Source organism: Elizabethkingia occulta (assembly GCF_002023715.1).
Classification (GTDB): domain Bacteria; phylum Bacteroidota; class Bacteroidia; order Flavobacteriales; family Weeksellaceae; genus Elizabethkingia; species Elizabethkingia occulta.
This window is the reverse complement of sequence record NZ_MAHX01000002.1, coordinates 173,015-230,685: the sequence shown is the minus strand read 5'-3', so window position 1 is coordinate 230,685 and position 57,671 is coordinate 173,015. Positions and strand designations below refer to the sequence as shown.

General features: G+C 35.0%; 50 protein-coding genes (2 of these 50 running past the window's edge). 22 read left to right on the top strand and 28 right to left on the bottom strand.

Translation table 11 applies throughout. The features are described 5' to 3' along the window. The 9 genes from BAZ10_RS01065 to mutY form a co-directional block, all read right to left on the bottom strand. On the bottom strand, nt 1-791 hold the 5' portion of the coding sequence (locus BAZ10_RS01065; RefSeq protein WP_078770542.1) for a fimbrillin family protein. Its footprint begins 787 nt before the window's first position; 791 of the gene's 1,578 nt are visible here — the first part of the coding sequence; it begins with the start codon at nt 789-791; its stop codon lies off the left edge, out of view. Nucleotides 792-832: 41 nt separating this feature from the next. Beyond that, complete coding sequence (locus BAZ10_RS18910) at nt 833-1,009, bottom strand: hypothetical protein (RefSeq protein ID WP_164474706.1); 177 nt, start codon at nt 1,007-1,009, stop codon at nt 833-835. Nucleotides 1,010-1,457: 448 nt separating this feature from the next. Then, complete coding sequence (locus BAZ10_RS19180) at nt 1,458-3,098, bottom strand: fibrobacter succinogenes major paralogous domain-containing protein (protein WP_245803712.1); 1,641 nt, start codon at nt 3,096-3,098, stop codon at nt 1,458-1,460. Between the two features lie 32 nt (nt 3,099-3,130). Beyond that, complete coding sequence (locus tag BAZ10_RS01050; protein WP_078770445.1) at nt 3,131-3,319, bottom strand: hypothetical protein; 189 nt, start codon at nt 3,317-3,319, stop codon at nt 3,131-3,133. A gap of 590 nt (nt 3,320-3,909) precedes the next feature. After that, nucleotides 3,910-4,842, bottom strand: a complete 933-nt coding sequence (locus tag BAZ10_RS01040) for an NAD(P)H-dependent flavin oxidoreductase (protein ID WP_185116394.1) — start codon at nt 4,840-4,842, stop codon at nt 3,910-3,912. 151 nt (nt 4,843-4,993) lie between these two features. Then, nucleotides 4,994-6,367 carry a peptidylprolyl isomerase gene (locus tag BAZ10_RS01035; protein WP_078770444.1) on the bottom strand — a complete coding sequence of 458 codons (1,374 nt, stop codon included), beginning with the start codon at nt 6,365-6,367 and terminating at the stop codon, nt 4,994-4,996. Between the two features lie 65 nt (nt 6,368-6,432). Then, entirely contained in the window at nt 6,433-8,274 is a 1,842-nt protein-coding gene (locus tag BAZ10_RS01030) for a peptidylprolyl isomerase (RefSeq protein ID WP_078770443.1), read from the bottom strand. 42 nt (nt 8,275-8,316) lie between these two features. Further along, nucleotides 8,317-9,237, bottom strand: a complete 921-nt coding sequence (locus BAZ10_RS01025) for a PfkB family carbohydrate kinase (RefSeq protein WP_078770442.1) — start codon at nt 9,235-9,237, stop codon at nt 8,317-8,319. A gap of 145 nt (nt 9,238-9,382) precedes the next feature. Next, nucleotides 9,383-10,414: an A/G-specific adenine glycosylase gene (gene mutY, locus BAZ10_RS01020; protein ID WP_078770441.1), complete on the bottom strand. Its 1,032-nt coding sequence runs from the start codon at nt 10,412-10,414 to the stop codon at nt 9,383-9,385. A 47-nt stretch (nt 10,415-10,461) separates the two neighbouring features. Here mutY and BAZ10_RS01015 point away from each other — a divergent pair, with 47 nt between their 5' ends. The 4 genes from BAZ10_RS01015 to BAZ10_RS01000 all read left to right on the top strand — a co-directional run bounded on the left by BAZ10_RS01015 (nt 10,462) and on the right by BAZ10_RS01000 (nt 13,907). Then, nucleotides 10,462-10,758 (top strand): HU family DNA-binding protein, encoded by a 297-nt coding sequence (locus BAZ10_RS01015; RefSeq protein ID WP_009085358.1) that lies wholly within the window; start codon nt 10,462-10,464, stop codon nt 10,756-10,758. Between the two features lie 222 nt (nt 10,759-10,980). Further along, nucleotides 10,981-12,537, top strand: coding sequence for an Rne/Rng family ribonuclease (locus BAZ10_RS01010; protein ID WP_045180483.1), 1,557 nt, complete (start codon nt 10,981-10,983; stop codon nt 12,535-12,537). A 91-nt stretch (nt 12,538-12,628) separates the two neighbouring features. Then, a complete protein-coding gene (locus BAZ10_RS01005) occupies nt 12,629-13,429 on the top strand; it encodes an endonuclease/exonuclease/phosphatase family protein (RefSeq protein ID WP_078770440.1) in 801 nt (266 codons plus the stop codon). Nucleotides 13,430-13,433: 4 nt separating this feature from the next. Further along, nucleotides 13,434-13,907 carry a glycosyl-4,4'-diaponeurosporenoate acyltransferase CrtO family protein gene (locus BAZ10_RS01000; RefSeq protein ID WP_078770439.1) on the top strand — a complete coding sequence of 158 codons (474 nt, stop codon included), beginning with the start codon at nt 13,434-13,436 and terminating at the stop codon, nt 13,905-13,907. A gap of 87 nt (nt 13,908-13,994) precedes the next feature. Here the strand turns inward: BAZ10_RS01000 and BAZ10_RS00995 are convergent, their stop codons facing one another. Both BAZ10_RS00995 and BAZ10_RS00990 read right to left on the bottom strand, forming a co-directional pair. Further along, the gene (locus BAZ10_RS00995) at nt 13,995-15,584 is read right to left on the bottom strand and encodes a flotillin family protein (RefSeq protein WP_035589304.1); all 1,590 of its coding nucleotides are present in this window, start codon (nt 15,582-15,584) and stop codon (nt 13,995-13,997) included. A 4-nt stretch (nt 15,585-15,588) separates the two neighbouring features. Next, nucleotides 15,589-16,161 (bottom strand): NfeD family protein, encoded by a 573-nt coding sequence (locus BAZ10_RS00990; protein ID WP_078770438.1) that lies wholly within the window; start codon nt 16,159-16,161, stop codon nt 15,589-15,591. A 94-nt stretch (nt 16,162-16,255) separates the two neighbouring features. Between BAZ10_RS00990 and cls the strand changes: the two genes are divergently transcribed. The 4 genes from cls (at nt 16,256) to BAZ10_RS00970 (ending at nt 20,718) form a co-directional block, all read left to right on the top strand. After that, nucleotides 16,256-17,734: a cardiolipin synthase gene (cls, locus tag BAZ10_RS00985; protein WP_078770437.1), complete on the top strand. Its 1,479-nt coding sequence runs from the start codon at nt 16,256-16,258 to the stop codon at nt 17,732-17,734. Nucleotides 17,735-17,858: 124 nt separating this feature from the next. After that, nucleotides 17,859-18,485, top strand: a complete 627-nt coding sequence (locus BAZ10_RS00980) for an NUDIX hydrolase (RefSeq protein WP_078770436.1) — start codon at nt 17,859-17,861, stop codon at nt 18,483-18,485. Between the two features lie 61 nt (nt 18,486-18,546). After that, nucleotides 18,547-19,365 (top strand): lysophospholipid acyltransferase family protein, encoded by an 819-nt coding sequence (locus tag BAZ10_RS00975; RefSeq protein ID WP_078770435.1) that lies wholly within the window; start codon nt 18,547-18,549, stop codon nt 19,363-19,365. Between the two features lie 15 nt (nt 19,366-19,380). Continuing rightward, nucleotides 19,381-20,718: a UDP-N-acetylmuramate--L-alanine ligase gene (locus BAZ10_RS00970; RefSeq protein WP_078770434.1), complete on the top strand. Its 1,338-nt coding sequence runs from the start codon at nt 19,381-19,383 to the stop codon at nt 20,716-20,718. Nucleotides 20,719-20,815: 97 nt separating this feature from the next. Here BAZ10_RS00970 and BAZ10_RS00965 read toward each other — a convergent pair whose 3' ends face one another. Next, nucleotides 20,816-21,271, bottom strand: a complete 456-nt coding sequence (locus BAZ10_RS00965; protein WP_078770433.1) for a nuclear transport factor 2 family protein — start codon at nt 21,269-21,271, stop codon at nt 20,816-20,818. A gap of 274 nt (nt 21,272-21,545) precedes the next feature. Here BAZ10_RS00965 and BAZ10_RS00955 point away from each other — a divergent pair, with 274 nt between their 5' ends. The 8 genes from BAZ10_RS00955 to BAZ10_RS00920 all read left to right on the top strand — a co-directional run bounded on the left by BAZ10_RS00955 (nt 21,546) and on the right by BAZ10_RS00920 (nt 29,296). Further along, entirely contained in the window at nt 21,546-22,700 is a 1,155-nt protein-coding gene (locus BAZ10_RS00955; RefSeq protein WP_021346497.1) for a homogentisate 1,2-dioxygenase, read from the top strand. Nucleotides 22,701-22,724: 24 nt separating this feature from the next. Then, nucleotides 22,725-23,999 carry an acetyl-CoA hydrolase/transferase family protein gene (locus tag BAZ10_RS00950; protein WP_034871027.1) on the top strand — a complete coding sequence of 425 codons (1,275 nt, stop codon included), beginning with the start codon at nt 22,725-22,727 and terminating at the stop codon, nt 23,997-23,999. Between the two features lie 62 nt (nt 24,000-24,061). Then, on the top strand, nt 24,062-25,192 hold the full coding sequence (gene hppD, locus BAZ10_RS00945) for a 4-hydroxyphenylpyruvate dioxygenase (protein WP_078770431.1): 1,131 nt from the start codon (nt 24,062-24,064) through the stop codon (nt 25,190-25,192). A gap of 42 nt (nt 25,193-25,234) precedes the next feature. After that, nucleotides 25,235-25,726 carry a hypothetical protein gene (locus tag BAZ10_RS00940; protein ID WP_078770430.1) on the top strand — a complete coding sequence of 164 codons (492 nt, stop codon included), beginning with the start codon at nt 25,235-25,237 and terminating at the stop codon, nt 25,724-25,726. A gap of 91 nt (nt 25,727-25,817) precedes the next feature. Beyond that, on the top strand, nt 25,818-27,065 hold the full coding sequence (fahA, locus tag BAZ10_RS00935; protein WP_078770429.1) for a fumarylacetoacetase: 1,248 nt from the start codon (nt 25,818-25,820) through the stop codon (nt 27,063-27,065). A gap of 33 nt (nt 27,066-27,098) precedes the next feature. After that, nucleotides 27,099-27,506 (top strand): GxxExxY protein, encoded by a 408-nt coding sequence (locus BAZ10_RS00930; RefSeq protein ID WP_059324093.1) that lies wholly within the window; start codon nt 27,099-27,101, stop codon nt 27,504-27,506. A 43-nt stretch (nt 27,507-27,549) separates the two neighbouring features. Next, a complete protein-coding gene (locus BAZ10_RS00925) occupies nt 27,550-28,374 on the top strand; it encodes a flavin reductase family protein (protein WP_078770428.1) in 825 nt (274 codons plus the stop codon). Nucleotide 28,375: 1 nt separating this feature from the next. After that, nucleotides 28,376-29,296, top strand: a complete 921-nt coding sequence (locus tag BAZ10_RS00920; RefSeq protein WP_078770427.1) for a M28 family peptidase — start codon at nt 28,376-28,378, stop codon at nt 29,294-29,296. A gap of 65 nt (nt 29,297-29,361) precedes the next feature. Here the strand turns inward: BAZ10_RS00920 and BAZ10_RS00915 are convergent, their stop codons facing one another. The 14 genes from BAZ10_RS00915 to BAZ10_RS00855 all read right to left on the bottom strand — a co-directional run bounded on the left by BAZ10_RS00915 (nt 29,362) and on the right by BAZ10_RS00855 (nt 47,286). Beyond that, a complete protein-coding gene (locus BAZ10_RS00915; protein ID WP_078770426.1) occupies nt 29,362-30,204 on the bottom strand; it encodes an alpha/beta hydrolase family protein in 843 nt (280 codons plus the stop codon). 92 nt (nt 30,205-30,296) lie between these two features. Continuing rightward, a complete protein-coding gene (locus tag BAZ10_RS00910; protein WP_078770425.1) occupies nt 30,297-32,369 on the bottom strand; it encodes a M13 family metallopeptidase in 2,073 nt (690 codons plus the stop codon). Nucleotides 32,370-32,442: 73 nt separating this feature from the next. After that, entirely contained in the window at nt 32,443-33,021 is a 579-nt protein-coding gene (locus BAZ10_RS00905; protein WP_078770424.1) for a hypothetical protein, read from the bottom strand. Between the two features lie 90 nt (nt 33,022-33,111). Continuing rightward, the gene (locus BAZ10_RS00900) at nt 33,112-34,362 is read right to left on the bottom strand and encodes a DUF2264 domain-containing protein (protein WP_078770423.1); all 1,251 of its coding nucleotides are present in this window, start codon (nt 34,360-34,362) and stop codon (nt 33,112-33,114) included. Nucleotides 34,363-34,470: 108 nt separating this feature from the next. Further along, nucleotides 34,471-36,534, bottom strand: coding sequence for a M13 family metallopeptidase (locus BAZ10_RS00895; RefSeq protein ID WP_078770422.1), 2,064 nt, complete (start codon nt 36,532-36,534; stop codon nt 34,471-34,473). Between the two features lie 157 nt (nt 36,535-36,691). Continuing rightward, nucleotides 36,692-37,360, bottom strand: a complete 669-nt coding sequence (locus tag BAZ10_RS00890) for a head GIN domain-containing protein (RefSeq protein ID WP_078770539.1) — start codon at nt 37,358-37,360, stop codon at nt 36,692-36,694. A 139-nt stretch (nt 37,361-37,499) separates the two neighbouring features. Beyond that, nucleotides 37,500-38,747, bottom strand: coding sequence for a CinA family nicotinamide mononucleotide deamidase-related protein (locus BAZ10_RS00885; RefSeq protein ID WP_078770421.1), 1,248 nt, complete (start codon nt 38,745-38,747; stop codon nt 37,500-37,502). Between the two features lie 3 nt (nt 38,748-38,750). Then, a complete protein-coding gene (locus BAZ10_RS00880; RefSeq protein ID WP_078770420.1) occupies nt 38,751-39,584 on the bottom strand; it encodes a dienelactone hydrolase family protein in 834 nt (277 codons plus the stop codon). Between the two features lie 215 nt (nt 39,585-39,799). Then, a complete protein-coding gene (locus BAZ10_RS00875) occupies nt 39,800-41,404 on the bottom strand; it encodes a hypothetical protein (RefSeq protein ID WP_078770419.1) in 1,605 nt (534 codons plus the stop codon). Nucleotides 41,405-41,460: 56 nt separating this feature from the next. Then, on the bottom strand, nt 41,461-41,634 hold the full coding sequence (locus BAZ10_RS18905; RefSeq protein ID WP_165689635.1) for a hypothetical protein: 174 nt from the start codon (nt 41,632-41,634) through the stop codon (nt 41,461-41,463). A 628-nt stretch (nt 41,635-42,262) separates the two neighbouring features. Beyond that, nucleotides 42,263-43,843 (bottom strand): AraC family transcriptional regulator, encoded by a 1,581-nt coding sequence (locus BAZ10_RS00870; RefSeq protein ID WP_245803711.1) that lies wholly within the window; start codon nt 43,841-43,843, stop codon nt 42,263-42,265. A gap of 47 nt (nt 43,844-43,890) precedes the next feature. Next, nucleotides 43,891-45,411 (bottom strand): AraC family transcriptional regulator, encoded by a 1,521-nt coding sequence (locus BAZ10_RS00865; RefSeq protein WP_245803710.1) that lies wholly within the window; start codon nt 45,409-45,411, stop codon nt 43,891-43,893. A 449-nt stretch (nt 45,412-45,860) separates the two neighbouring features. Further along, nucleotides 45,861-46,733, bottom strand: a complete 873-nt coding sequence (lipA, locus tag BAZ10_RS00860; protein ID WP_009085387.1) for a lipoyl synthase — start codon at nt 46,731-46,733, stop codon at nt 45,861-45,863. After that, nucleotides 46,726-47,286: an RNA polymerase sigma factor gene (locus BAZ10_RS00855; RefSeq protein WP_034871045.1), complete on the bottom strand. Its 561-nt coding sequence runs from the start codon at nt 47,284-47,286 to the stop codon at nt 46,726-46,728. Before BAZ10_RS00855 ends, lipA begins: the two co-directional genes overlap by 8 nt. Nucleotides 47,287-47,476: 190 nt before the next feature. Between BAZ10_RS00855 and BAZ10_RS00850 the strand changes: the two genes are divergently transcribed. The 3 genes from BAZ10_RS00850 (at nt 47,477) to BAZ10_RS00840 (ending at nt 50,956) form a co-directional block, all read left to right on the top strand. Beyond that, nucleotides 47,477-48,784 carry a hypothetical protein gene (locus tag BAZ10_RS00850; RefSeq protein WP_078770538.1) on the top strand — a complete coding sequence of 436 codons (1,308 nt, stop codon included), beginning with the start codon at nt 47,477-47,479 and terminating at the stop codon, nt 48,782-48,784. Between the two features lie 107 nt (nt 48,785-48,891). Next, nucleotides 48,892-50,187, top strand: a complete 1,296-nt coding sequence (tyrS, locus tag BAZ10_RS00845; RefSeq protein WP_078770416.1) for a tyrosine--tRNA ligase — start codon at nt 48,892-48,894, stop codon at nt 50,185-50,187. A 127-nt stretch (nt 50,188-50,314) separates the two neighbouring features. Then, on the top strand, nt 50,315-50,956 hold the full coding sequence (locus tag BAZ10_RS00840; protein WP_078770415.1) for a peptidase associated/transthyretin-like domain-containing protein: 642 nt from the start codon (nt 50,315-50,317) through the stop codon (nt 50,954-50,956). A 207-nt stretch (nt 50,957-51,163) separates the two neighbouring features. Here BAZ10_RS00840 and BAZ10_RS00835 read toward each other — a convergent pair whose 3' ends face one another. Then, nucleotides 51,164-52,114: an isopenicillin N synthase family dioxygenase gene (locus BAZ10_RS00835; protein WP_078770414.1), complete on the bottom strand. Its 951-nt coding sequence runs from the start codon at nt 52,112-52,114 to the stop codon at nt 51,164-51,166. A 199-nt stretch (nt 52,115-52,313) separates the two neighbouring features. Here BAZ10_RS00835 and BAZ10_RS00830 point away from each other — a divergent pair, with 199 nt between their 5' ends. Genes BAZ10_RS00830 through BAZ10_RS00820 form a run of 3 tightly spaced genes read left to right on the top strand, consistent with a single transcriptional unit; the run spans nt 52,314 to nt 56,946 of the window. Further along, nucleotides 52,314-52,946 (top strand): alpha/beta hydrolase, encoded by a 633-nt coding sequence (locus BAZ10_RS00830; protein WP_165689636.1) that lies wholly within the window; start codon nt 52,314-52,316, stop codon nt 52,944-52,946. Between the two features lies 1 nt (nt 52,947). After that, on the top strand, nt 52,948-55,827 hold the full coding sequence (locus BAZ10_RS00825; RefSeq protein WP_078770413.1) for a gluzincin family metallopeptidase: 2,880 nt from the start codon (nt 52,948-52,950) through the stop codon (nt 55,825-55,827). Nucleotides 55,828-55,884: 57 nt separating this feature from the next. Next, nucleotides 55,885-56,946, top strand: a complete 1,062-nt coding sequence (locus BAZ10_RS00820; protein ID WP_078770412.1) for a serine hydrolase domain-containing protein — start codon at nt 55,885-55,887, stop codon at nt 56,944-56,946. A gap of 3 nt (nt 56,947-56,949) precedes the next feature. Here BAZ10_RS00820 and BAZ10_RS00815 read toward each other — a convergent pair whose 3' ends face one another. Then, nucleotides 56,950-57,671 carry the 3' portion of a S41 family peptidase gene (locus BAZ10_RS00815; protein ID WP_078770411.1) on the bottom strand. It continues 469 nt past the right edge of the window, so the window shows 722 of its 1,191 coding nt (coding positions 470-1,191); the start codon falls outside the window, past its right edge; it ends in the stop codon at nt 56,950-56,952.

Here is a 57,671-nt window from a genome sequence, read left to right as displayed (position 1 = left end):
TTTAATACATTTCCTGTAGAACGATGATTACTCATAACCGGTGTACTAATCGACTGAATACCATTACCCGGAGAAACTGCACTAGCATCAATAATTGTTGTGATTTGACTAAATTTATGTTTAAATACAACACTTAATAAATTATCACCTTTAGTTACCCTAATATTATCCGCTCTAAAATACATCAAATCATTATTTCCTGAAATAGCAGGTAATGAAGTCACAGAAAGACCAGTAGTTGGAGCCGCGCCCGGATCTGTTGAACTATTGAAAGAATAAACAACAAAAGTATATTTATTAATCGCTTCTGTATCACCATCTAACATCATATCTGTAGCAGTAGATAAAGTTCCTATAGTAGGTACAGATGCACCAGACGCATTAATTGTATAAAGCTTCTGCCCTATATAGGCATCTCCTCTATAAACCACCACTCTAAATACTACACCCTGAACCAAATTAATCCCCCCGGCAGCTATTGGATTAACAGACGCCTGAGCTGTACCTTCTTTAAAAGCAGGAGTCATAGTTACAATAAATGCCTGATCACCTACAATAAGATTTCTAACTTGCTCTTTCTCCACAGAGCCTACATTCTTCGTTGATGCTACCGGCTCTATATCCCGGCCTTCATAATCCTCTCCTGTCAAATTAAATTTCAGAAGAGCAGAACCGTTCACCATTTCATTCCCTCCATTATTATCAACAGCACTATCAGTACTTCTACAAGACACAGCAAAAAAAGACAATGATAACATCGCTATAGCTGTAGTAATTTTTAAATTTTTCATTTGTTTGTAAGTTCGTAGTTTTACATCATTCTTTATAAGTTTTACCATTCTACAGTTCTGCCATCATCAGTATCAGGATCCCATTGTTCCTGTACATTACCACCAGAATCAGGAGGCAGTATTCTTGCCGACCCCGTTGCAATCCCCTCTTCGACCTCTACAAGCAAAGACTCGAGTTCAGGAGAGACATATTCTTCTTTTTGAAAATTACTCATCATTAAAATTTGTTTATATTATTCATTTGTTGTTAAAGTCAGATTTTCATCATAAAACTTCATCCCAATAAATTCAATGATATATTAATAACAATTCAGCAGAGACTGCATAATCTTGAACATAAGAATATTTAATAATCAATTCCTATCAGAAGATAAAATTCGATTACAAATTTATATTATATTTCTAAATAATCAAAAATTATAACATTATATAAATATTAATTCAAACATATTATATAATTAATATTTAATATATATTAATATAGTTTTACAGTAAAAAAATAATCAATAATTATTTTAAAAATGAAATTCAAACAAATCATTTAAAATATTCTTTTTTTATTTTATTCTAAATAAAAAACTCCTTTAGCCAAAAAGACTAAAGGAGCTTAAACTCAACATCATTTACAACTACATGTACAACTGCATTATCAACATCATCAACATATTATTTTCTTTTCACACAACGGATACTTTCACCATATTTATAATATTGTCCCGTTCCTATTGTTACCCCTCCGCTATTGAAACTAAAATCATAAAAGTTTTCAGCAGACAATTCAGTACTCGTCCAATATCTTGCCTCTACAGAAGCTTTAACAGCATTATATGTATTACCAAAACCTGCCAAAGGCAAGAATAAATACTTATCATAATCCGCAGGAGCTGGCTGCGTATCAGTTCCAATAAAAATTCCTTTCACACCATTATAATATCCCGGGAATGTATATACATTTTTACCAGCTGAATCAACAACTTCTTTTTGAGTTGGCAATCTCCAACCACCACCATAAGCCGTAACTTTAGCACAAGGATCATCTTCAATACGATACACACTAGTCCCGGTTACATCAGCTGGCAACTTATACGCTTCTGTAACATCTTTAGCTGTTTCTAATGGTTTAACCGCATTAAAATACCAATGATCTCCAAATTCAGATTGATTAGCAGCAAACCCATAATTACCATTATTATAGATAAGGTTAGCCGGAGCCCATATAATATCACCACCGACATCATGTCCGGAAGCCGGAGCCAAGGTAAGAATAAGATTATACCGTACACCAGGAGTTATATTCAATCCTTTTGATCCGCTAATTTTAAAATTAGTTTTTGTAACTCCTGCAATAGTAATAGAAGGAATAATCATTTCTCCGCTTGTTGTTACTGGACTACGCAGAATCGTTGTAGCCTTAACTACCGTACCTGGAAGAGTTCCTATAAAGTTAACAGATGCAGAACCCGCAGCTCCATTCCATATAATATTATTAGCATTAACCGTATTATCGGTATTAAAATAATCTGATATCTTAACATTTGCAGAAGTATAGTTTGGAGATACAACCCCATCACTAATTGCTTCAATATTACCTATAGCAGCAGTATTAATAGTTGTCGTAATTTCACTAAATGCATGCTTAAAAACAACATCTAAATAGTTTGTTCCTTCTGTAATCGTTATAGTCTTTCTGAAAAGCAACAGATCATAATCAGCATTACTTACCTGAATATCATTATAGGCGTAACTGTTTCCTGTAGGGGTAAAATTAGGACTAACCGTATCACTATTAGCAGAAAGACACACAAAAGTCAAAGTTTCACCAACATTTACAGGAAAATGATTCCCTTCTTCCGGTAAATCCTGACCATATATATAATTACGAACTCCCAACCATGAACCGTCTGCCGAATAGACAATAACTCTGTATTTAGTTCCTATTTTTAATTCCTGAGGCCCCGCTGGTACAGCTGCAGCCATTGGAGTAATTGCAGCCTGAGCGGTATTTCTTACCGGAGAAGCTACAGGTGCAAGCGTTGCAATAAGTTTAAAATCTTTATTAAAAGCAACCTCAGAACGTTGTTCTGTCGGTGCTGTAAATTTTTTATTCTCTAGAGATGCCATTTTCATTGCACCATTACCTAAAAGGTTTTGTACACCAGAATCTACTCCCTGCATATTAATTTTCAGAGTAGCCTGTTTATCGCCTCCTCCAGTTATATCATCATTACTCCTACACGAAAAAACCATTATCATTACTAATAAAAGCAATGCTATTCTGCTTATAAATATTGTATTTTTTTTCATCATTTCTCTATCATTTTTTTGTTGTTGTCAGAATGTTACCATTCAATAGTTCTATTGTCATCATCACCCTGGATCCATTCATCCTGGACTACTCCACTATTATTTGGAGGCACAACTCTGGCAGACCCCGCTGCTATTCCCTGTTCCATTTCAACAAAAAAAACTTTTATATCAGGAGAAATGTATTCGCTTTTTTGTACTTTTTCTTTCATTTTTTCTATCATTTATGTTTTATAACTTCATTCGTATTTACACTGATACACCACAAATGTCCTATCAATGGGATATATCAGGAATTATTATTCAAAAAAAAGTCTTTTTTGAAAATGCAAGTAATTGCAAAACAGAAAACTTATAGTTTAGATTTTCGGGGTGCAAAATTACTCATTTATAGCAATTATAAAAAAAGAAATTATATTTAGAACATAATAAAAAATATACATTCCTATTTTTCAAGTAGCTGACCCATATTTCCAAAATACATACCAAACTTTGTATAAAATTCTTAGTATTATATGATAAATTCAAACAGTCATATTACAATAATCTTGCATTCCCTCTGTGAGAAGGCTAAAACAAAATAAATAAAATTTAAACTAGATTATTATGAATACCATAATGTATAATTACTCTGGAACACAAAGAGATTTAAAAAAAAATCTGATAGATTAAAATTATAACAACAATTGTTTCTATAAAATAAAATTCCCTCAATCTTATAAATTGAGGGAACAATAATTCTTAATCAAAAATATGTGAGTCTGATACTCTTTATGATTCGGGCTATTTTAAAAATGATAATATCAATATCATGTTATAATTCGGGGCAATCAGCCTCCCTAAACTCTTTTAGTAATTTTTCAAATACTTCTTCTACTGATAAAATACTATCTATTAGAGCAGAAGACTGCCCTATTTCTAATTCTCCTTCTTCAAGATCTCCTTCGAACATTCCTTTTTTAGCTCTGGCACGTCCTAAAACAGACCTAAGAGCCTCCTGATCTCTTCCCGATTCATATAATTTTTCGATATCATTATAAAACTTATTTTTAATAAGCCTAACCGGAGCCAGTTCTTTTAATGTCAAATGTGTTCCCCCTTCCTGTGTCTCTACAATCTTTTGTTTAAAATTTTCGTGTGAGGAGGCTTCCTTTGTAGCCGCAAATCGGGACCCTATCTGTACACCTTCAGCTCCTAATAACATCGCAGCCTTAACCTGGGACCCTAAAGCAATGCCACCCGCTGCAATTAAAGGTAAATCAACTTGTCTTCTGACATTAGGAATAAGAGAGAGTGTTGTTGTTTCTTCCCTTCCATTATGTCCACCTGCTTCAAATCCTTCCGCAACTACCGCATCTACACCTGCTTCCTGGCACTTTAATGCAAATTTGACACTGCTTACCACATGTGCTACTTTTATGCCTTCTTTTTTAAGAACCTCTGTATAGGTTTTAGGATTTCCCGCAGATGTAAAAACAATTTTAATTTTTTCTTCCAGAATAATATTAATGATCTCATCCATATTAGGATAGAGCATAGGTATATTTACACCAAATGGTTTATCTGTAGCTGCTTTGCATTTAATTATATTCTCTTTCAGAATATCAGGATACATACTCCCTGCTCCAAGCAAGCCTAAGCCACCGCAGTTGGAAACAGCAGAAGCCAATCTCCAGCCACTGTGCCAGATCATACCGCCTTGTATAATAGGATATTTAATATCAAAAAGTTCTTTAATTCTGTTCATAATATTTAATAATGACAATCGATTTTCAATATACGAAAAACAGCTATTTAATTAGCAAAATAGATAGCTGACTTACTACAATTAGTTGACTGTAAATAAAATCCCTGTAACATTCGCTACAGGGATATTTATTTTAGTTTATTAATCTTTTTTATTTCATTAAAGATTCTCTCTTCCAGTCTGTTTTAAATTTACAGTCTTTATATCTGTTATTAATGGAAATAAAGGTATCTGGTAGTTTAGATTTAATCCACTGATCTACAATATTTCCTTTTTTCTGGTTCAGGGCTATAGACTTTATACGTTCATAGTCCGTTGTAATATCCAGAGTGTGTGCAGGTACAATATCATTAATTTGAATCAGCTCAATTGCTTTTTTCTTACTCTGCCCTTCTTCAATTTCATAAGGCTCAGTAATATCTCCCTTATTAAGACCTGCTATCTGATAAGCATCTACAGGATCCATTTTTGTTTTCTCAAGATTATCAGAACCATCCTGACCAGTCATTACACCTGCATTAAACTTGGTAGTTTTATCATCAGAATACTTTAAAGCAGCATCTTTAAATGAAATAGTACCATCAACTATCTGTGTTTTAACTTTTTGCAATTCAGTTTTAGCAGCTTTTATTTCTTCAGCATTAGGAGTGCTGGCAATAAGAATATGTCTTACATCGTAGATTTTACCAGATTTCTTAATCAACTGAATGATGTGGTAACCGTATTCTGTTTCCACAGGATCGGAGATTTCTCCTTCCTGAAGGTTTAAGGCTGCAGCTTCAAATGGTTTTACCATCATCCCCTTTGCAACATTAGCAATAAGACCTCCATTAGAAGCTGAACCCGGATCTTCAGAATAAATTCTTGCTTGGTTTTCGAAAGATTCACCACCCTGGATGGCAGCTTTTATTTTCTTTAGCTTATCAATAATTTCCTGTTTGTGAGCATCTGTCAATTTAGGATACATGATAATTCTGCTTAGCTTAACTTCATCATTTACCTGAGGCAACTGAGTTTTATAAGTATCATAAAAAGCAGAAACTTCACTTGGCGTAATATCCACACCTTTAGTGATTAATTTATACTTTTCACCTTGGTAATACTGCTCCGAAGAGATCTTCTCAATAGCTGCTTTGAATTCGTATGCTGTACGGTATTTATAAGCAGCAAGCATATCTTTTTCAGAAGGGAAACCAGAAAGCATTTGCTGGAATCTGTTATCCGCATCAGCTTTTAATTCTTTACTTCTGTTCTGAATAAGGGTATCTTTTTTTGCATGAAAAAGCAAAAGTTTATTGTGAATAATACTCTCTATAATTTCACATTTATCCCCTACCGGCGACCCTTGTTGTTTGGACATGTTGATGTATTCTTCAATATCAGATTCCAAAACAATCTCATTACCAATTACCGCAGCAATACCATCGACTAATTGTCCCTGTTTTAACTGAGCTTTTAGTAGTGTACCTGCAAAAGTGGTTACAAGGAAACTAAGGATAAAGAAAAAACGAAAGTTTTTTGTCATATCTATTTTTTATAATGGTGCAAAATTAGAATTCTGCCCGAATTAAACCTTATTTTTTATTATAATTATTTCTTAAAATTCTTTTGTAGTGCTGATACAAATCCAGGTTCGATTGTTATCTTTGCCTTAGATTTTAAATCTGCAAGAATCTTTTTAATCTGCTCAGATGTAACCAGTTCTTCAAGCTCACCTGATTCTTCAGCTTCTTTCTGAGTCATAACTCCTGCCGGAAGAATTTCATCGTTTGCAATAACCAGAGTTCTCCCTCCTATTTTAGCAGTATAAACACCCGTTTTGAAAGGTACATTATATTTTTTGAAAACTTCTGCAGATTCTACCATCTCACCTTCATTGAAGTTAGCAAGAGGTTGTTTTTTATCGTTTGTCTTCCCTTTGTATTCAGCCTGTAATTTTTCCCAATCAGCAGGATTCTTTATTGCCTTCACAAATTTATCAACATCCGCTTCATTACCTGGGATAACGACTCTTCCTTTAGCTGCTGCTTCTTTTTTAAACTGATCTTTATGCTTGTTATAATAATCCGCAGACCATTCTGGGTGAAGTGAAATTTCTTTTTTTAGATATTCTGCATAGAAATAATTGGAATACAGATTCTTTTTAATATCCTCAAGGTGATTTTTAACTTCAGGTCTGTTTTCAAATTCAACGGTATAAGCTCTCATCAGGAAATTTCTACCCATCATATCTACTAATTGTCCCCACTTCTTGTTGTCCATTTTTTCGACATCAGCAGTATGGTCTTTAATCTGAGTTTTAAAATCTCCTACAGTAAACTGTTGACCATTGTAAGTATACAATGCCTCTTTATCGTTTACCAGTTTTTTAAATTCTGCATAAGAAGCTTTTGCTTTACCTGCAGCTCCAGATTCCTTATAGCCCGGAGATTTTTTCAGTTTATCTATAAATGCATCATAAAAAGCATTTCCATACTGAGAATTCATCATATCCGTGAAGAAGAACTCTTTTGTATCCGGAGTTATCTGATAAGGTCTCTTTGAATAAATATTGAATATAAACCATTTATTTTCAATAAGAATAGGTGTTTTTGTATAATCACCCTCTTTAAGAGTTTTTAGTTGTGCATAAGCCTCTTCCGGTAAAATAGGAGATCCCATTACAACACCACCATTCTTTTTCTCGTTGTCATTACTTCCGAATTCCGCAGTAACCTCATTAAACTTTTTACCAGAAGCTAAAGCTTTATAAATTTCAGTTTTTGCTTTTTCCGAATTCGCATCATTAGGATACGATAATGTTCCGAAAATAAGATATCCTAAAGAAGGTCTTTCACCTACAACCTTTACGAACATTACATTATCCGGAGTATCAATTAATTTTGAATAACCTCCTATAGAAAGTTTTTGTACATCAGCTTCCAGTTCAGCGCTCAATACACCAGCTTTAATATACAAAGGCTTAGCGTCTCCTTTTGCTTCTGTCTGGATCGCCTGATCCATGGTCATTTTTCCTAACCTTACATCATTATAAATCTTTTGGAAATCTTTCTTTACACCCTCTTCTTTTTTAGCAAAGAAAACCTGAATCTGCTTTTCTTTTTGACTGGCAGCCATATAATCGTTTAGGAACTTAGTTTCTAATTCCTTTGGATAATAACTTTCTTTCTTTAATTCGTTAAGACGCGTACCAATCTGGGCTCTGAAATTCTGAGTTGTATCTGCCTTTAGGGATCTAGAAAAATCCTGAATCAGTTTAAAATTAATATAGGAATCAATTGTTTGATCTATTCCCTGATTCTTCAGTCCCACTTCATATTCTTTTGAAAATTTTGCAACAGGCATTGCATCATTATTAATAACTATGCTTTGTGCAAAGCCTAAATGCGCTGCAGCTACAGTTAGCAGGGAGATTAAAGATTTAGTTTTCATGTATCTGATGTAAGTATTTAATAAAACCTGAAAAACCGGTGATTAAACCAGTTCTTCAAATGTTGTTAGTTCTTTAAATTGCTTAATTCTTTCTTTAAGCATTGCAGGAGTTACAGTCTGTATTTTTTCTGTCCCGAATTGTTCTACTGTAAATGAAGCTAAAGCACTTCCCACAATAAGAGCTGTTTTCATGCTTTCGAAATCAAACTTCTCACATTTAGCAAGGTGTGCTACAAATCCTCCTGCAAAAGTATCTCCGGCTCCTGTAGGATCGAAAACATCTTCTAATAATAAAGCAGGAATAGCAAATACTTTTCCGTCTTCGAAAAGAAGTGCCCCGTGTTCTCCTTTCTTAATGATTACATATTTAGGACCCAGAGCATGAATTTTCTTAGCAGCTTTTACTAAAGAATACTCTCCGGACAATTGTCTTGCTTCCTCGTCATTAATTGTAATAACGTCTGTTTTTGCAATAACATCCATTAGCAAATCCCATGTAAGGTCCATCCAGAAATTCATTGTATCCAAAACAACTAACTTCGGACGCACTTTCATTCTTTCTAGAACTGCCAGCTGAACTGCAGGGTGCAAGTTTCCAAGCATTAATATCTCTGCATCGGCTCCACCTTCAGGAATCTTTGGATCGAAATTTTCTAATACATTTAGCTCAGTAGCCAAGGTATCACGGGTATTCAAATCATTATGATATTTACCTGCCCAGAAAAAAGTTTTACCACCTTCAACAACTTCAACGCCATCTACATTGATATTTTTCCCCTTCATCATGTCCAGATATTCATCAGGAAAGTCGCCTCCTACAACTGAAACCAAATGTACATCAGTGTCGAGAACAGAAGCCGCCAATCCGATATAAGTTGCTGCTCCGCCTAATATTTTATCTGTTTTACCAAATGGTGTTTCGATAGCATCAAAAGCTACAGTACCTACTGAAAGAAGTTTCATTTTCTATTATTCTAAAATTTTGTTTTAATATTTTTTCCCATAAGTCTCGTATGCAATCTTTTAATAATAAATAAAACTGCAAAAAGAACTTATTTTTTAAGCATCCGGCAAAAATAGCTATTTTATAATTATCGTTGTAAAAAAACTAATCCCATTCCTGAATAATCTTCTCTAATGGTTTAGGAAAAGATTTTTTATGAGATTCCTCTATATCAACAATTATATAATTACCACTAGCGCAAAGTTTCTCGAAACTCTTTTTATCTCTTAACTCTACCCTTCTGAAAGCAATATTCAGTGTTTTATGGGTAAGTTTGTGCTGTACTGTTTTTTCAGAAACAATATAATCTTTTAATTCATCCGGAATTTCATTCGGAAATTCATAGAGTTTTTTCCATATAAAACTTTCATCCCGCTGCCTGATCAGAAAATGTTCTCCATATTTCACAAAATAATAATGCAGATTCAGTATTTCTACTTTTACTTTTTTCGATTTAACGGGTAATTCCTGTATTCGATTTGTGGCATAAGCCAAACATTCTTCATTTACCGGGCAATTTAGACAATCAGGATTCTTTGGTTTACAAACCTGAGAGCCAATATCCATAACGGCCTGATTAAAATCACCCGGACGATTTTTATCTACAAAAGGCAAGATCAGATCATAGAAGTAAGAATACGCTCTAGGCGAAGCTATATCGAAATCATCTGCTAATATTCTGGAGAAAACACGATAGAAGTTACCATCTATAGCTGGTACTCTTTCTCCGTAACTAATGCTGGCAATAGCAGCTGCCGTATATTTTCCAACTCCTTTCAGATTCTGAAGACCAGCAAATGTATTGGGAAAATCACCCTTATATTCTTCCATAATCTGGTGAGAAGCTTTATGCAGATTGAGCGCCCGGGAATAATACCCCAAACCTTTCCAATACAACAAAACCTCGTCGTTTTCGGCCTCATGTAGTTCTTTTACAGTCGGAAACCTTTTTATAAAATTGACATAATGATTCCATCCCTGCTCAACTCTCGTCTGCTGAAGAATGATTTCTGATATCCATATATTATATGGTTTTTGGGTTTCCCGCCACGGCAAATTACGACTGTGGAGATCATACCAGGAAAGAATTTTTCGGGTAAGTTTCAGGAAATAAGCTTTTTCTATATTATTTTTCAAAAAAATATTTTATCTTTGCAGTCCAAAAATAAAAACAAAATTCGAAAATGACAAAAGCTGAATTGGTGAACACCATCTCCAATAAACTAGGGGTAGAAAAGAATGATACGCAGAAAGTTATTGAAGCGTTTATGCAGGAAATCAAAACTTCTCTTTACAACAACGATAATGTATATTTAAGAGGTTTTGGATCTTTTGTTATTAAAACTCGTGCTGCAAAGACTGGTAGAAACATTTCTAAGAATACAGCTATCGAAATCCCTGCACACAATATCCCTTCTTTCAAACCTTCAAAAATGTTTGCTGAGAAAGTAAAAACTAAAGTGAAAGTAGAAAATAAATAATTGTTATTAATAAAAATTTTTAAACTATGCCTAGCGGAAAAAAAAGAAAGAGACACAAGGTAGCGACTCACAAGAGAAAAAAAAGAAGAAGATTAAATAGACACAAAAAGAAAAAATAATCTTTTTTAGTTTTTTAATAAAATATAATATAGTTAGTGTTTTATTTATTATCTTCACTAGCTATATTTTTATTTTATAAACGGTTAGTCATAACCATATTTTATGAAGAAAGAACTGATTATTTCACATGAAGATGACACCTCTAAAATAGCCCTGCTGGAAGATGGTCGTTTGTTCGAACTACATCAGGAAGAACAGAACAATCAGTTTGTAGTAGGTGATCTTTTTCTGGGTAAAATAAAAAAACTCGCTCCCAATTTAAATGCAGCTTTCGTAAGCATAGGTTACGAAAAGGATGCTTTTTTGCATTATCTGGATTTGGGACCACAGATTCTTTCCTATCAGAAATTTGTAAAAGATACTATTTCTAAAAAACAACAGAACTCCAGTCTGAAAAATTTTGCCGTACAAAAGGAAATTCCTAAAGACGGTACTATAGACAAGGTTTTAGCGGCCGGAGACAGTGTACTTTTACAAATTACTAAAGAGCCAATTTCTACCAAAGGTCCACGGATTTCTACACAGATTTCCTTAACCGGACGTTTTCTGGTACTAATTCCATTCGACAACAAAGTTTCTATTTCCAAAAAGATTAAAAACAATCAGGAAAAAGAACGTCTGAAGATGCTTATAGAAAGTATAAGACCCGAAGGTTTCGGAGTTATAATCCGTACCGTTGCTGAAGGAAAAAAAGTAGCAGAACTGCACAATGATATGAACCAGCTAATTACCAAATGGGAAAGCTGTTTCAAAAACATTCAGAAAAATAAAGTTCCGTCAAAAGTTCTGAGCGAAGAAGACAAAGCTTCTGCTATACTTCGGGACAATTTTAATCAGGACTTTGTAAATATCATATGCGATGATGAGCAAATGGTGAATGATATGAAGAACTATCTGGAAGTTATAGCTCCGGAAAGTAAGAATATTGTTCAGCTTTATGATTCTCACATCCCACTCCTGGAATACTATAATGTAGAAAAACAGCTAAAACAGTCCTTTGGCAAACATGTAAACATCCCAAGCTCAAAGGGTGCTTATCTGGTTGTTGAACATACTGAAGCTTTACACGTTATAGATGTTAATTCAGGAAACAATATTTCTGCCAGCCAGACCAATAAGCTTCACGCATTAAACGTGAACAAAATGGCAGCTACAGAAATTGCCCGACAGCTTAGGCTACGGGATATGGGTGGTATTATCGTTATAGATTTTATTGACATGACGGATCCTGAGCACAGGAAAGAACTCTTTGAACATCTGAAGGAAGAAATGAAGCGGGACAAAGCAAGGCACAAAATTCTTCCACCTAGTAAATTTGGATTAATACAAATTACAAGACAACGTGTCCGCCCTGAAAAACAGATCGAAACTAAAGAGGAAAACCCTAACAAAGATGGCGAAATTGTAGCCCCTATTGTTACTGTAGAAAAGATGGAAGAAGCAATCCGCAGCTTCCTGACTAACGAAAAAGGAAGATTGTACTTGCACGTACATCCTTTTGTAGAAGCTTATCTTACCAAAGGTGTAATGAGCATACAGAACAAGTGGTTTTTACGCTATAAGAAATGGGTTACTGTTATCCCTCGCGATTCCTTTAAATATTTGGAATACGCCTTATACAATTCGAAAAAGAAAGAGTTAATGAGCGACTCTAATTAAAAAAATACAAAGCTCCGGAATTCCGGAGCTTTTTTTATGCTCTTTATTTTCAGCAATTTCCTATCTTCGGCATACTAAAAACTTAATAAACATGATACAATCAATCAGAAAAGCTATTACAGGCTCTTTTCTGCTGTTATTTTGCTTTGGACTGCTCCAAGCTCAGGAAATCAAGGTACTTACCTACAACATCTATCATGGCGAAAAAAACTATGAAAGAGGAAAAAGCAATCTCGAAGCTATTGCAGCTGTTATCAATGAATACAAACCCGATTTTGTTGCCATGCAGGAAGTAGACAGCATGACTGTAAGAACTGCCACATTCAATAGCGGCGTACGCAAAGATCTGGTACAGGAATTGGCGAAATTAACAGGAATGTACGGACACTTTGGAAAAGCAATGAATTACGATAATGGGGGTTATGGTGAAGGTATTCTATCCCGATTTCCTGATAAACCTACTGTTTACCAACTGCCAATTCCTAAAGGAGGAGAAGAAAGAACGCTAATTACGATACAACACACTTTCCCAAATGGTCAAAAAATTATTTTTGGAGGTACTCATTTATGCCATGAATTTGAAGAAAACCGGATAGCACAAGCTAAACAAGTTGCTTCTATTGCTACAACTAAGGGCGTTCCAGCGGTTATACTCGGTGATTTCAATATCACTCCGGATAGCAAACCTTACAAAGCAATTACAGCTAAAATGAATGATGCTGCTATATTACATGGTAATCCACAACTTACTTTCCCCTATCATAAGCCTAAATACAGATTAGATTATATTTTCCTGAATAAAAACAGCAAGTGGAAAGTAAAAGATGTAAAAGTTATTAAAAATGATGCTTCAGACCACATGCCGGTTCTGGTGACTCTAAGCTTGGAGTAATATTATGAAAATAGTATTAGCTTATTTAATGTTTAGCATTTCCATCACGTTTATTTCCTGGATTGTCGGGATGATTATTAATGCTTTATTAAAAAAGACAGCTTCCTACAATCAGGAACTTGTAAATTTTAATTTTATTAAAAGCGAAAAACTGAATAAAGCTATAGGAATTGGAATTATCAAATGGATTGTGAAAAATACATTCTTTAAGTTTTTCAATCCAAAACTAAAATTTAGCCGAAGTGTTGATCTTACTGAATTAAAAACAATACGTAATGAAATGACTAAGTCTGAGATTGAACATTTAATTGCTTTTGTATTTGCTTCTTTTTTTGCTATTGTTAAATTTTATAATCACAATTATTTATTTTGTTTAATAATCATGATAGTAAATATATTAATGAATCTATATCCATCATTACTACAACAGCAGAATAAAAGAAGGATTGATAAACTAGAGATAAAGTTTCAGAAATAAAATCACCATTTTTTACTAGTAAAAAATAATATATAATTATTAAGGCCGGAATAATTTCTGGCCTTAATATGATTAATAATCACTTTTCTATTTCTGTTCAGGATTCTGACCTTCATCTTTTTTATCCTGAGGTTTATCCCTCATATCATCAAAATTCTTTTTTTCCTGAGCCTTTTGTTCAATAATCTTAACAATTTCTTTCTCTTCAGGTTTACCTTTCAGATAGCTTGGAAGATTTAGCCCTGCCATATTGAAAAGATCGTTCAACGGTGGTACAGATTTCATCATACCCGATACAAAATTTGCTGTAGAGGTATTCCCGTTTTCATTATTGCCATTACCATCCCATACTGTAACTTTATCAATCTTAATACCTTTAACCGCTTCAACCTGCGTTTTAACCAATTCAGGTAATTTCTCTAAGATCAATAACTGGAATGCGCTGTTTGTATCACCACCTGCTGCTCTAACAACCTGATCGTAACCTTCAGCCTGCTTCGTCAGAATTTCATATAAACCTTTTGCCTCAGCTTCCATTTTTGCATAAATAGCATCAGCTTCCCCTTTTGCCTGAAGTCTTATCTTTTCAGCTTGTGCCTGTGCTTCGATAATGGCTTTTTGTTTAGCAATTTCAGCAGGTACAACAATATTCGCATTCTGTGTAGAGCGCTCTCTTTCTGCACGCGCAGCTTCTGCTTTCTGTTCTGCAACATAAGATTCTTCCAAAGCTTTTGCCGCCTGTACTTTTTCTGCAGCTGTAGCCAGTTTTAAAGCTTCTGCTTCTCTTTCTCTTCTTTCTGCATCAGAATTCGCAATAGTAATTTTAGCTTCGTTTTCCCCTCTTACAGCCAGGGAGTTAGCCATTGAAGTCGCAATCCTTGCATCTCTTTCTGCTTCAGCTTTACCAATTGCCTGGTCTTTATCTGCAGCAGCAATACTTACTTCTTTATCCTTACTTGTAATTGCAATTTTTACATCACGGTCTCTGTTGAATTCTGCAATTTGAATATCTTTTTGACGGTCTGCATCTGCTTTACCGGTTTCCCCCATTTTTTCCTGCTCAGCGACACTTACTTTAGCCTCGTTTATTGCTTTTGCTGCAGCTTCTTTACCAAGAGCTTCGATATAACCGGATTCGTCTTTAATATCTGTAATGTTTACGTTGATTAATTTAAGACCAATTTTCTTCAATTCAGTATCTACGTTATTCGAGATATTCTCCAATAACTTATCTCTGTCCGAGTTAATTTCTTCAATTGTCATCATCGCAATAACCAAACGAAGCTGACCAAAAAGGATATCTTTAGACAATTCCTGAATCTGCTCAGGTGAAAGCCCTAACAACCTTTCAGCAGCATTCCCCATACTATCAGGCTCTGTACTGATTGCAATTGTAAAACGACACGGAACATCCACACGGATATTCTGACGGGAAAGAGCGTTCGTTAGATTAGCTTCAATAGACATAGGTTTCAGATCCAGGTATGCAAAATCCTGAATTACCGGCCAGATAAATGCACCACCTCCATGAATACATCTTGCTGACTTACCTCCCGTTCTTCCGTAAATAACTAATATTTTGTCCGATGGACAACGCTTGTAGCGTGAAATAAGCGCAATAAATGTAACAAAGAGTACAACTACTGCTACAATAACCAATGTAAATTCTCCCAACATACTTTTAATTTAATTTCTTAACGATTAATATTTTGTCTTTAATTTTTTCAACAATAACGGAAGTGCCTGAAGCCAATCTATCACCTCCCTCTGTCATAGCATCCAGCTCGTGGTGAGCACCTTTTACGCTAATCTGTACCTTTCCTTTTCCATTCATGTTTTCAGGGATAGGAATGTAAACCTGCCCACTGGCATTCACCAGATTTTCTATATTGAAAGTATTATCTTCCGAAAGCTTCATAATCTGCTGAATCATTAGAAAGAAGAGGTATACAAAAAGGCAGCCTACAAACGTAGCAAGCACTATTAGTAAAAACCTGTTTCCTATTGTATTGTAAAAAACGGCTCCTGTCCAGCCGAATCCCAGCATAAAGTTGATAAGATTACGAAATGAGAAAAACTGAAATGGAGCATCTACATGATCCAGATCTCCACTGAAGTCAGCATTAATTCCGTCGGCATCATGTCCGCCGGCAAAAGTCATAATCGATTGTATGACAAATATTCCACTACTAATGAGTGCAACATACCAAAAACCTTTCTCTAAAGGTGCCAATCCGTTTAAAAATTCAAGCATATTAATGTTTTTTCAGTGTTTTCAACAAATATAATATTTTCTGTGAATTAATTTTAGTAAATTCAACTAACAAAATTCAGCAACTTCTGTTTTTATGTTTACCGAACATTTGCATACAGCCTGGCTTTTTATTGAGAAATGGTATTGGGTACCACTTACAATAGCCAACATCGTTATTATTGTTACTATACTCATAGAAAACAGAAATCCGCCAAAAACCCTGGCGTGGATCATGATCATTGTTTTTGTACCGATTATCGGTATTATTCTTTACTTTTTTTTCGGCAGAGATTTTCAACGGGAAAAATATTTTAAAAAAATAGATAAAAAGCAAAGGCAATATATTCTGGACCAGTGGAAAAATCTGAATGATTCTATACAGCAAAATATGCTGGAGATAGAAAATGAAATCGGCGATCTCGCACAAGTTTATCAGTTTCTTAACAAAACCAGAATTTCGCCCCCCAGCTTCTATAATGAAACTGAACTACTGATAAATGGTGAAGAGAAATTCCCGAAATTTATAGAAACAATACGGAGTGCAAAGGACCATATTCATCTGGAATACTACATTTTTGAAGAAGATAATATAGGCAATGAGATTATAGAATTGCTTATTCAAAAATCTCAGCAAGGTGTAACGGTAAGAATGATTATTGATGATTTTGGTTCTCCGGCACTTGCAAAACATTACAAACGCTTCGAAAATACGGGTATTGAATTTCAGGTGTTTCTTCCGGTACATTTCACTTCACTGGCAAACTCTAACTTCCGTAATCACCGAAAAATACTAATTGTGGATGCCAGCATTGCATTTGTAGGCGGAATCAATATCAGTGATAAATACATAAACCAACCCAATACAGACAAACTCTATTGGCGCGATGCTTCTATTATGATAAAAGGAGCATCAGTAAATATTCTGCAACTGCGTTTCTGGCTTAGCTGGATGATGACTGACGGAGCTCCGTATGCCCTGGAAGATCCAAGATATTATTGTGATTGGTATGCACATACACAAGGCAGCAGCATTGTAAGTTTTGCAGTAACAGCACCTGGTGACGAGATACAGTCGGCAATGGAATCTTTAATATTAGGGATTACGCTTGCCAAAAAGAAAGTACAGATCTGTACACCCTATTTTATTCCTACTGATTCTTTTAAAACAGCCTTATCCATTGCTGTATCCAAAGGTGTTGAAGTAGAAATGATGATTCCCAAAGAAGGCGATTCTTTTATTGTACAAAACGCATCACTTTCGTTTATGAAACCTCTGCTAAAGCGGGGAATAAAACTTTATCTGTACGAAAAAGGCTTTCTCCATGCTAAAACAGTGAATATAGATGATGCTCTTGCCTATGTAGGAACTGTAAATCTGGACAATAGAAGTTTCCTGATTAATTTTGAAATCAATGCTATAGTGCATGATCATGAGGTGCTAAAAAGGCTTGATCAACAGTTTGAGGAAGACAAAAAAGTTTCATCTCTTATGACAATTGAAATGTGGAACAAAACTTCTGTTTTCAAAAGAGGACTTGCCTCCGTATGCAGGTTACTGGCTCCGTTATTATAGTACTAATGGGCAGTTAGTAATATTCAATAAATGATAAAGTACTATATTGTTTCTGTTGATGTAATCCAGAAAAGTTTTCCCGTTATGCTATTTTTATTTAACTTTATGCAACAGAAGATACAGGATGAAAAGATTGTCGAATATTATAGAAAGATTTGCAAAAACAGAATTAGACGGGACAGTGTCTCATCAGTTATACTCGCCTCCTTATCGCCCTCTACTTTCAACTGACCAAATTATGGCATTGGATCCTAAACTGGCTGCCGTAAATATTCTTTTATACCCGAAAGAAAACCAATGGTACTTTCCTTTAATGGTAAGAAGCGTTAATCAGCATGATCGTCATAGCGGTCAGATAAGCCTGCCTGGCGGAAAATATGAAGAATCCGATGGCAACTTTGAAACTACTGCCAAACGAGAAACTTTCGAAGAACTCGGTATTGGTATGGAAAGCATGACAATTATTAAAACCCTTACTCCCATATATGTTCCGCCAAGTAATTTTTATGTTCATGCTTATGTATCATGGGTAGCCAAAAAGCCAAAATTCATCCTACAGGAATCTGAAGCACAAGAACTTATAGAAATGCCGGTAAGCTCACTTTTCAATTTACCGGACAAACCGGAGATGAAAGTGCTGTCTTCTACAAGAGGAACAGAAGTACCTGTAATTGACTACAATGGCTATATTATCTGGGGTGCAACATCAATGATTTTGTCAGAATTTAGAGACTTAATGAAAAAAGTTTAATTTTGCACTTTACTATGAAACCCGACTAACCATTCCGGGTTTTTGTATGATTTGCATAAAAATGGCAAAGAAAAATATATTTACCGATGCTTTTGGCAACGTCTATTTTCTAAAAAGATTCATCATCTTCGTACTGGGTATGATCTCATACCGTCGTTTTAACGGCTTCAACAAGTTAAAAATAAGTGGTTCTGAAAATCTGATAGACCTACCTAAAACAAATGTATTATTTGTTTCGAATCACCAAACTTATTTCGCTGATGTAGCAGCAATGTACCACGTTTTTTGCAGCGTGAACAACGGCTATATCAATACAATTAAAAATCCTGTTTATTTGTTAAACCCAAAGATTGACTTCTACTATGTAGCTGCTGAAGAAACTATGAACAATGGTATCCTGGCAAGAATCTTTAAGCTTGCAGGTGCAGTAACCGTTAAAAGAACCTGGAGAGCCGAAGGAAAAGCAGTAAACAGAATGGTAGATCTTAGTGAAGTAGAAAACATCATGAAAGCTTTGGATAATGGCTGGGTTGTTACCTTCCCACAAGGGACTACTTCTGCATTTGCACAGGGAAGAAAAGGTACTGCAAAGCTTATTAAAAATCAAAGACCTATTGTTATTCCGATTAAAATTAATGGTTTCCGCAGAGCTTTTGATAAGAAAGGCTTGAAAATAAAAGTAACAGGTATAGAACCAACCTTACAATTTAAACCTGCTCTGGATATAGATTACGATAACGACAGTGCTGCTGATATCCTGAGCAAAATCATGCATGCTATCGAACAGACTCCGGAACACAACGTTCTCCATGAGTATGATCAGGAAATTGTTGCTAAAAAGAATGCCGAAAAGCAGCAAAACAAAAATGAAGGTGAATAAAACCACAATAAATTTATGAACATCCATTTCATTGCTATAGGAGGCAGTGCTATGCACAACCTTGCTATCGCCCTAAAAGAAAAAGGTTACCATGTGACAGGTTCTGATGATGCGATCTTCGAACCATCGAAAACCCGTCTTGACAAACGAGGAATTTTGCCAAATGAAATGGGCTGGTTTCCGGAAAAACTATCAGCCGATACCGATGCTGTAATTCTGGGGATGCATGCACATGCAGATAATCCGGAATTGGCCAGAGCAAAGGAACTAGGCTTAAAAATCTATTCGTACCCTGAGTTTCTATATGAGCAGTCCAAAAATAAGACGCGTGTCGTAATTGGTGGCTCTCATGGTAAAACAACCATTACTTCTATGATCCTTCATGTATTACACTTTCACCAGAAAGATGTAGACTATATGGTTGGTGCACAGCTGGAAGGTTTTGATGTAATGGTAAAACTTACTAAAGACAATGACTTTATGATTTTAGAAGGAGATGAATATCTTTCTTCTACTTTAGATCCCCGTTCAAAATTCTTATTATACCAGCCTAACATAGCACTAATGAGCGGTATTGCATGGGATCACATTAATGTATTCAAAACATTTGATGACTATATTGAACAGTTCCGAAGATTTGTTGCAACAATAACTCCGGGAGGTGTATTGGTATATAATGAGGAAGATGAAGAGGTGGTAAAGGTAGTAGATACTGCAGAGAATTATTTCCGAAAATTGCCTTACAAAACACCAGAATATGAGATTATAAACGGAGTAGTAAATCTTATCACCAGCATTGGTCATATTCCTTTATCTGTTTTCGGGCAGCACAATCTGCTAAATATGGAAGGAGCACGTCTTATATGCCAGCAATTAGGCATTATGGAAGAAGAATTCTATGATGCTATTATGAGCTTTAAAGGGGCATCTAAAAGATTGGAAAAAGTAGAAAGAGCAGATGGTGGTACTCTTTATAAAGATTTCGCCCATGCACCTTCTAAGGTAAAAGCATCTGTGAAAGCATTTATAGAGCAATTTCCTAAGCAAAAAAAGCATGCTTTTCTGGAATTGCATACTTACAGCAGCCTTAATCCTATTTTTCTGGAACAATATGAGGGATCTATGAATGGTGTTGAAGAAGCTGTAGTATTCTATTCGGAAGATGCACTGAAAATAAAAAGAATGGAGCCTATTTCTCCGGAAATGATTAAAGATTCTTTTAAAAATACCGATTTAAAAGTATTCACCAGTGCTGAAGATCTTCATTCCTATTGGGATACACTCGACAAAACTGACGGAGTTTACATGATGATGAGTTCCGGTAACTTTGGAGGTCTGGACTTAACAAAATAAGTACAACTTAAATTATAAAAAAACGCCCTGATTCTTTTGAAACAGGGCGTTTTTGTATTCTCATTTAAAATACTTCAGCAGTAAAACTATTCTGTTATCATTTTGTCCAGGTCGCTGCCAATTGAGAAAGAACGCCAGCTTTTTGAGCAATACCTAATGTATTTGGAAAGTCTTTGTAATAGACAATGCCACCTTCATCGAATCTAATAAGTGCGATAGAAGATTGTATCTCGAAAGTTTCATTCGTGTTCAATGATTTCCCCTTTGTAAAATACTCAACCGTGACTGTTTGGTTATCTGTACAATGATATACCTTTGTATAAACAGTTTCTATTTCTATCAACTTGGTAAGTGGATTTTGCCGTACATTATCAAAGTGTTTTTTTATATTTTCTTTTCCATTTATTATAGTCCCGCCGTTAACGGTAAATGGTATTTCAAAAGTTGCGTTATCTGTAAAATAACTGACAAAATTATTATAGTCTCTTGTCTGCAAAGAGTTTGATAGCTCCTGAATAATTACATTTATTTTTAATTCATCCATTTTTTTCATTTATTAAATGTGTTATTTTATACTTGTTCCTTAAGCGTTTATCAAACTTAATAATTCTGTTTGAAATCTATCTGCAACGGAGTTCCTCTTTGATAAAATTATAATCCAAAAATTGTTTACACCGACGATGTAGCATAAAGATACCTAACTTAACCTTAACAGATTTTGTAAAACAAATAAACGATATTATGAGGTATATCATTCCATATTCTTGGGCTATTTTTTCTTCACGTGTTATAATTTGAGTAAATTTGAGAAAGTCACAACCTGATTTATGAGATACCATCACAACGGAAAAATTCCACAGAAAAGACATACCATCTTCAAATCTGAAGAAGGTAATTTTTATTACGAACAACTGTTTGGTACAGAAGGATTCCACGGAATTTCTTCTTTACTATATCATACACACAGACCTACCCAGATAAAAGAAATAAAAGGTGTAAAAGATGTTACTCCTAAAATCGCAGTGGAGAAAAACATCATCCCGAGACGAATTCAGGGGATGAAAGTGCAGGCTGAGGACGATTTTTTGGATAGCCGAAAGGTTCTGATGCTAAATAATGATCTTAAAATGGGTATTGCTAAGCCGCGGAAATCGGTAACAGGGTATTTTTATAAAAATGCCGAATGCGACGAATTATTATTCGTACAAAAAGGCTCTGGTATTCTGAAAACATTTGTAGGGAATCTTGAATTTGGGTACGGAGATTACCTTATTATTCCTCGTGGCACCATTTATCAGATAGAGTTTAAAGATGAAGACAATATTCTGTTTTTTATAGAAAGCCACTCGCCTATTTATACTCCGAAGAGGTACAGAAATGAATTCGGACAGCTGCTGGAACATTCACCTTTCTGTGAAAGGGATATAGAAGCTCCTGTCCATGTTGATCCGATAGATAAGAAAGGTGACTTTGTCATAAAAGTAAAAAAGGAAAATCAGATTACTGATTTCGTATATGCAACACATCCTTTTGATGTTGTTGGATGGGATGGTTATTTCTATCCTTTCAAATTTAATATTAAGAATTTCGAGCCAATTACGGGTCGGATTCATCAGCCACCGCCAGTACACCAGACCTTCGAAGGGCATAACTTTGTGGTATGTTCCTTTGTGGCCAGAATGTACGATTACCATCCTCTGTCTATTCCTGCTCCGTATAACCATAGTAACATAGACTCTGATGAAGTTCTCTTCTATGCAGAAGGTGACTTTATGAGCCGCAATCATATTGACTTATGTGATTTCACTCTTCATCCCGGAGGTATTGTACACGGACCTCATCCTGGTGCTATGGAACGAAGCATAGGACAGAAAGAAACCCATGAATATGCTGTAATGGTAGATCCTTTCAGACCTTTAAAATTAACAGAAGAAGCTCTGAAGGTAGAAGATCCTACTTATAAAACTTCATGGTTAGATTAAGATAATAACTTATAATAGTAATATATGTATCAATATGTAAGTGCCGAGGAGGCTATATCTGTTATTAAAAGTGGTGACAGAATATTTTCCCACGGTAGTGCCTGTACTCCTAATTATTTATTAAACGAACTTGCTAATCAGTCTTCCCGCTTTAAGGATATAGAAATGGTATCCATCACCCAACAGGGAGCTGTGGCTATTGCAAGACCAGAATACAAAGACAATTTCCATATCAACTCATTGTTTGTATCGACTCCTGTAAGAGAGGCAGTAAACTCAGACAGAGGTGACTTTGTTCCTATTTTCCTTAGCGAAATTCCAATTCTTTTCAAAAACAATATACTACCACTGGATGTAGCCATTATTACAGTTTCTCCTCCGGATAAACATGGTTACTGCACACTTGGAACTTCTGTAGATATTGCAAGATCTGCAGTAGACTCGGCTAAAATAGTTATTGCTATTGTCAATCCTAAAATGCCAAGAACTCATGGTGACGGAATGGTTCATGTGAACAGAATCGACAAAATGGTATGGCATGAGGAGGAGCTAATGACGATAGATTATGGTTCTAAGGTTGGAGAAGAAGAGGCACTGATTGGAAAACATGTTGCTGAACTTATTGATGACAGAGCTACAATACAAATGGGTATTGGTACAATACCAGATGCTGTACTCAAATGTCTGGGAAATCACAAGGATCTGGGAATCCATACAGAAATGCTGAGTGATGGTGTTATTAACCTTATTAAAGATGATATTGTTAACAACAAATACAAAGGTTTTCATGATAATGTAAGCATTACCAGTTTCTGCTTCGGGACTAAAAAACTCTATGATTTTGTAGATGACAATCCATCTATTGCGTTCTTAGACGTTCAGCATGTTAACTTCCCGATCAACATTATGAAAAATCATAAAATGCACGCCATAAATTCTGCTATAGAAATTGATCTTACAGGACAGGTTTGTGCAGATTCTATTGGCACATACCAATACAGCGGTATCGGCGGACAAATGGATTTTATGAGAGGTGCTGCCCTTAGTGAAGGCGGAAAACCTATTATGGCGCTTACCTCACGTACCAAAAAAGGTATTCCGAGAATTGTTCCATTCCTGAAGGAAGGAGCTGGTGTGGTAACAACACGAGGACATATACATTATGTAGTGACCGAATACGGTACGGCTTATCTGTATGGTAAAAACTTGAGACAGAGAGCTAAAGCACTTATAGACATCTCTCATCCAGATGACAGAGAGATGCTGGAAAGAGCGGCTCACGAAAGATTTAAAAACTAACAATTGTTAGTGGCATTCACTAAAAAATAGTATTTTGCATTTCATAATCTAAAAGTAAAAAAATGTCTACATTAACATTCGCCGAAAAAATTGCACAGGCAGAAAACTTCCTGCCAATCAATGGTACAGACTATATTGAATTTTATGTTGGTAATGCCAAACAAGCTGCACACTTCTATAAGACAGCATTCGGATTTCAGTCAATTGCATATGCAGGGCCTGAAACCGGAGTTAGAGACCGTGCTTCTTATGTTCTTCAGCAGGGAAAAATTCGTCTGATTCTTACAACAGGTCTGAGATCGGATAGCCCGGTTTCGGAACATGTAAAAAAACACGGTGATGGTGTAAAAGTTTTAGCACTTTGGGTGGACGATGCTTATAAAGCATTCGAAGAAACTACTAAAAGAGGTGGAAAACCATATTTGGAGCCAGTTACTTTAACTGATGAATATGGTGAAGTGAAAATGTCCGGAATCTACACTTATGGCGAAACGGTACATATGTTTGTAGAGAGAAAGAATTACAATGGAACATTTATGCCTGGATTTGAGAAGTGGGAAAGCGATTATAATCCTACTGAAACAGGTTTATTATACGTAGACCACTGTGTAGGAAATGTAGGCTGGGATCGTATGATTCCGACTGTTGAGTGGTACGAAAAAGTAATGGGATTTGTCAATATTTTATCTTTTGATGATAAGCAAATCAATACTGAATATTCAGCACTAATGTCTAAAGTAATGTCTAACGGTAATGGTTATGCAAAATTCCCGATCAACGAACCTGCAGAGGGCAAAAAGAAATCTCAGGTAGAGGAATATCTGGATTTTTATGAAGGTGAAGGTGTACAACACATTGCTGTAGCTACAAAAGATATTATCCATACTGTTGGCGAACTAAAAAAACGTGGCGTAGAATTCCTTTCTCCACCTCCGGAAGCTTATTATGATATGGTACCGGACAGAGTTGGTCACATCGATGAAGACATCAAAAAACTTCAGGATCTTGGAATCCTTATCGATTGTGACGAAGAAGGTTATCTTCTTCAGATCTTTACAAAACCTGTAGAAGACCGTCCTACCCTGTTTTTTGAAATTATCGAAAGACACGGAGCTCAGAGTTTCGGGGCTGGTAATTTCAAAGCTTTATTTGAGGCTTTAGAAAAAGAACAGGCAAGAAGAGGAAATTTATAATTTTTGGATTAGTTTTTGTCTTAGTTTCACTAAATTTATAAGATGAAAAAAATACTTCTGGTTTTAACTCTTATTTCCGCCGGTACAATAATACAGGCTCAGAGTTACGGTGCTATTATCAAAAAGCTGGACAGGCTAAGCAATGAAAATTCCGGAAAGGATTATGATGAATTTATTCTGGAAGGGAAAAAATTCATTACTGTAAAAGATTCTACTGATCATTCTGAGAAGCATATCCTTGAATTCCGGCCGAATAATCAGGTTACAATGATTGAAATTATTGAAGATAAAAGTACAAAGCAGGAATTTTCCAACATCTTTACAGGTGATGTCGTAAGAAATCATAATGCTGTATCTATAAGACTTGATAAACTGGAAGACAAAGCAATGAGCTATCCTTTAACTTATAATTTATTATTAAGTCATCGTAAAGGCTACTATTACTTTACCAATATCAATACCCGTGAAAAATGGATTGAGATTCATTATCTGGATAAAACAAAAGAATCTAAAAAAGTACAGAAGAGAAAATAATCTTCGATAAATAAGAAAACTCAGGTTCAAGGAAATGTTGTATTTTTAGTACGCATTTTTTTGAACCTTTTTATTAAATAAAACCCTATTTATGAAATCATTCGTAGAAAATTCCGAATCAACAGATTTTTCAATATACAATATCCCTTTCGGTGTTGCAGTATTCAATCAGGAGTATATTGCCTGTGCAACAAGAATTGGCAACCAGGTCATTGATCTGGCGACTCTTTACGACGAAGGCTACTTCGAAAACATTGATGGTCTGGATGAGAATATCTTTGAAGCTTACACTCTAAATCCTTTTATAGAATTAGGTAAACCTGTTACCACAAAAGTAAGAGAAAGAATACAGGAATTATTAACAGAGGGTTCTACTCTTTCAAAAGATGAGATAGCTATAGAAAGCTGCTTTTTCGATTCCGAAGAGGTACAAATGATGATGCCTCTGCATATTCCTAATTATACAGATTTCTACAGCAGCATAGATCATGCAACTAATGTAGGCAAAATGTTCCGTGATCCTGAAAATGCACTACTTCCGAACTGGAAGCATCTTCCTGTAGGTTATCACGGAAGAGCTTCTTCAATTGTCGTTTCCGGAATTGATATTCACAGACCAAAAGGGCAAATGAAACCAGCGGATCAGGATAAACCAGTATTCGGTCCTTCTAAACAATTGGATTTCGAACTGGAGATGGCATTCATTACCAATAAAGATACTGAGATGGGTGAATCTATCTCTACAAAAGATGCAGAAGATGCCATCTTCGGAATGGTTATTTTCAATGACTGGAGCGCAAGAGATATTCAATCATGGGAATATGTACCCTTAGGCCCTTTTTTAGGTAAGAATTTCGGATCTTCTATCTCTCCATGGATTGTGACCATGGAAGCATTGGAAATTTTCCGCACAGAATCTCCTAAGCAAGATCCGGAAGTATTAGAATATCTTCAGTTTGAAGGAAACAAAAATTTCGACATCCAGCTGGAAGTTTATATTCAGCCTGAAAACGGAGCTGAAAACCTTATTTCAGAGAGTAATTACAAATATATGTACTGGAATATGGCGCAGCAACTTTCTCATCATACTGTAAACGGGTGTAATATTGAAGTTGGGGACATATATGCCAGCGGTACAATATCCGGAAAAGATCCTAAATCATTTGGCTCTATGCTGGAACTAACATGGAGAGGGGCAAATCCACTAAAACTTTCTGATGGTACAGAACGTAAATTCATCGAAGATAATGACACTGTTATCATGAGAGCATATAACGAAAAAGACGGCAAACGCGTAGGCTTCGGCGAAGTAAAAGCGAAAATACTTCCATCAACTTAATAACCACAAAAGACACAAAAGTTTCATTCCAGAATGCTTACTCAGGATTATCTAAAAGACTTGACCTATAAGATAAACGGAGCTTGTATTGAAGTTCACAAAATTTTAGGTCCTGGACTTTTAGAAAGTATATACCATAAATGTTTGGAAGAAGAATTCAAATTAAGAAACATTTCCTTTGTTTCTCAATCCAAAATTTCTTTAAACTATAAAGGTAAATCTCTGAACTGCGATTTCTTTTGTGATTTTCTAATTGAAGATGCTATAGTTTTAGAGCTAAAGTCGGTTTCAGAAATTAATGATATACACAGAGCTCAATTAATTAGCTATATCAATTTAATGAAGAAGCCTAAAGGAATATTAATAAATTTCAATGTAAAAAATCTCTACCATGAAGGACAAGAAACTTTTGTGAGCCAATATTTTGAACAACTAAAATAATAACTCTACTAAACTTTTGTAACTTTTATGGTTAAATAATAATATGAAGTCAATTCTACCACAAGACATATCCGGACAACAATTACAAACAATAATGCAGACAGCAATAGCACCAAGGCCTATTGCTTTTGCAAGTACTGTAGATGCTGAGGGCAATGTAAATCTAAGCCCGTTTAGCTTTTTCAATATGTTCAGTACCAAGCCTCCGATTATTATTTTTTCACCTTCCAGAAGGGTAAGAGATAATACCACGAAACATACACTGCATAATGTACATGATACTCCTGAAGTAGTAATCGGAATTGTAAATTTCCCGATTGTACAACAGGTTTCTCTGGCCAGCACAGAATATGGGGAGGGTGTAAATGAGTTTATAAAATCAGGATTAACAATGAAGCCTGCTGATCTTGTAAAACCGCCATTAATTGCTGAATGTCCGGTAAATTTCGAGTGCAAGATCAATGAAATAAAATCATTAGGAGAAGAAGGTGGTGCCGGAAATTTGGTGATATGTGAAGTTATAAAAATTCATATCCGTGAAGAATACCTGAATGAAGAAGGAAATCTGGATCAGAGAAAACTGGATCTGGTTGCACGATTAGGCGGAAACTGGTATTCCCGTAACACAGTGGACAATCTTTTTGAAGTTCCGAAACCTTTAGTCACTAAAGGAATTGGTCTTGATAAATTGCCCGAACAAATAAGATACAGCATTGTTTTTACCGGAAATGATCTTGGAATGCTGGCTAATATCGAATCTTTACCGGAAGGAAGCTTCAGCGATCAGAAAGAGACTCACGAGAAGGCTCAGCAATTATTATTAAAAAATAATATTGAAGAAGCCTGGAAAATTTTAAAAATCAGTTAATATGAAAAATATTGCAATACTTGCATTTGGTCTGGCTTCAGGCTTATATTTCTCTCAGGAAATAAAGGAAGCAAGAATTAAAGAAATTGTATCGACATTAGCCTCTGATGAGATGAAAGGCAGAAAGTTTGGTACTGAAGAAAATATGAAAGCTGCCCAGTATATTGCTGAGCAATTCAAACAGAACAAACTAGATTACTGCTATGGAGATTCCTATCTTGTCCCTTTTACTTATAAAGACGGAAAAACTTATTACAATGTATGTGGTATAAAAAAAGGAACCGAGGATAGCTATATTGCTTTCGGAGCTCACTTTGATCACATTGGAGAGGCAAAAGAAGGTGAAGATAAAATCTTTAATGGCGCAGATGATGATGCCAGCGGTGTAAGTACAGTTATCGGTTTATCCGACTATTATAAAGGAAAAAAGACCAAAGAAGGACTTATTTTTATGGCCTTCAATGGTGAAGAAATAGGATTAGTGGGTTCTAAATATCTGGCTAATGACGAAAAATTCCAGACTTACATCCCTAAAATAAAAGCTTTATTTAATTTCGAAATGCTGGGAACACCTTCTGCTTTTGGATTAAATAAAGTATACATGACAGGACATGATCAGTCTGACTTGGATGAAATCATTAATGCTAATGCTCCTAAAGGTTTTGAAGTTTCTCCTGACCCTTATCTATCTGAGAAATTATTCTTCCGTTCCGATAATGTAAACTTTGTAAAGAAAGGTATTGTTGCCCACTCCTTCTCTACTGTGGATATGGAACATCAGAATCATTACCATCAGGTAAATGATGATATAAATGTCATCAACACTCAGAATCTTACTCAGATTGTTAATAGCTTTGCCAAAACAATTGACCAACTGATGAAAAAGGACTTTAAACCTAAGTATGTAAAGCCACTTCAATAAATAAGAAAAGGATGAAATTATTCATCCTTTTATATTTTACAATAAGCAATTAATATCTCAGTCCTTTATAGTGCTTTATTTAGAAACTCTGTCGAGTAATTAACTACTTTTTCCAAATCCTCTGGTAAAACATCACTATTCCATGGTTCTCTTCCACCAAAAACATGATCTGCTCCATCAATAATTTTTAGTTCAGAGTTCTTTGCCCACTTATGCAATAGCTCAGCTTCTTTTATTTTTACTGCTTCATCCTGAGTTCCATGAATAATCAGATAAGGCTTATGCAGATTCTGTGCAGCTTTTTGTATGTCTAATTCAGATTCATTCTTCCGAAAATTTTCATAAAACTGCCAATAATGTGGCATTTCCTGTTTTGTTCTCCCATTAGTTACATAGAAAACTCCATTTTCTCTGTATCGTTCCAATCGATCATTTTTCGGGAATCGGGTTACAAAATTACTAACTCCGGCCAATGTAATTAATGCTTTAACTTTAGGATGCCTTTGCGCCTGCAGAACAGTATCACCACCGCCTCTGCTATGTCCTATAATGGCAATTTTTTCGGAATCCACTTTAGGATGATTTTCAAAATAACCGATAACCGTCTGATAATCGGATAACTCTTTTGTATAGTTATTATTTCCAAAAGCTTCCAGGTCACCAAAATTATCCGGATCATTTATGGTTGTTCCATTATGTGAAAAGTTGAATTTAACAAAGAAATATCCTGCCTTTGCAAATTCTTCTGCCATTAATCCCCAGGTTCCCCAATCTTTGTAGCCTTTATAACCATGTGCAAAGATTACTAAGGGTTGCTTTCCTTCAGTTTCCGGGTAATAGGCATCTGCCAGAAAGCTCTTGGTTTCAGGGTTTTCTATAAGGATATTTTTTTCTGTTATGATGTTCATTTTTATTTTTAAAGTTAAACAATGAATTCCACCTAAAAAAGAAAGCTGCCCTTTAAAAGAGCAACTTTCCACTTATATAAATTATTATTTGATTACCAGATTTTAACTCTGTCCTCAGGTTTCTTATACAATTTATCACCAGGTTTCACATCAAATGCTTTATAGAAAGCATCCGTATTTACTAACGGACCAAAAGCTCTGAATTCTCCCGGAGCGTGTTCATTAGTTTTAATCTGATTGATTGTAGCTTTCTCTGTCATCAATGTTCTCCATACGGTAGCCCATGACATAAAGAATCTCTGATCTTGTGTGAATCCGCTGATTTTTCCTGGATTGCCTTTATCTTTCAGATACATTTGCAGTGCATCATAAGCTACATTTACACCACCAAGGTCTCCAATGTTTTCTCCGTTGGTAAATTCACCATTAATGTGTGTTCCTTTTACAGGTTCGTACTGACTAAACTGTTTTGCCAGTTTTGTTGTAGCATCCTTAAAGTTCTTCAAGTCAGCATCAGACCACCAGTTAACTAAATTTCCGTCACCATCGAAAGTAGCACCACTGTCATCGAAACCATGCGACATCTCGTGACCAATTACAGCACCAATTCCACCAAAGTTAACCGCAGGATCAGCTTTGATGTTAAAGAATGGCGGCTGTAGAATTGCTGCAGGGAATACAATCTCATTGTTTGTAGGATTATAGTATGCATTTACAGTTTGTGGAGACATTCCCCACTCTGCTTTATCTACTGGTTTACCAATCTTATTTAGTTCTCTCTGATAGCTCCATTCCGATACTTTCTGAAGGTTAGCATACAAAGAACCACCATCTTTAACTGATGTTTGCTCAAGCTTAGTGTAATCTTTCCACTTATCCGGATATCCTACTTTTACAGTGAATTTATTCAGTTTATCTAAAGCTTTTACTTTAGTTTCAGAAGACATCCATGTTAACTCATTAATATGCTTAGCAAAGCTTTTCTTCAGATAATCGATTAACGTTAGCATTTCTGTTTTAGACTGCTGAGGGAAATATTTTTCCACATACAGTTTACCGAAAGCTTCTCCAAGAACTCCATTGATAAGAGAAAGTCCTCTCTTATTCATTGCTCTTTGCTCTTTTTGTCCTCTCAGATACTTGCTGTAGAAGTTAAACTGAATATCATCCAGCTTTTGATCTAAACGTCCGGCATTAGAAGAAATAAGATGGAATTTAAGGTAATCTTTAATTAACGGAATATTTTGCTCTGTAAGGAACTTATCAAGGTTTTTAACATAGTTTAATTCACCTATAATAACTTTATTTGTATTTACCCCTACCGCTGTAAGATAAGCTGGTAGGTCTACATTTTTAACCAAACCTTTCAGCTGATCCATAGTCTCAGGATTATACTGAAGATTGGCATCACGAATCTGCTCTACAGTAAGCAATGACTTCGCCATATCTTTCTCGTAGGCAAAAATATTTTTAGCAGTTTCAGCGGAATTCTTATATCCCAAAACATCTAAAATTGATGCAATATATTTCTGATATTCAGCTACTGTCTTTGCGTTTTCAGCATTTTCTTTCTGATAATAATCTCTACCTAAACCTAGTTCCGCCGCTCCAAGATATACAGCGTTCATTTTAGAATCTTTTAAATCAGCATCTACACCCCACTCATAGAAAGGATTGAACCCTTGTCTTGTAGATTCTTTTAGATAAGACTGCAGATCATTAAGGTTTTTAATAGCATCAATTTTTGCTAAATCAGCCTGAACAGGTCTAATACCATCTGCATTTCTCTTATTCATATCCATGAAAGTACCGTAAAGATCCTGAATTTTCTGACCTTCACTACCTTTTGAAAAAGAGTCTTTCAGAATAGTGTTCAGGATTGTCAGAGACTGGTTGTCTGTAGCTTCAGCAAGCTCATTAAACGCTCCCCAACTTGATTTATCAGAAGGGATTTTTGCTGTTTTCATCCAGCTACCGTTTACGTAATTGTAAAAATCATCCTGTGGACGTACTTTTCTGTCCATATTTTCCAGATGAAGGCCTTCATCTTTCATAGTCGAACTTTTTGTACTTTGAATTGTTTTTGTATTCTTTTTTTGAGCCATTACTACTCCTGTTGAAAGAAGTGAAACGGCCACTAACAGACTGGTAGTCAATTTTTTCATAATATTATTTTAACAAAAGCCTATACAAAGGCCTTATAAACTTAAACAATGAGTAGATAAAATCACTGAAAAGTTACAACTCTTTCTGTAATTTATAGCTTTTAATTGAAGAAAGCTGCACAACCTTTACCTCATCATTTTTTAGAAGAAATAAAACGGTTTTAGTCTTTCCTATCAATTTAGCCTGTTCTTCCGTATTGTCAGAATAAAGAAAACTCAATGGCTCCTCTTTTATTATCTTTCTTTGAGAAAATTTTCCATATACTCCTGCCGCCAGCCATATATAAAACGGAATAATCAGCAAAACCGAAATCCCATTATAATAAATGGATGAAAACCATGATGTATAGTTCTGAAAGCTATATATCTTGTAAATTTTAGGGTGATTTTCCTTGATATAAGAATCTAATTTATAAATAGTTCCTAAAATAAGTACAGATATAAATGTAAATAGAAAAATCCTGTAATCGGCAAACGGCGCAATCAGAAAATCTGTAATATCAGCATAGTCAAATATATTGATATTAAAATTGCTGTATTTCCGGTAATTGAAAATCATTCCTATACCAACTGCGAATAAATAAGCTATAGATAAAATAGTCTGAAAATCTTTTAACAATCGGTTATAAGTATTCTGTAGAAATTCCTTCATAAATTATTTTTTATAAAAATAATTTATTTTACTCATTTATAAATATTCTGATATAAAAAAACACTCTGGTCTCAGAGTGTTTTTAAAATATTAATATTCTACATGATAGTCTTTCGGAAAAGGCTCTCCTGCCCATGCTTTTTTTGCAGTCCATGCAGCGGGGGGATTGGTCCAAAATTTATCGGTAGCCGGCAAACCTAGTGGCAAGAAACCTAATGTTGCCATATACAAACTCCCAGTGGATGTATAATAATCTGCTATTCCTGGCTGATGTCCATTAAATCCTAGTACCAGCCATCCTGCTTTGTCAAAATTATTAGCGTGATCATACATTCTGTGCATAACGGCACTAAGCCCACATCTTACTTGTGCCGGGTCTATATAATCAGGTAATTTATGCATCAGTGCCGTTTGTCCGAGTGCCTGAAATGCAGCTGTTCTGTAAGTGATACTTCTTCCAAACGGAGGATAAGTACCTTCCGGGCTGATAAATCTTTCTGTAAACTCTGAATAACGAACCATTCTTTTTACAGCCTGATCATATTCTTGTTGTTGGATCATTTTACGATCCAGTAAAACCTTGAAAAAATCTACCAGCATAGGATGGATAACATAGGAGTTATAGTAATCTATACTCATACTAGGTCCGTCACTATACCAACCGTCTCCCTGATACCATTCTAATATTTTTCTTTTAGCAAACTCGATACGGACCGGATCCGGCTGTTCTCCTACACTTAGTAAAAACGCTTCGTTTAGTCCTGCAAATAATAACCAGTTGTTATAAGCTCCGGATCTGGTACGAAGTGCTTTGAATTCTTCGATTACTCTTTTTTTGGTCGTTTCATCCAGAGGTTCCCACAACGCTTTCGGCGCTCTTATAAAGGCATGTGCCATATAAGCAGCATCTACAATCGGCTGCTTTTCTGTTCTAAAATTAAGGTAATCCGGATTTTGAGGATCAACAGCATTTTTAAGGCCTTTCAAAAGCTCATTTCTTAGTCTGAATCTTACCTTAGATTCTTCAGTGTTGTCTTCCGGTAATGCAAGCCACGGTGCTAAACCCGCCATAGTCCGGCCTACAGCTTCCAGATGCGTTACTTTATTAAAAAAATCAGGCTTTAATCCGGGAGGTATTTCCACGGGCATATTCTTCCGAAGAGTACCTTCTGCCAGATTATGGACTACAGGATAAGCAATTTTTTCTAGTGTCTTCACCCAGAATTTACGGTCTTCCTGACCATCTTTGGGTACATATCCTTTAGAGGATTGTCCGAATAATGGCGATGCACAGCTTAGTATAGCAAACTGCATCACAATTATTAATTTGATGTTTCTCATGTTGGTTAATTAGTTCGTTTTTATGGCTGACTAAGTTAACATTTTTATGACTACAAAAAACAAAAACCACCCTTTCGGATGGTTTTTGTATTATTTTACAGTGTATAATTACCAGATTTTAATTCTGTCTTCTGGTTTTTTATAATGTTTATCTCCTGGTTTAATATCGAAAGCATTGTAGAATGCATCAACATTTACCAATGGTCCATATGCTCTGTACTCACCTGGTGAATGCGGGTCAGTTTTTACCTGATTTACTTTAGACTGTTCTGTAGATAAAGTTCTCCATACAGTTGCCCAGGACATAAAGAATCTCTGATCCTGCGTATAACCGCTAATTTTCCCTGGGTTCCCTTTATCCTTTAAATACATTTGTAAAGCTTCATAAGCAACATTAACTCCACCTAAATCTCCGATATTTTCTCCCATTGTAAATTTACCATTTACGTGAGATCCTTTTACTGGTTCATAGCTATCGTACTGAGCACCCAATTTTTGTGTAGCAACTTCAAATTTCTTTCTATCCTCATCGGTCCACCAGTTATTCAGGTTACCATCACCATCAAAACGGGAACCACTATCATCGAATCCGTGAGAAATCTCGTGTCCGATAACAGCTCCGATTCCACCAAAATTAACTGCAGCATCTGCTTTGAAGTTAAAGAAAGGAGGTTGAAGAATAGCAGCAGGGAAAACTATTTCGTTGTTTGAAGAGCTATAATATGCATTAACAGTCTGTGGTGTCATACCCCATTCTGTTTTATCTACAGGCTTACCTACTTTTTCAAGACCTTTCTGATACTGCCACCTGGAAATCTCCTGAAGATTACTATAAAGCGAACCACCATCAGCATCAGATTTCAGTGTTAATTTAGAATAATCCTTCCATTTATCCGGATAAGCAACTTTTACAGTAAACTTATTTAGCTTATCTAATGCCTTTTCTTTAGTTACAGAAGACATCCAATCTAGATTTTTGATACGGCTCGCAAATGCTTTTTTCACATAGTCTACCAATACTACCATTTCTGCCTTAGCTTCTGCCGGGAAATATTTTTCTACATAAAGTTTTCCGAAAGCTTCACCTACAATACCATTTACAAAAGATAAGCCTCTTTTGTCCATAGACCTCTGCTCTTGTTGGCCCTGCATTCTCTTGCTATAGAAATTAAACTGAATATCATCTAGTTTCTGATCCAGATTAGAAGCATTAGAAGCGATAATTCTATATTTAAGATAATCTTTAATTAAAGGAAGATTTTCCTGATTGATAAAAGAATCCAGATTTTTATAATAGTTAATTTCGCCTATAATTACTTTATCTGTATTTACACCAACTGTTTTTAAATAGTCAGGAAGATCTACATTTTTAACCAAAGCAGGAAGCTCAGCAACTGTTTTAGGGTTATAGCGAAGATTGGCATCTCTGGCTTGTTCATTAGTTAATAATGTTTTAGCCATTTTCTTTTCAAAATCTAAAACATTCTGAGCTACTGACGCTGAATTCTGATAACCAATTATACCTAATAAAGTTGTAATATAGTTTTTATAATCTACTAAAATTGCAGTGTTCGCTTCATTTTCTTTCTGGTAATAGTCTTTACCCAATCCTAATCTTGGTCCTCCCAAATAAACAGCATTCATTTTGGAATTTTTCATATCAGCACCAGCTCCCCATCCATAAAAAGGGTTATCGCCTGTAAGGGTTGCTTGGTCGATATATTGCTGGAAACTTTTCAGATCTTTGATTGCATCAATTTTATCCAAGTCTCCTTTAATAGGAGATATTCCTAACGCATTTCTTTTAGTCCAATCTGTATAAGTTGTATAAAGCGCCTGAATTTTCTGTCCCTCAGATCCTGCAGGATATTTAGACTTCAGAATCTCCTTCAGGATATTCATAGAATTGTTATCCGTATCTTCTCTTAACTGGTTAAAAGAACCCCAGCTTGCTTTATCAGAAGGAATTTTTGCGGTTTTCATCCAACCACCATTTACATAGCTGTAGAAGTCATCTTGTGGGCGTACAGATGTGTCTCTGTAGCTAAGATTTAGCCCTTCGTCGTTTTGCGTCTTAGTAGCCACTGTCTTTCCTTTTTTTTGTTGAGCATTTATCTGAACTCCCGTAAAACAAAGGGAAAAAGCTAATGCTGCAAAAGTTATTTTTTTCATATACACAGATTTTAATCAATCGTTGATAAAGATATTAATTATTTTTAAACAATTCTTAACATAATTATAACCTGTTATTTTTGCTTATATTTTAATTCATAAAAAAACTGCTGTGAAACTTCACAGCAGTTCTTATTGATCTTGTTGTTGTCTTAGTTTATTTGAAACTAATATTACCTCCTGCAATTTTTTTAGTTTTTTTATCAGCAGGATTACCATACACTGTAATATTACCTCCTGCACGTGTTTTAGCATCTACAGATTCTGTTGCAGAAACCTCTGCTTCACCTCCTGCATTTACAGTAACACTAGTAGTCGTAGTTGCCAATTGTTTCCCATAATATTTAGCACCTGTATTCACAATTGCGTTTTGATTATTGGCATGCCCGGATAGTGTTATAAGTCCTCCTGTATTAGACTTTACCTCCAGTGTTTTAGCTTTTAGTCCCATGATAATTGAGGAACCTTCATTGGCAGTAAGCACAATTTTATTCCCTTCTAATACACCTTCGTTACTTACTGTTGCTCCCTGACTAGCCTGAATATCATTTAGCCTGTCATAAAAAACTTTAACTTTCACATCATCTCCCTGTAAAAGATTAGTTGTTGTCATTCTTACTTTTAATTCTCCGTTTTTATTGACAACCTCTACATCCGAAGATTTCTTTCCATTCACCTCTACTTTATTGGATGTAGAAGGAACCAGTACTACCGGAATTTTATCATAAACTTTCAGGGAACTAAACGTTCCCACATTTTTAACCGTTTGCGCGAAAGAAAACTGGACTGCAACTATGGCGATAGCACCTGCTAAAATATTTTTCATAATAGTTATTTTAAAAAAAGACCGCAATATTCCTGCCATAAAATGTTAGAAAAATATTAAACAAGTATAAATTAATTTTAAGTTAATCGTTACAACAAAACACAAGCAACTGATAAACAACACAATAAATTCTAAACTATTATTCTTCCAACCACACAATAAGTGTTTCTATAATTTTTTGAGAAACAAAATTCACAAAGTCATTTCTTTCAAAACCGGGCAAAAATAAATGAAAAGTTCTTACCTCATCTCCTTTGGCTATTGCGTAATAAACGGTTCCTACATCTTTACCATCTTCGCCTTTATTGGGACCGGAAACACCGGTAGAGGATATTGCGATATCGGAACTAAAAAGTTTCTGACAGGATTTTGCCATTTCTATAGCTACTTCTTTACTTACTACAGTGTGTTCCTTTATAGTATCTTTCGAAATATTTAACAACTGTGATTTCATTTCAGTAAAATAAGGAATAATCCCTCCTCTATAATAGCTGCTGCTTCCTGAAACAGAAGTCAGTAATCTGGCTAATTGTCCGGTAGTACAACTCTCAGCAGTAGAAATCGTTAATCCTTTATCGAATAAAACAGAGGCCAGAATATTTTCTATAGCATCTTCAGACCAGGCAATTACATGATTTCCAATTAGAGATTTCAAAGGTTGTATCAGCTGCTCCAGCTGTTCTTCAAGTATAGCCTGATTATCTCCGGTTCCGGTTAACCTAAGTTTCACTCTTGTTCCTACCGGAAGATAGGATAGACTCACGTTCGCTGGTAGTGCTAATTCCCAGCCTTCAATAGTATCAGAAAGTAGACTTTCGGGAACCCCTACCACGCTGATAATACGGGTATGAATAAAACTAAGCTCCCATTGTTGTTTCAGAAACGGTATGATCTGCTCCTTTATTAGTGGCTTTACTTCAAAGGGTACTCCAGGCAAACAAAAGATAAATTTACCGTTTTGCTCAACCATCTGACATGGTGCTGTACCGTAATGGTTATCAAAAATTGTAGCTTTTGATAATACCTCACATTGATTTCTGTTACGTTCTAGTAATTCAATACGGCCTCTTTTTTCTAAGTATTTCCCTAATTTTTCATAGAGTTCTTCGGAAAAAACTAATTCGTCATGGAAAAATCCGGCATAGGCTTTCTTGGTTTTATCATCCTTTGTAGGCCCTAAGCCTCCGGTTGTAATTACAAGATCGCTATTTTCTAATGCTGTTTTTAAAAAGTTTTCAATTTCAGAAACCTCATCCGAAATGGTAAAAATTTGCTGAACTTTTATTCCGATATCTTTTAGCTCACGGGCTATAAAGTTGGAATTGGTATCTACGGTGTTCCCAGATAAAATCTCGTCACCAATAGTAATAATCGTCGCTGTTTTCAATTTTTATTTAAAGATTTTATTAAAAAAGGTTATCATCTCTTCCCATGAAGCCTTATCTGCAGCTTCATTATAAGCAACCTTCAGTTTATATTTTTCCCCAGCCGCTGTAGCGTCGGGATTAGTAAAGGAATGTATTGCTCCGGGGTAATTAACAAATTTATACTGGACCCCGGCAGAATCCATCTGCTTTTTAAAAGATGCTATTTCATCTTTGGATACAAATGTATCATCTTCACCGTTTAGTACAAGTACAGGTATTTTATTAGTTACAGGCTTTACCCCGGTCATCAGATTTCCATGAAAGCTTATTACCCCTTTCAACGGTTCATTAATTCTCGCCATATTAAGAGCCATAGCTCCACCGAAACAATAACCTATTACAGCCATTTTCTCTGTATCTGCTTTTTCATTTTTTTCAATCTGTTTCAATGCAGCTTCAAAACTTTTCTTTGCAAGATCTGCATTACCATAAAACGGTTTCGCCAACTTTCCGGCATCATCCGGATTATCAACCATCTTTCCTTCACCATACATATCCACAGCTATAGCCATATACCCAGAATCTGCCAATTGCTTTGCACGGCTTTTCACATAATCATTCATTCCCCACCATTCCGGAATAATAAGAACTACAGGCAACTTTCCGGGCTTATTTTTATCAAAAGCCAGAAAAGATTTAAATATTTTACCATTTTCAGAATACGTAAGATCTTCTGTAATAATCTCTTTCTGCAGATTCTTTGTGTATTTGGCATCTGTATTCTCTGGTGTTTTCTTGCAAGCTATTGCTCCTGACAGTAAAAGCAATAATGATACGGATAGAATTTGTATTTTCATATTATTGTTTTTTGGTAAAGTAAAATTAAAAAATATGCTTTTAATAAACTCTATTTATATTCTTTTATTAATCACAACAAATAAAAACAGGCATCCATATGGATGCCTGCCTTCAGACTGTTAACTAACAAAAATAGGATGATGACAAATAAGCACCGGATATTAACAGTTTTTCTTCTTCTTTATGGAAAGTAATAAGTGATTGAGTTTATTGTTTAAGGACAAGGTATTATTTTCTTACCTACTCCTAAACCTCTCATTACAGTAGTTCCGGTTACCAACATTGTCGCTACTACGGTATTAGAACCTGTGGTCTTCCATGTAATATTATTGAAACGGGTGCCACCATACAATTCAAGAGGCTCCAGATTGGAAGTCAAGCTTCTTCGTCCCATCATAGAAACCGAACCATCCGGTCCGATTGTAATTCTGATAATCGGAGTTGAATTTGTTGAACTTCCTAAGGAGTATATCTGCGGTACTCCGTTTTCTCCCCATCGTGATCCATCTGATTTAAATCTAATATTTTGGGGATAATTAACTACACCAGACTGAAACTGAATTTCCTGAGTAGCAAGATCAACTCCATTAATTGTCATGTTAAAAGAGTTATCCAGCTCATAAACATCAAATACAAAACCAGCATCTGCAGCAGGGGCATCGAATGTTTTTGTAATAGTTGTTTTACCTGCATTTCCAGGATCTGAATCTGACATACTAAAATTCCAGGTTGGCGTTGCATTTGCCGTACATGCAAATTTCAGTTTAAGATTATATTTTACACCTGGCGTAACTACTAAATTACTAACCGTAAAATTTCTTTTGGTCTTAGACCCTACAGTAATTGTTCCGGTTGCTGTATTTGGAAAGTTCAATGTTGACATATCTGTAGCTGCTATCCCCGGATTAGCTAATAATGTAGGATTACTTGTCCAAATCGCGCTAGCTGGTGTTGGAGCAGTAAAACTAACCGCTTTTGTAGTTGTTGCAGTTCCAAAAGTAACAGTTCCGTCGGACAACTTGATACTATTAACAGCTCCTCCACGATGCTTGTCAAAAGTTATCCCGCTACCTATAGAAGAAATTGGATTTCCTGGTGCTACAGCAGAAGCATCTATAGTCGTAGTAATCTGACTGAATTTATGTGTCAGCACAACATTCAAAACATTATCTCCTTTAGACACCCTTACATTATTAGTACGGAAATACATTAGATCATTATCTCCTGAAATACTTGGTAAAGTCGCAGTTGAAATGCTTCCGGGAACATCAGCCGGAGCTGTAGAATTATTATATGACAACACTACAAAATCATATTTGTTAGTTGCTTCAGTATCTCCATCCAGCATCATATCACTAATATCCGCTGTAGAATTACCATTAGCATCTATTGTATAAACATTACTGGCTACTTTGGCTCCAGTACTTGTTCTGTAAGCAATTACACGATATTTTACGTTAGGCCCCTTTAGTGGATTTCTGATGACATCTGCCATAGGATTAGTTGCAGCTTGTGAGGCAATTACTGATGGAGTAATAGGAGTAAGTGTAGCAATAATTGGCTGCTCTCCTGCCATAAAAGTACTTACTTGTTCCTTTACAGTTGAAGCAGCTTTTAACTGTCTGGCAGATGCCATATTTGCTGAAATAGTCTCTCCTTCAAATTCACTTCCGAGTAAATTCATCTTTATAATAGCAGAACCATTGGTGATTAGATTATCGTCCGGATTATCCATTGCATTATCTGAGCTTCTGCATGATGTCATCAGAACTGAACCAGAGAACATAAAAGCTGCAATTGTTATTTTTAAGTTTTTCATTGTTTGTGAGGTAATAGATTTATTTCATATTTGTTTGGTTATTATTATCAGACTATCTACCAGTCAATGGTTCTGTTATCGTCATCACCCTGAGTCCATTCTTCCTGAACTTGTCCACCTGAATTTGGCGGAAGCACTTTAGCTGAACCAGCAGCTATTCCTTGTTCCATTTCTATTAGAAACATCTCAAATTTTGGAGCTACATACTCCTCTTTTTTTAAATCATTCATTAGTACATTTGTTTGTGTTATAATCTTCTTCTTTATGGGATAAGACGCTAGAAATAACCGGGCAGTAATTTTTGACTACTGTCCATAATTTTATTTAGGCACCCTGATAAAGTTTTTATTCAGAGTATCCTATACGATTAAATCTAATGTTTGTTATCACCTGTCTTTGGCGATCGATAAAGACGTGCAAAAATACTAGTAATAAAGACTACCACGGAAGTACTACTATTGTCAAAATCCGGAAAATGGCAAATAAAAGCTAAAAACTAACATTTACACAAACGCCTAATAATCAGTGATATAAAATTGTAAAATATAATTACAGACTATTTTGTAGTCACTTTTTTTATATTATCCGGAATGAAGATTAAAAAATTTAATCCACGAATAAGGCATCTGTAGTATGCTCTGAATTGTATTTAAAAAGTAATAATCTAACGAACTTCGAGTACAAAAATGTCAGAAACTAACATTTACACTAATAATCTTGATAAACTCCGAAGACTAAATATCTTTAGCTGTAAGTTATTTTATATTACCCGGACAAAACTTCAATACTCAACTTTTTTTAGAATAATTAATCTGGAAACTTCCTGAAGCTACAAGCAAATTTTACAAAATATCTTATTTAACTATCCGTTTCTTTTGCTAAATCCAGCTTGTCCTTTTTCTCTATATATTTAATAAAATACGAGGGAGATACATCCGTAACACTTTTAAAGATGGTTGTAAATTTACTATGGGAAGAAAAACCGGCATCTTCTGCCAGTGTACTTATTTTATATTGCCTGTACACAGGTTCTGTATTAAGTTTATCCAAGATATAATTGATCCTGAGCTCGTTGATATAAGTAGTAAAATCTTTCCCTTTATATTTTTTTATAACAAAGGACAAATACTTTGTATTGGTTCCGATATGAGTTGCAACATAGGAAAGGGAGACTTTCTTATCTGTAAATAACTGTTCACGTTCAAAATTTTCTAGTTTTCCCAGAAGCAACTGCTCAGTTTCTAAAGACATTAGACTTGTACCTGGATCTGCATTATCATCAGATTTCCCTGTCACTTCAACTTCAACTTGTTCATAATTCTTTTCTTTCAGATTTTTTAAAATACTCCTGATTTTTAATATTTGCCTCTTTTTTGCTCTGCTGTAGAAAAAGAAGAACAGCAGATTTCCGATAATGAAAACGCCACTTATTGCAATAAATATACTCTTGGTATAATTTCTCTCTTCCTGCTCAGTATTTTGTTTTTCAAGCTTTGAGAATTGCTGGTTCAAAAAACGCGTATTAAGAGAAGTGATCAGTTCGGATAAAGAATCTTTTTTTTCCGTAGCCAATGTATAGTTTTGTGTATCATTTCTCTTTGCATAGTACTCTTGGGATGTACTGTAAATCTCCTGATTAAGCCCCAGATACTTGGAATTTTTCACATACTCTTCAGCTTTGTCCAGATATTTTTTCGCTTTATCCAGCTCTCCATTGCGGATATAAGCTAATGCCAATCCCTGAAAAACCTTTCCTGCCAGAGTACTTTTAGGAATATTTTTCTCAGCATATACCAAAGCTTCTTTATAGCATGTAATTGCTTTATCATATAGTCCTGCGCCAATGTAACAGACTCCCATCAGCTGATTATTTGTAGCCATAAAGAAGTCTTTCTCGGGAAGAAGGCGGAATTTCTCCTGAGCTTTCTTCAATTTAAAAATTGCTTTTTTGTATTGCTTCGTCTTAATATCATAATGAGCTAGCTCCTGTAACATCAAGCCAGTAACATTATTTAATTCAGCAGGATCTTTGATATACTTTACGGCACTAAGCGCTTTTTCAGTATAGGATTTTGACTTATCATACAGACTGATGATCCTGTATTGTGATGCCAGAAATCCAAATACCCTCGCACTATAGTCATACATTTGGAACTTTTCTATAATATTTTCCGACTTCTCGGCATAATCAACAGCTTTCTCTACATCTCCTTTTCGTTGATACAATAAAGCCAACAACATAAGACTTTTAATCTGATAAGCAGGTTTAGCTGAATTTCTGTATAGTGAGTCCCCTGCAATTATAGCTTTATCAAAATTCCTATGATAGGTCTCGTGCAATATTTTAGAATATACTTTATCATAGTTTTTAGCATTTTGTGCCTTCAACAATAAATAAAAAAGAACTGTTATACATGTATAAATTTTCCGGAGCATCATTTGTGTTATTAGTTTTTATACATCTGAAGTTTGTGTGAAAAAATACTTCAGATCTTCTTCTGGTTTATGTAATTAATAAAATATGAAGGAGATACATCTGTAATATTTTTAAAAATTGTTGCAAACTTACTGTGAGAAGAAAAGCCAGCTTCATCTGCAAGTACACTTATTTTGTATTGCCTGTACACCGGATCTGTTGTTAGCTTTTCTATGATATAGTTCACTCTGAGTTCATTAATATAGTTTGTAAAATCTTTTTGCCTGTGTTTTTTTATGATATAGGAAAGATACTTTGTGTTGGTTTCCATGTAAGAAGCAACATAAGATAATGAAGCATTTTTATCCTTATAAAGTTGGTGTTTTTCAAATTTCTGTAAAGCTTCCAGCAAAGCATCTTCCGTTTCCTGAGGCATTATTTGTTGTAGGCTTTTTCCTTTTACAGCATTATGCTCCGGCGCAGACAAAGTTAGAGATGTATAAGATTCCTTTTGTCTTTTTCTATGCTGATCCAGAATATGCTGCATTCTTGCCAACTGTTGCGCTTGTCTTCTTCGGTATAATGTAAAAATTAATGTTCCGCACAAAATGCCTAAACCAGCCATAAGAATTAAGACATTCTTCAGAGAACCAGTTTCTTTTGTTTTTATATTATTATTTTCCAACTGAACATAGGCATTGTTGATAAAAGCATTTGTTTTTTTAGAGATTTTCTCTTCTACAACATCCTTCTTATCATTTATTTTACGAAGGTTTTCAATATCCTGTACTTTACTGTAATATTCCTGAGTTCTTTTATAAACTTCTTTTTTCAGCTGTAGATATTCTGATTTATCTGCAATATTCACAGCTTTATCCAGGTATATTTTAGCCTTATCCAGTTCATCTGTCTTCATGTATACCTCTGCAATTCCGGAATAAACAATTCCTGTAAGGTAATTTTCCGGTCCGTCTTTTAGTAATGCCAAGGCTTCATTATAATATTTGAGGGAACGCCCCGTATCTCCAAGATTATAATAACATAAGCCTAAAAGTTGCTTATTACCAGCTGTCATAAAATCTTTATTCTGACTAATACTTTCAAAATACCTTTGAGAAGTCTCTATGTTTTTGATAGCCTTATGGTATTTCTGAACTTCAATATTATAATAAGCCAATTCCTGTGACACCAGCCCTTTTGCACTACTGGCCGCTTCTTTATTTTCAATTTTCCCGGCATATTCCAATGCTTTTTCTGAATAAACTCTGGATTTATTGAATAAACCTAAAAGGCGGTATTGTGTGGAAAGGAACCCCAATACCCGTGTATTCCATGATGCATCACTTGTCTGTTCTATTATTTTTTCTGCTTTCAAGGCATAATCGACCGATCTTTTAAGATCATGAACCTGTTGATATAAAGTAGCAGAAAGCATAAGGCTCTTTGTCTGTAGCAAAGGAGTTTGTGATATATTAAAAAGAGAGTCCGAAATAGCCAAAGCTTTTTTGAAATCCTTCTGAGAAGTCTCAAGATATGTTTTTACATATATTTTATTAAAAGCTTCAGCATCCTGACCTTTCACTATTAGCATAAAAAACAGACCTAGAAAGCAAATTTTTATCCTCAACATAAAGTATTTTTAACCTAACGAGTTTGTATAACTTTAGCAAGATTAACTTTTGATCTCAGATTTTATTCCGCAATCCATCTTAATTTTCTTAAAAATAAAATTACAATATACATTTATCTGCACACAATAGTCAATTCAGAATACAAATGTATACAAACAATGTATTTATAACAAAAACATATTGAATAAAAATAACTTACACCTTTAATTTAAAAAAACATAAGTGCAAAAAACATATGCTTATATTAAAAAATTGTAAAATGAAATACTTAGAAAATTTCAAAAAAATTAGGAATACGACTTTATAAATGAGACTATTACTGCAAAAAAACATCTAAAAAGTCTTTAAAACTATAAGTTAAAAAAATACCCTTCGGAATTCCGAAGGGTATCATTTCACAAATTAAATTTTAGTGGATGTGTTTTTCTGCATGATAAGAAGAACGCACCAATGGGGAACTTTCCACATGTCTGAAGCCAAGGCTTCTCGCAAAAGCTCCATATTCATCGAACTCTTCCGGTGTAATAAATCTTTTTACCGGCAAGTGTTTCTTCGTAGGTTGTAAATATTGTCCAAGGGTAATAACGTCTACATTTGCATTTCTGATATCTTCAATAGTTTGGAAGACTTCATCCTTTTCTTCACCCAGTCCCAGCATTACTCCGGTTTTGGTACGACGCTGCCCTGCCTCCTTCATATATCTAAGTACCTCCAGACTTCTTTCGTATTTTGCCTGAATACGTACTTCACGGGTAAGTCTTTTCACGGTTTCCATATTATGAGAAATTACCTCCGGAGCTACCTCTATAAGTCTGTCAATATGTTTTGTTATTCCCTGAAAATCCGGAATCAATGTTTCCATTGTTGTCCCAGGAGATATTCTTCGTACTGCATTTACTGTTTCTGCCCACAGGATAGATCCCATATCTTTAAGGTCATCTCTGTCTACAGAAGTTAATACAGCATGCTTGATTTTCATTAACTTGATGGAACGTGCTACTTTTTCAGGTTCATCCCAGTTAACATCTAATGGCTTCCCGGTTTTTACGCCACAAAATCCACAACTTCTGGTACAGATATTTCCCAGAATCATAAACGTTGCTGTCCCTTCGCCCCAACATTCTCCCATATTCGGGCAACTTCCACTCTGACAAATTGTATTTAGTTTATATTTATCTACAAGTGTTCTTAACTCGCGGTAATTTTTCCCTGTTGGTAGCTTTACTCTAATCCATTTAGGTTTTTGAGTTGTAGTATCGTTAGTTAATGTCTCGTTACTCATTGTATAACTCGTTATTTTTTAATAATTCTGCCAATACTTTTTTCGCCCGCATAATTCTGACTTTAGTATTAGCAACTGAGAGATTCAGCTCTTCAGCAATTTCTTTTATACTTTTTTCTTCAAAGAATCTAAGTCTGATAATATCCTGATAATTTGCATCCATAGAGGCTACTATTTGTAGAATCTCATCATTTTCTTCTTCAGAAATCAATAGTTCTTCAGGTGATTTTACAAAAACATTTTTCACTTCTTCCAGATCTCCGGTCGCATCTTCTGCTTCACGGCTTTTCTTTCTCCAGTAATCAATTACAGTATTCTGTGCAATTGTCAGAATCCATGTTTTAAACTGAAAGCTCGGATCGAATAAATCCAGCTTCGTCAAAACTTTGGAAAATACATTTACTGTAATTTCATCCGCCAGGATATCATCCTGAACTTTTTTCATTATAAAAGAAAAAACATCCACCCAGAACATATTGATCAATTGGGTTTGTGCCTTCTGATCTTTACTTTGTGCTTTCCGGATAAGATGGATTAAGGATTCCTCGTTCAAAACTTTTTTCTAAAAAACAATACAAAGATACTGAAGAGTTTGCTGAAAAAAAAGTCAGCGTTTTTCGTTTTTCCATATCGCCATAAGTGATGATAACGATAGTCATCTAATTCATTTATTTTTTTTCTTTAATTTAACACCCAATAACAGGCTGAAAGGCAACTACAATACAAACATGAACAACTATAATATGAAAAGAATTTTAAGTATATTTTTAATATGCATCGTAACAATAGGGATTTCCGCACAGAGAAAAACCACAAAAAAACAACCTAAAAAATCTTCCGGAAGAGCTACTATGGTAGATATTGCAGGAGTTACTGATGCTGTTTCTGATAAATCTGAAGCCGACACTTTAAAGCTAAAAGCAGGCAAAGCATATGTTTTATTAATAGATGTTGCGCCTAATATGAAAGGAGTGTCTGTAGGAGGAGACGATCAGGAGAAGAATGAACTAATAAAGAATTTCAGAAAAAACACACCGGAAATTATCCAGTTATACACCTATACCTATGTACTTGCTGAAAATGGTCAATATATTGATCTTACAGGTGATGGCAATACTTATCAGGCTATTGCTTACTGGAGCGGAAAGATGGATGATAATATTGTAACACAGGAAGGAAAAAATAGGGCAACAGAGTTTGTTGCAACTCAGCTGGGACAGCAAAAAGAATCTTCCTATATCACAAACAGCAAAAAATATAAGGAAGAAATTAAAACCCTGCAGGGTAAGAATAATTTCACCAAAAAATCAGCAGAAGTAATGCAGTCATATTTACAACATCTCGCTGTACCCAAAATTTGCTTTATTGAAAATACAATGCTTTTTAATAAAGATCAATCCAAAGTAAAAACAATTACAACTTATATTACAGGAGATAATGGCAAAAAGCAAAAATATATGGTTACAGAGCTTAATGAATTAGGTCAGCCCATCACGATTACAGAATACAGATCTAATGAAAAATCTGTTCAGAAATTCACCTATAAAGATGGTATTCTTACAAATATCCAGACACCTGTAAATACAACAAACATAAGCTATGACAATGAGAGAATGATTACTTCCAGTGATTTGGGCGGAGGTATAGAAACGGAGATATACCGTCTGGAAAAAAATGAATTGCTACGAAAAAGTTATATTATCATGAAAGACGATAACAGTGATAACATGAATGCTGCTACTGATGAAAAAATAGAAAAATCATGTACCAATTTCTATATAGACAATGTTATACAAACCTCTAATTGCAGCAGCAATGCTAATGAATTCCCTTTTACCCATAACAGCACTGTTTATCAGGACGGAAAATTAATGCAGGAAACAAAATACAGAATTGAGAAAAAATCACCTGTTTTATACGAAAGCCAGTATACAAGAGACAACAGTGTAAGAAAAGCAATTTATCAACTAAATGACAAAGGACTACTAGGGTCTTATCAGAGGAACGAGAATAACAGGAAAAACACAGTTTGGTTAGAATACACTTATTAGCTTTAGTATATAAATGGCAACAATCTAAAGTTCCTGAAAAAATCAAATCTTTTTATAAGCCTGTGCAAAAGCATTTTTGTACCTTTGCATCTTAAAATTTTTATATAATGAATGCTTTTATTGAAGAACTGAAATGGCGTGGGCTTTGGGCTGACATGACGCCGGGGACTGAAGATCAACTCAACAAAGAGATGACTACAGCCTATATCGGTTTCGATCCAACAGCAGATTCGTTACACATTGGGAGCCTTATTCCGATTAAGATTTTGGCTCATTTTCAACGTCACGGCCACAAACCAATTGCTTTGGTAGGCGGTGCAACAGGAATGATAGGTGACCCATCCGGCAAGTCCGCAGAACGTAATCTGTTAGATGAGGAGACCCTATTGTATTACGTGGATTGTTTGAAAAATCAGCTTTCCAGATTTCTGGATTTTGAAGGAGATGGTCCTAACAGAGCTGAACTGGTAAACAACTACGACTGGATGAAAAATGTTACTTTTCTGGATTTTGCAAAAAATATCGGAAAGCACATTACTGTAAACTATATGATGGCAAAAGACTCTGTGAAAAAACGTTTTTCAGGAGAAGATGGGGCTGATGGAATGAGCTTTACAGAATTTACATACCAGTTACTACAAGGCTACGATTACCTTCATTTATATAAAGAAAAAGGTGTAAAATTACAGATGGGAGGTTCTGACCAGTGGGGAAACATCACTACAGGAACTGAACTTATCCGCAGAAAAGCACAGGGTGAAGCTTTTGCACTTACTACTAAATTAATCACTAAAGCAGACGGATCCAAATTTGGAAAATCTGAAAGCGGTGAAAATTACTGGTTAGATGCTAAAAGAACTTCTCCATACAGATTCTACCAATTCTGGTTAAATGCTACAGATGAAGATGGTGAAAGATTCATCAGATTCTATACTTTCCTTGAAAAAGAAGAGATAGAAAAACTGATTGAAGAGCACAAAACAGCTCCGCATGAGCGTAAACTTCAGAAAAAATTAGCTGAAGAAGTTACGGTATGGGTACATGGCCGTGCAGAATATGAAAGAGCTCTTAAGGCTTCTGAAATCTTATTTGGGCGTTCTACTGCCGAGGACTTAGTAAGCCTTGATGAAGAATTGTTCCTTCAGATTTTTGATGGTGTTCCGCAAAAAGAAGTTGCAAAATCTGAAGTTATAGGAAGCAATATTGTAGATCTTATTTCAGATAAATCAGGCTTTCTTAAATCTAAAGGTGAAGCCAAAAGAGAACTTACCGGAAATGCTATTTCTGTAAATAAAGAGAAGGTGAATGATACTTTTGAAGTTTCAGAAAAAGATCTTATTGATGGCAAATTCCTTTTATTACAAAAAGGAAAGAAAAGCTACTTTATTGTAAAAATTGTATAATTTATAAATTATATTAATAACAATTAGCCATCTCTTTCGGGATGGCTTTTTTATGCAAAAAATATTTTTGTCAGTATTATAACTTTTTTCTAATTTCACATTCATAACACTAAAAAAATATGATAAAATGAAAAAAATACTTCCCTTAATATCTTTATTATTCTTTGGGCTTATTATCAAGGCTCAATATGTAGAACCTGAAAAAGCAGACAAAGAGGCTGCTAAAAGAAAGGCATCTGAGATAATTACCATGCCCACTCAGAAATTTGATTCGTTACAGGCTAAAAGTATGCTTGCGCTGGGAAAAGGGACAATTGTAGGTGAAGCTTTTACCAGACAAAAGAATGGATACGGAATGAAAATTTTAGGAAAGGTAAAAGCCAATAAAATAAAAGTAATCTTGTTCCCTGTAACACCGTATTTCGAAGAGTATTATAAACTTTGGAGTGATAAAAGCAAGAATAATCCTAAGAAAAACAGATACGTTTATATGGACAGAAATGCGATGAGATATCGTATAGAAGCTATTACCAATAGCGATGGAGAGTTTACATTCCCAAATATGAAACCTGGAAAATATTACCTCTACGGAAGCATGGATTATAGCCTGAATTACAACTATAATAAATATACAGGAAGTGGCTATGACAATTATGGCAGAATAGACTATTACTCCCCTAGTTCTTATACTAAGAATTTTAATGAATTTTTAGAAACTTTTGTTGAAGTAAAGGCTGATGGAGAAGTTGTAAAAGTTAAACTAAAATAAAAACGAAGAAAATACCTCAAAAATATGTTATGCTGAGACTGATTTAAACATTTTCATTCACAAAACACTAATAGTAAATGATCCTTCAATAGTTCGTCAGGCTCACTACTGCTCTGCTCAGGATGACAAAGTACAATAGATACAATTTTGAAACACAAAAGCCTCCCCAAAAAGGGAGGCTCTACTATTATAAGTAATTATTTATATTTACTTCTTAATCAATCCTAATTCTACAAGTCTTTCATGTAAGAATTCTCCGGCAGTTGTATCGGGATACAATTTAGGATTGTTTTCATCAATCGTATTTTCTAATGCATTTAGTGGCATTTCACTCACCGGGTGCATAAAAAAAGGAATAGAAAATCTGGAAGTACTCCATAATTCTCTTGGTGGATTAACTACTCTGTGAATTGTGGATTTCAGCTTGTTGTTTGTATGTCTGGACAACATATCACCAACATTAATCATTAATTCATCTGGTTCAGCAATAGCATCGATCCAATCACCATTGTGGTTTTGAACCTGAAGACCTTTACCTTGTGCACCCATAAGAAGTGTAATAAGGTTAATGTCTCCATGTGCTGCTGCACGTACTGCATCATCCGGCTCTTCCGTAATTGGTGGATAGTGAATTGGTCTAAGGATTGAATTACCTTCTGCAATATACTTATCGAAGTAAAACTCATCCAGTCCAAGGTGAAGAGCCAAGGCTCTTAATACGTACTGTCCAGTTTTCTCCAGCATCTGATAAGTTTCTTTTCCTACTTCGTTGAATTTAGGTAACTCATCAACAATTACATTATCAGGGTACTCATTTGCATATTTGGAACCCTCCTGAAGGTATTGTCCAAAATGCCAAAATTCTTTAAGGTCTCCCTTTTTAAAACCTTTTGCCGTTTCTTTTCCAAAACCTACATAACCACGCTGTCCGCCAATTCCGGGGATTTCGTACTTCTGTTTAGTTTCTAATGGCAGTTCGAAGAAATTTCTTACTTCTCCGTAGAGATTGTCTACCAGATTGTCGTCCAGAAAGTGTCCTTTAAGGGCAACAAATCCAATTTCTTCGTAAGCTTTTCCGATTTCATTTACAAATTTCTGTTTGCGTTCCGGGTTATCCGAAAGGAAATCACGCAGGTCTACACTTGGGATTTTATCCATTTTATATTTAGAAATTTTCGTGCTGTAAATTTACATTTTTTTAATATAAATGGAATAATTACTGACGCAGTTATTAAAGTTATCATTTAACAAACCAAAATACCTTGTATATAAAGCACAGATGCAGCTTTTAGCTAAAAAACACGATCTTAACCTATCTTTAATCAAAATATTGCATAACTTAATATATATTTGTGGTATGAACATAAATTATTTGGTGAGAAAACCTGAAGTTATCACTCCAAAAACACAACTTTTGGTTATGCTTCACGGTTACGGAAGTAATGAAGAAGACCTTTTTAGCTTTGTACCTACTCTGCCGGAAGATTGGTTAATCGTTAGCCTGAGAGCCCCTAAGGATTCTCCTTACGGAGGTTATTCCTGGTACGATATAGATTTTTCTTCTGCAGACAGATTTATCGATATAGAAGAGGCTACTGATGCTATGAAAAGCATTCTGAACCTGATAAGAGATATAAAGGATGAATATAAGCTTGCTGAAAGAACCCATTTAATGGGATTCAGTCAGGGTGGTATTTTATCCTATTCTATGGCATTAACATATCCGGAACTCTTTAATAAAATTGCGATACTTAGTGCTTATCCTGAGACTAAGATTCTTCAGAATATCAGCAAGAATAAAAAAGCATTTACAGAAATGCGTTTTTTCATTTCGCATGGAATGGAAGATGCTGTAATTCCTCTGGATATGGGAAGAACAGCAGCAGACATGTTGTATGATCTCGGATGTTTTTTCTCATTCCGGGAATATGTAAGCGGGCACAATATCAATCAAAAAAATTACATGGACTTAATGGCGTTTCTTTCTTAAAATGAAAATTCGGGACATTTATCAAAATACTTCAACTCGGGAAATCCGTATACAGTCAGGAATACATCCTGTCCCAAAAATTATTGCCTGTTTCTTTCTGTTCTCTTCTTTCTACGTGAAGGCCCAGAAGGATAGTATAAGTTTGCAGGTAAAGTTGGACGAAAACAGATATGTTGCGCACATACAGCAGAAAATTGTCTATCAAAACAGGCTTTCACGTCCGGTAGATTCTATAAAATTATTATCTTGGGCAAATGCCTACCGAAACAGAAGAACACCTTTAGGCAAGCGAAAGTTACAGGAAAGAAAAACAGCATTATATTTCAGTAACAAAGAAAAACTGGGGTATATAGAGAATCTGAGAGTAGATTTTTCGAAAGAAGTAAAGTCTTACTCAGATGAAAGGGGTGAAAATATATATCTTGGATTAAAACAACCTCTTCCACAAAACGGGAAAGTAACGCTAAATCTGGAGTATGATATTCATATTCCTGCATCAGACTTTACAGGCTATGGTTATGGAGACAATCAGATACTTTTAAAATATTTCTTCATTGTTCCCGATAGCTTTGAAGATTCTAAACTATCTGAAAAATCGTATCTGGATCTGGATGAAAATCAGAATAACGGCAGCTATTGGAATATCAATTTTGAAAAAGGCCCTTATATTATTCAGTCCAATTTGCATCAGAAAGACAACTATAACTTTGAAGGTTCTCTGTATGAAGATCCGGAATTTATGATCTCACATACAGAAAATACCAAAATGGATTTTGATGTAGACAAACAAAAAGTTACGCTGGATTTAGGCTACAAAATATCTTCGGAAGAGCAGGCAAACCTTGCATTTCTGGTTCCATTACAATTAAAATTCATTAAAGATAAAATCGGTTTTTTACCTGGTAAAATTTTTATTTCTGATAGGGCAAGAGATCGAAACGGATTTATTGGAAGTGATGATATAAAGTTTCGAAAATGGAAATTTAAATTATTTTCTGATGCTGAAAAATCTGATTTTAACTACTTTAGTATCATTTCCCAGAATGTTGTTAATCAGTCATTTTTAGCCGATAAAAATACCGACCATTGGTTATATAACGGATTAAGAACTTATCTCGAAATAGAATACCTGAATAAAAACTACAGTAACAAAAAACTAGCCGGAAACCTTCCTGATCAGGTCAGATTATGGAAAATAAAGCCTCTGAAATGGTTTGAAGTTTCAAAAATAAAATTGACAGATCGTTATGGACTTGCTTATGATTATATTCTCAATCAGAATCTGGACCAGAGTATAAACACTCCTCTCCAGCATCTCAGCAAGTTTAATATAACGGCTGTAAGCAGTTTCGAAACCGGGCTTATCTTTAGTATGCTAAATAATAAGACGCAAAAATTCGATAGTTTTGTTCAGGAGTATCTAGCAAAAAACCGTGGTCAGAAAATCGACAGTAAAGACTTTATGACCCAGTTGGATTCTTATACTAACCATACAAGTGAATTTTTAGAAAAATTTGTTCAGCATAAAAACAGAGTTAATTTTAATCTCAGGTCTTTTAAAAAGACAGATGACAATCAGCTGGAATTAAGAATATCTAAGAATACACCACTGAAAATTCCTTTAAAAGTAGAAGCTGAAGACTTTAACGGGAAAATAAAATCCTATTGGTTCGACACTACTGAAAGTACTGACAAACAGGTTTACAGAATACCAAATGACAGTACTAAAAAGATTTCTATAAATAACGATTATACTTTCCCTGAAGCCAACTTCAGAGATAACTATCTTTATACAAAAGGAATGTTTTCTAATATGAAAAAAATTAGATTCAAGTTATTTACTGACATTCCCAATCCGGAGTATAATGAAGTCTACGTTGCTCCTATACTATCATGGAACAATTATGATAAATTCCTTCTCGGAATGAAGTTTACAAACAAAAGTCTCATAGACCGTAAATTTGTCTACTCGTTTGTTCCATATTACAGTACAGGAACCAGTCAGCTGACAGGTTCTGCAGGAGCCAGTTATCAGTTTATGCCGGCTGATTCTTTCTTTAGAAGCTGGTTATTCGCAGCTAATGGCTCTTATTTCCATTATGATTATAATCTTCCGTATAAAAAGGTAAACCTTCTTACCAGTATCAATTTTGCAAAAGATCCAAGAAGCCAGGTAAGCCGAAACTTAGGATTCTCATACAGCTACTTCGAAAGAACACTTTCACCTGCTCTGATTGCAAAAAATGATTATGATAAGTATAACTTGTGGAATATTTCTTATTCATATTCCGATAACAAAGCTATTCATGAAAATTATCTAATGACTAATCTTCAATGGATGGAAGATTTCCAGAAACTATCGGCAGAATATTATTACCGTTGGGAATATGCTAAAGACAAAAAAGTAATGCTAAGAGCTTTCGGAGGTTTGTTTATAGAAAATAAAACCCGAAATAACCTTTTCAACTTTGGTCTTTCCAGAGTTTCCAATTATTCATTTAGCTATGGTCTGTTGGGGCAGTCTGCTACAGATGGAGTACTTTCTCAGCAGTTTATCCTTGCAGAAGGTGGATTTAAATCTGATTTTAAAAATTTTGTAAACAGCTGGGTTGTTTCTACCAATGTGGATGCCCATTTATGGAAAATGTTCAACGTCTATGCAGATGCTGGTTTGTACAAGAATAAAGGTCAAAATATGAAGTTTATCTGGGATAGTGGTATTAAACTAAAAGTAATCCCTGATTTTCTGGAAATCTATTTTCCGGTTCAGTCTTCTCTGGGATTCGAACCTGCATTCAAGGGATATGGAAGCCGAATCCGATACATGCTGAATCTTAATTTGGGGGCCGTGATTGGGTACTTCAGAAGAGGAGTTTTTTAAAGTTAGAAGTACGAGGTACGAAATAGGGAATATAATCTGTACACTTAAAAAAATCTGATGAAATATTTAAACAGAAAAGTATTAATTACATTACTTTCAATTTTTTCATATTCCTATATCAATGCTCAACAAGGGCAAAACATTATAAAAAGCAAAATAGATTCTTTGCTCGGTGCTGAAACGAATAAGCCCTTTAATGGTGTTATTCTGGTTTCTCAAAACGGAAAAAATCTGTATTTAAAAGCAAAAGGATATTCTAATCTGGAGTACAAAACGCCTTTAAAAGCAGATGACCAGTTCATTAGTGGATCAATAGCCAAGCAGTTTACTTCTGCTTTGGTATTACAAGCTTATGAAAATAATTTGTTGGCTCTGGATGTTCCCATCCGAACATATCTGCCTGAATTATCACAATCCTGGAAAGATACGATCACAATAAGACTTCTTCTAAATCATACCAGTGGTATAGAAGCTTTAGACAAACCTACATTATTTGTACCGGGAACACAGTTCGACTACTCCCACTCTACTATTACTTATGATCTTCTGGCTAAAATACTAGAAAAACTATATCATAAATCTTTCGCGGAAATCACAGCAGCACTATTCCAAAAATGTGGAATGAAAGACACCTATCATCCGGATATCAAAAAGTACACGAAATTAACAACTTCTTATACTGAAAATAAAAACGGACAATTAGCTATTGAAACCAACAGTTTTATGTATTCTGATGCTCCTGCAGGGGGAAGTTTTATAACAACAGCAATAGATCTGGGAAAATGGAATCAGCTGTATTTTGAGGGAAAATTACTCAAAAAGGATACAATGGAACAATTGCTGACCAAGCAAAAGAATTCGGTAAGAAATCACCCTGTTTTTGGATTAACTGAATATGGACTGGGAGTTACTATTGATACCAGTGACAATCTTCTAATGGTTGGCCAAACCGGATTTGTTCCCGGATATGTTACTGAGAATTATTATTTCCCGAAAAATCATGTTGGTGTTACTGTTTTGAGTAATGTAGATTATAATTCCGGTGGATTTAAAGGAAGCTTCAGATACCACACAGCAATTCTAAACATTGTACGAAAGTATCTGCAACACAAAAAATAAAGTTTATTTTATTTCAAAAGCTTTACGAAGTGTTTCTTCTGTATTTTTAGTACGTATTCCAGGAACAAAATCTTCCCTCGGTGTTCCGTTTACATGATACAATCTTTCTGTTGGAAACTGATATCCAATTTTGGTTTCAGTCATCTGAAAACCCGATATTGCTCCTATTAATCCTGCCATTTTTGTCCCCATTATTTTAGCTCTTTTCATTCCGTCAAAACCAATAGCCATTCCCTCTCCCATACTTCCGGTCCAGTGTCCTACTAAAATATATAGTTTTCCTTTGTAAGTTTTGCCTCTGGGTACAACGTATTCTACCCAATGTCTTTTAGTTTGATATTTTACCTCATCAAATTCGTGTACCTGATATGGAAGCATCTTGTCAGTAAACCTTCCCATAATAGCTCTTGCAACAGTTGTATTTCCGCCACTCGGGGTTTCCGTTAAATCAATTACCAAATTTTTGTAATTGAGTAATGAATCGAGTGCTTTATCAAAGATTGATATTAAATTATTATTTCCCAATGAGTTGTTTACTTTTAAATAAGCTGTTTTTTTATTTAATATTTTGCTTTCTAAAAGTTGCTTATTACCAGACTGAGCACTAAAAATATCAGGATAAAAGTTTACAGATTTATCCTTCTCTACTATAGCAATTTCTCTTTTCACATTATGAGTGCCTGCAAAAAGCATATCCAGTGCATATTGATACATTGCAGGTGTAT

Bases quoted from the DNA above. Each gene is read 5' to 3' on its own strand.
- BAZ10_RS00825 (WP_078770413.1), top strand. From the start codon at position 52,948: ATGAAAATTCGGGACATTTATCAAAATACTTCAACTCGGGAAATCCGT.
- BAZ10_RS00830 (WP_165689636.1), top strand. From the start codon at position 52,314: ATGAACATAAATTATTTGGTGAGAAAACCTGAAGTTATCACTCCAAAA.
- BAZ10_RS00980 (WP_078770436.1), top strand. From the start codon at position 17,859: ATGAAAAGATTGTCGAATATTATAGAAAGATTTGCAAAAACAGAATTA.
- cls (WP_078770437.1), top strand. From the start codon at position 16,256: ATGTTTACCGAACATTTGCATACAGCCTGGCTTTTTATTGAGAAATGG.
- BAZ10_RS00995 (WP_035589304.1), bottom strand. From the start codon at position 15,584: ATGTTGGGAGAATTTACATTGGTTATTGTAGCAGTAGTTGTACTCTTT.
- BAZ10_RS00940 (WP_078770430.1), top strand. From the start codon at position 25,235: ATGAAAAAAATACTTCTGGTTTTAACTCTTATTTCCGCCGGTACAATA.
- BAZ10_RS00900 (WP_078770423.1), bottom strand. From the start codon at position 34,362: ATGAGAAACATCAAATTAATAATTGTGATGCAGTTTGCTATACTAAGC.
- BAZ10_RS00965 (WP_078770433.1), bottom strand. From the start codon at position 21,271: ATGAAAAAAATGGATGAATTAAAAATAAATGTAATTATTCAGGAGCTA.
- BAZ10_RS00905 (WP_078770424.1), bottom strand. From the start codon at position 33,021: ATGAAGGAATTTCTACAGAATACTTATAACCGATTGTTAAAAGATTTT.
- BAZ10_RS01000 (WP_078770439.1), top strand. From the start codon at position 13,434: ATGAAAATAGTATTAGCTTATTTAATGTTTAGCATTTCCATCACGTTT.
- lipA (WP_009085387.1), bottom strand. From the start codon at position 46,733: ATGAGTAACGAGACATTAACTAACGATACTACAACTCAAAAACCTAAA.
- BAZ10_RS18905 (WP_165689635.1), bottom strand. From the start codon at position 41,634: ATGAATGATTTAAAAAAAGAGGAGTATGTAGCTCCAAAATTTGAGATG.
- BAZ10_RS00950 (WP_034871027.1), top strand. From the start codon at position 22,725: ATGTATCAATATGTAAGTGCCGAGGAGGCTATATCTGTTATTAAAAGT.
- BAZ10_RS00840 (WP_078770415.1), top strand. From the start codon at position 50,315: ATGAAAAAAATACTTCCCTTAATATCTTTATTATTCTTTGGGCTTATT.
- BAZ10_RS00865 (WP_245803710.1), bottom strand. From the start codon at position 45,411: ATGCTAATAGTGAAAGGTCAGGATGCTGAAGCTTTTAATAAAATATAT.
- BAZ10_RS01030 (WP_078770443.1), bottom strand. From the start codon at position 8,274: ATGAAAACTAAATCTTTAATCTCCCTGCTAACTGTAGCTGCAGCGCAT.
- BAZ10_RS01025 (WP_078770442.1), bottom strand. From the start codon at position 9,237: ATGAAACTTCTTTCAGTAGGTACTGTAGCTTTTGATGCTATCGAAACA.
- BAZ10_RS00990 (WP_078770438.1), bottom strand. From the start codon at position 16,161: ATGCTTGAATTTTTAAACGGATTGGCACCTTTAGAGAAAGGTTTTTGG.
- tyrS (WP_078770416.1), top strand. From the start codon at position 48,892: ATGAATGCTTTTATTGAAGAACTGAAATGGCGTGGGCTTTGGGCTGAC.
- BAZ10_RS01005 (WP_078770440.1), top strand. From the start codon at position 12,629: ATGATACAATCAATCAGAAAAGCTATTACAGGCTCTTTTCTGCTGTTA.
- BAZ10_RS01015 (WP_009085358.1), top strand. From the start codon at position 10,462: ATGACAAAAGCTGAATTGGTGAACACCATCTCCAATAAACTAGGGGTA.
- BAZ10_RS00915 (WP_078770426.1), bottom strand. From the start codon at position 30,204: ATGAACATCATAACAGAAAAAAATATCCTTATAGAAAACCCTGAAACC.
- BAZ10_RS00955 (WP_021346497.1), top strand. From the start codon at position 21,546: ATGAGATACCATCACAACGGAAAAATTCCACAGAAAAGACATACCATC.
- BAZ10_RS00875 (WP_078770419.1), bottom strand. From the start codon at position 41,404: ATGAAAAACTTAAAAATAACAATTGCAGCTTTTATGTTCTCTGGTTCA.
- BAZ10_RS00835 (WP_078770414.1), bottom strand. From the start codon at position 52,114: ATGGATAAAATCCCAAGTGTAGACCTGCGTGATTTCCTTTCGGATAAC.
- fahA (WP_078770429.1), top strand. From the start codon at position 25,818: ATGAAATCATTCGTAGAAAATTCCGAATCAACAGATTTTTCAATATAC.
- BAZ10_RS01010 (WP_045180483.1), top strand. From the start codon at position 10,981: ATGAAGAAAGAACTGATTATTTCACATGAAGATGACACCTCTAAAATA.
- BAZ10_RS01050 (WP_078770445.1), bottom strand. From the start codon at position 3,319: ATGATAGAAAAAATGAAAGAAAAAGTACAAAAAAGCGAATACATTTCT.
- BAZ10_RS00850 (WP_078770538.1), top strand. From the start codon at position 47,477: ATGAAAAGAATTTTAAGTATATTTTTAATATGCATCGTAACAATAGGG.
- BAZ10_RS00970 (WP_078770434.1), top strand. From the start codon at position 19,381: ATGAACATCCATTTCATTGCTATAGGAGGCAGTGCTATGCACAACCTT.
- BAZ10_RS00820 (WP_078770412.1), top strand. From the start codon at position 55,885: ATGAAATATTTAAACAGAAAAGTATTAATTACATTACTTTCAATTTTT.
- BAZ10_RS00870 (WP_245803711.1), bottom strand. From the start codon at position 43,843: ATGATGCTCCGGAAAATTTATACATGTATAACAGTTCTTTTTTATTTA.
- hppD (WP_078770431.1), top strand. From the start codon at position 24,062: ATGTCTACATTAACATTCGCCGAAAAAATTGCACAGGCAGAAAACTTC.
- BAZ10_RS01035 (WP_078770444.1), bottom strand. From the start codon at position 6,367: ATGACAAAAAACTTTCGTTTTTTCTTTATCCTTAGTTTCCTTGTAACC.
- BAZ10_RS00925 (WP_078770428.1), top strand. From the start codon at position 27,550: ATGAAGTCAATTCTACCACAAGACATATCCGGACAACAATTACAAACA.
- BAZ10_RS18910 (WP_164474706.1), bottom strand. From the start codon at position 1,009: ATGATGAGTAATTTTCAAAAAGAAGAATATGTCTCTCCTGAACTCGAG.
- BAZ10_RS01040 (WP_185116394.1), bottom strand. From the start codon at position 4,842: ATGAACAGAATTAAAGAACTTTTTGATATTAAATATCCTATTATACAA.
- BAZ10_RS00880 (WP_078770420.1), bottom strand. From the start codon at position 39,584: ATGAAAATACAAATTCTATCCGTATCATTATTGCTTTTACTGTCAGGA.
- BAZ10_RS00910 (WP_078770425.1), bottom strand. From the start codon at position 32,369: ATGAAAAAATTGACTACCAGTCTGTTAGTGGCCGTTTCACTTCTTTCA.
- BAZ10_RS00920 (WP_078770427.1), top strand. From the start codon at position 28,376: ATGAAAAATATTGCAATACTTGCATTTGGTCTGGCTTCAGGCTTATAT.
- BAZ10_RS00895 (WP_078770422.1), bottom strand. From the start codon at position 36,534: ATGAAAAAAATAACTTTTGCAGCATTAGCTTTTTCCCTTTGTTTTACG.
- BAZ10_RS00975 (WP_078770435.1), top strand. From the start codon at position 18,547: ATGGCAAAGAAAAATATATTTACCGATGCTTTTGGCAACGTCTATTTT.
- BAZ10_RS00890 (WP_078770539.1), bottom strand. From the start codon at position 37,360: ATGAAAAATATTTTAGCAGGTGCTATCGCCATAGTTGCAGTCCAGTTT.
- BAZ10_RS19180 (WP_245803712.1), bottom strand. From the start codon at position 3,098: ATGATGAAAAAAAATACAATATTTATAAGCAGAATAGCATTGCTTTTA.
- BAZ10_RS00930 (WP_059324093.1), top strand. From the start codon at position 27,099: ATGCTTACTCAGGATTATCTAAAAGACTTGACCTATAAGATAAACGGA.